The following is a 57671-nucleotide window of genomic DNA, read 5'->3' as shown; positions in this document are numbered from 1 at the left end:
GTGTAATCTACTTTATAATTACATTGTCGAAATCAGAAATTCCAAATCTGCTCATTTCTCGCTCACCGCTAAGTTTAACATACCCAATAACTCTTGTGTGACTGCTGAAGGATTTTCGGCTAGATTTACTAAAGAGGATACCGCAACTCCGTGTAAACCTGCTGCTAGTAAATCCTCAATATCATCTGCTTTTACGCCTCCAATACCCACTACAGGTAGATTGTGCCCCAATGTTCTGAACTGAGCTAGGATACGCTTGTATCCCTCTAATCCTACGATGGGACTTAGGTTTTTCTTGGTATCCGTAAATCTCAAAGGGCCTAGTCCAATGTATTGTACTGTTCCACTAGCTACATGTTTGAGCATATCTTGGAGGGTATTGGCAGTGCCACCAATAATCATCTTTTCACCCACAATCTGACGAGCCTCTAGGGGCGACATATCTTGTTTGCCCAAATGCAAACCTTCCGATTGTATTTTCGCAGCGATAAGAGGATTGTCATTTACAATCAATTTTGCCCCAAAACTTTTACATACCTCTTGAGTGCGTAAAGCCGTCTCGAGCCATTGAGATTCTTCTTGAGTTTTTACTCTTAACTGCACCCAGTCTGCACCACCTTCGCAGGCACGTTGCGCTTGCTCCCAGTGAGGAATATGTGCGAGATCTTGGGTTATATAATGAAGTCTTGAAATCATCGTGTTGTTAAATTTTGAGCTTTGGTTCTAAGAACTCAAAGCTGTATGTATTTCGGAAAAGGCTTCTACGGGTGAGGGTGCTTGCCATACACTACCCAATAAAGCTACTCCTGCAATATTCTTGTTTTTGAGGGAATGAATATTGTTTTGCTCAATACCACCCAAGGCTACGATAGGAGGGACTTTACTATTGTTAAATACAAAATCCTCCACCACTTCTGGCGAAATAGCAGCTTTGTAGCCAGGTTTTGAAATACTGTCAAAAAACGGACTGAGAAATACATAGTCGAGTTTTGAAGGCATTTTTAGTATTTCTTCAAACTTATGTACCGAAGCGCTTACTGTTAAACCTCTTCGCTGTACTGGGCGAATATATTCTTTTAATTGTCCTTGCTCCTGTAATTCCTCCCAAACGTGCGTAGTGAGATGAATCCCCTTGATATTGTATTTAGCCATCAATTGATATTGGCTATGCAACACCAGTCGCTTCATATACTGAGGCTTAAATTGTCGAATGAAATCTTCAATTTGTTCCAGTGACGCATTGGGCTTTCGCACATGTAAAGTCGTTAGACCAGCTTCAAAAAGCTGTTCTAGTATCTGAACTTCATCAGGTATAAATTCTGGGGGTGTGAGCAGGAGTGTAAACATGATGTTAAAGGTTGTGTGATAAGTTTTGAGTAATAAGCTTTTTTTACTTTGCCTAAAATACGTTGCCCTGAGCTAGCATTAGATAACTTCAAAATATACAATGAATTTCAGAAAATATTGTTTCCCATTAATGGAATAATTGTATAGTTTTTATTTCTATAAAATATTCATAATTAACATCTTGTATTTTCTTAAAGATAAAATTTTTCCTTTTGTTTTTATATTCTAAATATATCTTGAAAAATATAAAAACAGACAGATTTACTATTATTGAAGGCAACCTATTTTAGGCAAGGACAAAGGACAACTCATCACTCAAAACTCCCAACTCATCACTTACAAATATACCTCGGCGCCTTTTTCTACAAATTGTTGTGCCTGAGCTTGCATACCTAAGTCAATAGCTTCATCTTCGGAAATACCCTGTGCTTCGGCATAATCACGAACTTCCTGTGTGATTTTCATAGAACAAAAACTTGGACCACACATTGAACAGAAATGGGCAATTTTAGCGCCATCAGCAGGTAAGGTTTCGTCATGAAATTCACGAGCTGTATCTGGGTCGAGCGAAAGGTTGAACTGGTCTTCCCAACGGAATTCAAAACGAGCTTTGCTTAGGGCATTATCACGCACTTGTGCTCCCGGGTGTCCTTTTGCCAAGTCGGCAGCATGAGCGGCAATTTTATAAGTGATTACTCCGTCTTTTACATCTTTTTTGTTAGGTAAACCCAAGTGCTCTTTTGGTGTTACATAGCATAACATGGCGCAACCAAACCAACCAATCATTGCAGCGCCGATACCTGAAGTAATATGATCATAGCCTGGGGCAATATCGGTAGTCAATGGTCCAAGCGTGTAAAATGGAGCTTCATGACATTCTTTTAGTTGCTTGTCCATATTTTCTTTGATCATGTGCATTGGTACGTGACCTGGCCCTTCAATCATGACCTGAATATCATGTTTCCAAGCGATTTTGGTCAGTTCACCAAGTGTTTCGAGTTCAGCAAATTGTGCTGCATCGTTGGCATCGGCGATACTTCCCGGGCGGAGTCCATCACCCAATGAGAAACTTACATCATAAGCTTTCATGATTTCACAGATTTCTTCAAAATGTGTGTACAAGAAGTTTTCTTTGTGATGAGCCAAACACCATTTTGCCATGATACTTCCACCACGAGACACAATTCCAGTTACACGTTTGGCAGTAAGTGGCACATAACGTAAAAGTACTCCTGCGTGTATCGTGAAATAGTCAACACCCTGTTCTGCTTGTTCGATAAGCGTATCTCTAAATAGCTCCCAAGTCAAATCTTCGGCTTTTCCACCAACTTTTTCGAGTGCTTGATAAATCGGCACGGTTCCGATGGGCACTGGCGAATTTCGGATAATCCACTCACGAGTTTCATGAATGTTTTTGCCTGTCGACAAATCCATGATAGTGTCGGCTCCCCAACGACAAGCCCAAACGGCTTTTTCTACTTCTTCCTCGATGCTTGAACTTACTGCTGAGTTACCAATATTGGCATTGATTTTTACCAAAAAATTACGTCCAATAATCATAGGCTCACTTTCTGGGTGATTGATATTGGCAGGAATGATAGCACGTCCAGCGGCGATTTCTTCACGTACAAACTCAGGAGTAATTACGCCTTTGGGTGTATTGGCTCCAAAGCTGTAGCCTTCGTGCTGATGTCCTAAGCTTTGTAACGATTCTATTTTTTGATTCTCACGAATCGCAATATATTCCATTTCTGGAGTGATAATACCCTTCTTGGCGTAATGTAATTGCGTTACATTTTGACCAGCTTTTGCTTTATGAGGTTTTGCTAAATAATTAAAACGAAGTTCATCGAGCGATTGCATATTCAAACGTTCTTGACCATATTCAGAACTAATCGAGTCTAATTGCTCGGTATCGCCACGAGCAATAATCCATTCTTCACGCAATTTTGGTAATCCTTTTCTTACATCAATTTCTACGTTGGGATCGGTATATGGCCCAGAAGTATCATAAACCGTCACTGAGGAGTTTTTGGTGAAAACATTACCAGAAATTTTGGTATCAGTCAAACTGATTTCACGCATCGCTACCTGAGTATTATGGATAGCGCCAGGTACATAAATTTTGCGAGAATTTGGAAAAGGACTACGGCTGATAGCTTCTGTCGAAGGAGCTACTTCAATACTTTTTTTCATAGGAGAATGATGAGTTTTTAAAATGATTTTAAAATAGGAATGGAGTAAGTCAACCTATCCTCCTTGACTTGCTCGAATGAGGGTTACTTGGTCATTTTCTGCGAAAACATAACTTTGCCACTCAGATTTTGGCAAAACCATATCATTGACAGCAATTGCCAAACCTTTGACCTGAGCCAGATAAAATTGTTGGAGTAAATCTTCAACTTTGAAGTTGGATGCTACCTCCGTAGCCTCTGAATTGATAAATACGGTCATGTTTGTAAAATATTAAATACCAACGCGACCCTTAGGAGTGGATTAGACAGAACGGTTCTTGAATGAGAGATTTCGTGAGATGGTGTGTTACCATTCTCAATACTAGATGGATGCACTATTTATCAAATACAGCCCAAAATAAAAGGCTTGTAATGGACAAATCATCCTAAATCATCAATCAAAAACTTCAGCTTGAAATATTTTGGAGATAGCCCACAAAAGGCTATTCTACGAAAAGTATTTTGCTCTGCTTTTTCCTTCGCAACCATTACGCTGTTCAGGTTCAAAGGGTATAATCTCAGCCCGTATATTAAGGCACCCCTAAAGTCTGGTACAAACTTAAAGGACGTTTCTGAAAGAAAAAAGAGAAATGTGTTTTTTATTTAAAACCAGTCATTGCTTTGTGTGGATGAGCATAAGTAGCTAATAGACTGATAAATCTCATGGATAAAAGTGAGATAGAGGGATAATTTTGAACTATAAAAAAGGCTAAACCTTCTTTTATTAACCAAAATTCTATCCCGTATGAAAGCGCTGATTTATAGTACTAAAGAGTTTGAAAAAGCATCGTTGCAAAACGCTAACCAACAAAAACATGATATTACGGTTACAGGAAAACCCCTGAATATGGACACGGTGAAAATGGCAGAAGGGTTTGATGTGGTGGTACTTTTTACCAATGACGATGCCTCTGAGCCTGTACTTCGTGCCTTAAATGATTTGGGCGTAAAATATGTAGCGACTCGTTCGGTGGGTGTCGATCATATCAATCTTAAAGTAGCTGCCGAATTAGGTATTCGAGTGGCTAATGTACCGCATTATTCTCCTAATTCTGTAGCAGAGCATACCGTAGCATTAATGATGGCTTTGAATAGAAAGCTTATCATGGCCGATACCAAAGCCCATAATTACCAGTTTGATTTGAGTAGCCTAATTGGTTTTGATATGTATCAAAAAACAGTCGGAATTATTGGTTTGGGTACTATTGGGAAAGTGGTTGCTGATATTCTGAAAGGCTTTGGCTGCAAACTGTTGGTGTTTGACAAATACGCAGAGGAGGCAGATGAATACAAAGGGGTAACTTTTGTGACACTCAACGAATTGCTTGCTACTTCGGATATTATTACGCTTCACGCACCCCTGACTGAGGAAACTAAGTATATGATTACCAAAGAGCAAATCGACAAAATGAAAACGGGTGTTATGCTTATTAATACCAGTCGTGGAGGCTTAGTAAAAACTGAAGATGTGTTACAGGGCTTACGTGATGGAAAAATAGGTTATTTAGGTTTGGACGTTTACGAAAATGAAAGAGGTATTTTCTTTAAAAATCATTACGAAACTGAAGGTAGAGACGAACTATTACATGATTTGTTGAATTTTAACAACGTAATTATTACAGGACATCAAGCATTTTTAACACAAGAAGCTTTGACCAATATTGCAGATAAGACTATTCAGAATCTTGACGAGTGGCAGTTGGGTACTCCAGAAGAATGTAATGCCAAGGTCGGAAAAATACACCCGCTCGAAGAATTACAATAGAGTGTGGACCTTGCATAAAAGAAATGCTTTATTAAATGATTCACGACAACCGTAGAGACGTAATACTTTACGTCTAAAAATGTGTCATTTTGTAATACAGTATCGAACTTGTTATCCTTCTATAGAACTATCTTGACAGTTCATCAAAAAAGGCGTTTGAAAAACTTATTTCAAACGCCTTTTTTGATGTTATATGTAAGAATACCACCGTTTTAGACGTAAAGTATTACGTCTCTACATACCTACTCATATACAAACAAAAATGGCTTCCTTTAATGAAGGGAGCCATTCAAATCTATCTCTAAACCACTTGTTATTTCTCATTAAATAAGTTATCGATTTTCATAAATCATCCTTTTGATGACGAATCTGTTTTCAAATAACAGATAGACGATTAACTAATAACTTTATAGGACATTCGATAAAAACTGATACAATTGATGTTTGTGTAACACAAAGTCTTTTTCGAGTGTTTGAAATGCCGAACGTCGGCGTTCGTGAATCATTTGAACTTGCTGGTCAAACAAAAACTGTTTGCCCTGAGCATATTCGGCAAAGGATTTTTCTTGTTCCAAAATCGCAATCGCCAAATTTTCTATTTCAGATTCATTATGTTTAAATAGGGTCAAAAAGTCTTGCGCTTTTGCCGTGATTTCTTCATCGGTATTGCGTTGCAAAACATCTTTGAGCAATCTGACAAAAAACTTAATTTCATCAGCATAAAAAGTCAAACTTTCTGCCCATTTGGTATTTTCAAAGTGACATAACTCAAATTTTAAAGTTTCCATAGCTAATTCATTATGTCGGTCATAAATTCATAAAATGAGTGCTTACTGGCATGAAAATCTTTTTCTAAAGCCCTAAAACGAACTCGTAAATTGCGATGTTTTAGATAATGCTCTTCGCCCAACTGAAAGTCTTTTTGTTGAGTTTCCAAACCAAAAAGATATTCTTCATGTTCGATGGCTTTGAGCAAGGCTTGAGTTTCTATTCTTTCTTGCAAAATCTGTTCTTCCAATGCAATCCATTCGTTCTGTAATTGTTTTGAAAGATTCAAATCTCGCAAATGTTCCATCCAAGTTTCGAAGTACTTAATTTCATCATGGATAAAGTGTAAGTTTGACAACCACTGTAGATTTTCACGGTGATAAAGTTCAAACTTCAACGAACTAGTTTTTGACTCCAATAGAACAGTTGCCATAGTGTTTGTCATTTTTGATATGTCAAAGTTCTATCTTTTAAGGAACCTAACATAGAACATTCGTCATAAGTAATACTGATAAAAGTCAAAGTGAAAAAGCAGTTTATGTGCTTGTTGGAGTTTTCTCCAATAAGGGCGCAGAGCCTAAAAAAACGGTTTCCTTAACCAAGAAAACCGTTCGCCATCCCAAACTAACAAGTAAAATTATTTGTGGAAATGTGCTTTACTTCCTGCACATATCCGACCGTTTGTTTTACAACGATTTGCATAAAAATCTGTACAAACGATGTTTTATATCATAGAAAGCCTTTTCAGCTTTTTGGAAATTTTCACGAATGACAATATGGCGATTATAGATTTCTTCACCCAGTAAAAAGTCTTTACCCATGGCGTCATCATCAAATCCCCATTCTTCTTCAATAATAGACTGATTTACGGCGTCGATATCGCCTGAAAGGCTGTCTAATTCACGATTGAAAATAAAGGTTTCATTTTGTACCTCATGCGAAGTGTTTTTCTTGTTAACATTCGCAATAAGCCCTCTTAGATACTTGATTTCTTCTTTGAAAAAATCCAAAGATTTAAGCCATTCACTATTCTCGCGGTGATAGAATTGATACTTAAATGAACGGTCAACTTCTAGGTTTTCGATAGTGCTCATGATGGTAAAGGTTTTGTTTTGTTATAAAGAAATATAAATGACTATGTCACAAACTGAATGGTTGTTTCTGGCAATCTGCTTGATTAGCAATTGATTACTCTACAAATTTGGCCTATTCCTTATAGGTAAACTAAGAGTAAAGTCATTTGGTAATATGATTTTTGTTGGAAAGAGCCGAACGAGTAGGCAAGGCGATACCCATAATTTTTGATTTCGGATGTATATCCTATTTTTTTGAATCCTATTTTGTAAGAAACAAAAGTACTTTTCCCTATTTCCGCAATCAGAAATCCCCAATCTACAATCGTTACAGCCCCTTCATCTAATGCCTTTTTGCCTGATTCCTATTTCCCTATTTTAAAATATCCTTTTTATAGATATCATCGTAAATTACCAAACTTCCAAAATCGTCAACATCGGCGGTGATATAGGTAATGAAGACTTTCACAGGGGTTTCTAGACTAAAGCTAGTAGGGCTCAAATGTGGCTCAAAACGCTTTTTGACAAACTCTTCTACCAGATTTCTATCTTGAAAAAGCATTGTTGCCAACTCATAAGGTTTTTCGAGACGAATGCAGGCATTGCTCAGATAGCGATTATTTTTACTAAATAAATCTTTGCGATTGGTATCATGCAAATACAGTGCATACGGGCTATCAAAATCAAACTTTAGTAATCCCAACGAATTATCACACCCAGCTACCTGACGGACTTCATAAGGGAAATGGTCTTTCGATACCGTGCTCCAATCAATACTGTTGGCTTCTCGCACAAATCCTTTTTCATCGATTAATTGATAGCCATTATTTTCAAAAAAACTAGGTTCTTTTTGCTGAATAGGCAATAGCTCATTGAGGGCTACATTTTGAGGAACTTCATAGTAAGGGAAAAAGGTAATTTTATTGATTTCCGAACAGAGCGTTGGCGTTGGGGTAATAGGCTTACCCACAATAGTTTTCATACGCATCACCAAGCTATCTCGGTCATATAAAGCCAAGGTAGCCGAAGGAATATTTACTTGAATATATCGCTGATTATCAAGACAGTTGATGACACGCCAACGATTGAGATTGAGAATGAGCTGAGCACGTAATTTGGTTAACGGAATCGATAGCTTTGACAGAGTAACTGGTCCAAGAATTCCATCGGGAACAATATTGTATAAAGACTGAAAGCCTTTTAGGGCATTCGTAATCATGCCTTCTTTGAGAAGACTAACGTCGGTCGTAGTGGGCAAAAAACCTAAATAATAGAGTTTTCGGATTAATTCTTTATTGTCAGAAAAAGTCGTAGTCTGAGTGACAAGTGGTTCCTGAAAACTATCATTTTCAACGAACATATTTAGCCGAGTCAAAAGATTTTGTGTAGCCTGATAGCCATAAGATTGCGGTTGTAAAAATGAAATAACATCCTTGACACTACCTTTTGCATAGGTATTGAGAAGCATTGCTGTAGGATTTAGGCAATGGTTATTATATCCCAAACCATTGTAGGATAAATCTACCGACGTAATGCCATTGGCAATATCCTTATAGAACTCCATGATAGAGTGCGTTAAGATAAGTTCATATTCCAAGGTTGGAAAATGCTTAGACGTCAAATAACTATAGTGATATTTTGCACGATTAAGTCCGTAGTCAGAAGCGTGTTTGAGTACCTCCAGATACTCCTTTTGATAATCCGACGTACCTTCCAGCCAAACAGTTTTGTAAGAAATGCTTTGATAAAAAGCCGCCACTTCAGAAGGGTTTTCTATTTGCAATTCTTTAGCATAAGCTTGGTCAGAATGTAATTTTTGAATAAATAATTTTAAATCTTCTTGTGTTTGAGCAATAGAAGGATTACTCGATGTGACTCCAATAATGAGACAAAATGTTAATAGTTTTTTAAGGTAAGATAGCGCTTTCATGCTGTTTATTGATTTAGGTTAGGGAAATGATAAATTCATCAGTGAATGCTTGGGAATGCCTTTTGTACCAAGCTTTTCAATCAAAAGAAGGGAAAAAATAGCGACAATTGTAGAAGAGTCTTGATTAGTTTCTTTGAAGACAAAGTGCTTGATGGTAGAAAAGCAAGTCGTTTGTTGATATTTGGTCAAATGCTACAGGCCTTTTGTCAATGAAGACAAAAGGCTCTGTATTATATGAATGCTTCACGATTGATGGGTTCAATCAGGGCCAGATTGTTTTTCAGTAAATCGATATTTGCATTTCCAACATGACGCCAACATTCTTTCCCATTGTATAGGATCAAATAGGTCGGCAATTGCGTCACCTTGAAAGTCTTGGCTACCTCTGGGTTATTTTTTACACTAACCGCCAGGTAACTCGCAATAGTTGGATTGTTTTTTTTGAGTCTTTCAAAAACCTCCAACTCTTCCTTATGAGTTTCGTAGAACAACATAAGGACTGGTGTTTGTGTGTGACTTGCCATAAGTATTTCAAATTTTATCCCCTGTTTTGATAGCAAATATTCAAGAAGAAATACCTCAATAGAATGAGTTTAAAGGGTACAAATAATGACTTTTGTCAGTAGCCTATTTACTGATAAAGGTCACAAAATCAGCTAACTGAGCTCATGAAATTTATAGCTATTTTAAAGGAGATTTGTGCTCAACAAAACAGATAATGCTATGAAAACTATCTTGTTGCCAACAGATTTTAGTCTCAATGCCAAACATGCAGCCGACTTTGCGGTATCGCTGGCGGGGCTTATCGATGCAAAAATTATATTGTTACATGCTTATGAATCACCTGTTTCTACGACGCCCTTTGTCTTGCCTTTGCCTCAGCAAGGTTTGATGCAAGAAGCGCTCGAAGAAACACGTACTTTGTTAGCACAAACCAAGGAAGATATGCAGGCAAAATATGGCGAAGTATTGGCCAATAAGCTTGAAACAAAATTGGTTTTTGGAAATCCCGTAGACAATATTCTGGAGGCCGCAGCAGAAGTTAAAGCAGATTTTTTGGTAATAGGAAGTTTAGGAGAAGGAGGTATTTTGGCCAATCTATTTGGGTCAACCGCGCTAAGTATTGCACAAAAAAGTACGATTCCTGTGTGGATAATACCACAACAATTTACAATTCAGGCAATTAAGGAGGTGATATACGCCAGTGATTTGGAAGGAGATGAAGTAGGCTGTATCAACAAGATTATCAACATGGGAGAGCTGTTGGGAATAAACCATACCAAGTTGGTTCATGTAAAAGAATACTTGAGCCCAGAGGTATTTCCATCGAGTGAAATAATTGATTTATTGGAAGAGGAGTTCGGAGGCGAAAAAATCATTTTCCGCAATTTGTATCGCGATGATACTATCGTAGGCATCGACAAATACATTCGAAATCAAAAGCCAGATGCTGTGATTTTGGCACAACGCCCCAAAGGCTTTGTTGAAAAGCTTTTTCACGAAAGTATCATCAAACATTTGACACTCAGTTCACAAATCCCATTGTTGGTTTTACAGAAGAAATATTGATTACAAAATAAAGTTGAGGTTTAAGGTTGACGAAATTTTCGTCAACCTTATTTGTTTTATAGGGATATATAAATGCTTGAATGTATTTTGGAATATTATCTGTTGTTTATTCAGTAAATGTCCGTAAATTTGTCCGTGTCCGTAAAAATGTCCGCAATATGATTAATGTGAAATTTTATTTAGATAAAGCCGATAAAAGTACTTACTATCCTATACATCTGGTATTGAGGCAAAAAGATGTCAAGATAAAAGTTGCAACAGGAGAGAAAGTACTTAAAAATGATTGGGATAATAAAAACCAGCAAGTTAAAGAATCTGATATAAGATACAAATCAATCAACAAATTCTTAGGTTTTTTAAAATTAGAGGTTGAAAAATACTTCGAGACTGCTCCACATTCTCATTTTACTGATAAAAAAGTAAAAGAAATGATAGCGTCTTTAGTAAGTAGTCGAAAATTCAATACAGATATTACCATGGTTTGCGAAGATGATATACAATACCAAAATAAACAGAAAATTACATTTGTAGATTTATTTGCGGGAGCAGGCGGATTTAGCGAAGGTTTTTTACAAGCAGAATTTGGAGATAAACTCTATGACTTTCGTCTAGCTAGTGATATTAATGATAATTGTGAATTAACACATTTAGCCCGTTACAATTATCAACTAGGGTTAGATGCTGAATTTCTAAGACAAGATATTACAGAGCCCGATTTTTTGAATAATCTTAATAAAAAACTCAAGGGTCAAACAATAGATGTAGTTTGTGGTGGACCACCTTGTCAAAGTTTCAGCTTAGCGGGGAAAAGAAAAAAGTTTGATAAAAAAGATGATTTATTTGCGAACTACTTGAATGTCATCAAGGTATTACGACCAAAATATTTTGTAATGGAAAACGTAAAAGGTATCCTTACAAAAGAAGGAGGCAAGATTAAGGAGATGATATTACAGGAAATCCGTTCTATCATTGATTTAAAGGAGTTTCATCAGTTAATACATTTTGTAGCAACTTTAAAGAGAAACTCAATATATAATACATTCATTCTTGATTGCTATTTACAAAGGTTAAATTTTGAGAAAGCAATAGAAAAAGAGTTGGATACTCTACGTGAGAATTATATACAAGCAATTGAAAACAAATTTAAAGTACTTGCGCCAAAAATTGCAGATTATAAAACAAGTAAAACAGATGTTAATTTCAATACTATTAGACATGGATTTAATCTGTTGAAACGTACAAACGAGCTTGCATATATTCGAAAAAAAGTAATTCAGGAAAAAAATCATAGTGATTTAGATAATGATTTCTTTGCTTCAAAATTCGATGATTTCTTAATTTCAATTGAACCAAGTGCAATAATAGCAAGTATTCATGAAGCATTTAAAGGATTGAATCCTAGGGAGGAATATAAAAAGGATATATCAGATATTATTCTTGCTTTAGAGATTTATGACTATTCATTTGATGAATGCGTAAGAGATTTGTCGGAGATAGCAGAAAGCCAAAATGTAGAAAAGGCGTTTCGAGAAATATTGAGCTATATACGCCTATATAATATTGAGCAACCTTTTGTAGCATTAGCTTCTGATTATGGTGTTCCTCAAAATAGAGAAAGAGTTCTATTTATAGGATGTCGCAAAGACCAAAAAAAGATTCAAATAATTCCTGCTACAGTATCACCTGAGGAGAAAGTCACAGTTTTTGAAGCACTTCATGATTTAGATTTTATTGGGAACGACGAGGAAAAATTTAACTATGAACCTGTAGACCTAAAATCAAAATATAATGGGCAAACTGAAAAAATGAAGGCTTTACTAAAGCAACGTTCTGTAGATGGAAAGCCGAATAGTAAGTTAGGATTAACCTATGCCGAATGGTCAAGAAAAGGAAGATTAAGTCAGCGCTTTAGTAATGCTAAAAACCCATTTTATGTACGTAATTCTGAAGAGCTAGAAAATATTTTAACTCATGTGGTTGCTCCTTTACAAAATCATAAAACGAGTAAACAAAATGCTGAAGTAATCAAAAGACTTGATATTATACTTAATACGGGAAATTATGATGACGCAAAACATGAATTAAAGGAAATAGGTCTTAATTCTGAAAAACGTAACTATAATGTATTAAAGGCAGATGGTCAAAGCCCAACAGTAATGACAATTCCCGATGACTATGTACACTTCTCAAGTCCAAGAGCCTTGACTGTTAGAGAAATGGCTAGATTACAGTCATTTGATGATAGTTTTGTATTTCAAGGCAAGCGTTCAACTGGTGGAAATAAACGAAAATTTGAAGTTCCTCAATTTACACTTGTGGGTAATGCTGTTCCTCCACTAATGGCAAGAGCTGTAGCATTAGAAATCTTGAAAAATATTGACTAAATGAGAGCTTTAACTGACGTTGAAATTAAGCGTATCGAGATTTTGACAGAAAAGTCTGTAGAAATAACATTGATCGAACCAACCGCAACGGGACTTGAAAAATCGATTATGGATGCTACAGGTTCTGTAAGAAATTATCTAAAAATTAAATCTATTCACGACTTTGATTCCCAAGGACAAGGGCCTGAAAATAAAATTCAGATAAAAGCATATCTGATAGGGAAAGATTCTATCACAGAATCGATAGTTTCTTTGTACAGACCTAATACCAAAAAAGGAGACCCGAGAATTTGGTTTAAAGGATTAGGGACTTATGCGAATGCTAATGATATTTTGGCGATTATTTCATTTGAAAAAGAGCTATATGTGCTAAATCTTACACGTTTAGATTTAGCTAAGTTGATAGAATCTGCCCAAAACAATCCTGTTAAAGAACTTGTAGAAGAGATAAATGTCAAATCTCGGCTTATCGCAAATGAGTTATTAGATTTGTTACAGAAAGTCGCATTAAGAGGTGCTATCCCTGCATCACTCCAAGCTGATACAGCAGTAGGAAGAACATTAGAAACATTGTTGGGGATTGATATTAATTCATCAAAAAAACCTGATTATAAAGGAATTGAATTGAAGTCATTTAGAGATAAAAGAGGTAATCGAAAAAATCTTTTTGCACAAGTTCCCGATTGGAGTTTAAGCAAATTCAAGAGCTCCTCAGAAATACTCAATGAGTTTGGTTATCAACGTGGAGAAGATTTTAAGCTTTATTGTACTGTCTCAGCTATTGTGAAAAATTCGCAAGGCTTAAAGTTGAAATTAAATACTGATATTGGACACTTGATTGAAACTTCAGAGAAAACGACAGTTGGAGACTTCGTTATCTGGGGACTTGAAACTCTCCATGCTCGTTTATTGGAAAAACACAATGAAACTTTTTGGATAAGTGCAGATTCGATATTAATAGATGGAAAGGAGCATTTTATTTATAAAAAAGTCGAGCATACGCAAAAACCAATAGTTTCTCAATTTGATATATTGTTGGAGCAAGGTATTATAACTCTTGACCATTTAATAAAAAGAACTTTATCTGGTAAAGTCGTAGAAAAAGGACCACTATTTAAAATAAAACCCAATGCACTAAATTTATTATTTCCTCCAAGCCAGATTTATCAGCTCAGCACCAAATAAATGTCAGCATTTCTAGATAGAATAATTACTTTAGAAAGGCTGATTTATTAGAATACTACAAGGTATTTATTTCCTACATCTCTTTCGCAATAATACTTCTAGTGATCAGGACTTCTTTTTCTAATTCCTGGATGATTTGCTGGAAATAATCATAATCAAACTCTTCTCGTTTCTCTAGTTTTTCGGCTAAATATGCTAATTCATCAAAACCACTAGATAGCGCAGTTCCTTTGAGCTTATGTGCCAGTGACTTAATACCACTAAGGTTTTGCTGGGCAAATAATTCATGTAACTCTATCAAAAACTCTTGTAATTGTCTGTCTGCAATTTCAAGTAACTGACTCATAAATACAGTGTCATTTCCTAATCTATGAGACAAATCCAGTTTATTAAAATGGATTTTTTCATTAGAAGATGCGCTTTCTTCTTTAACAGTCATTGGCTCCAAGTTGGGTTCAAGATTGAGCCATTCTTGAAGGGCTTTTTCCAAAGCTCCTTTTACAATAGGTTTGGTAATATAATCATTCATACCTGCCTCTAGGCATTTATCTCTTTCGCCTTTTACGGTTCCTGCGGTTAAGGCAATAATAGGCGTTTTCATTTTACCATTTTCATGTTCACGAATCAAGCGCGTTGCTTCGTAACCACTCATAATAGGCATTTGAACGTCCATTAGAATAATATCTACCCAATTGAGCTTAAACAAATCTACAGCAACTTTGCCATTTTCAGCCTCCAAAAGTTTGGCTTGTGGTAAGAGCCCTTTTACAATCGTTCGAGCCAGCATCATGTTTACGGGGTTATCCTCCACAATCATGATGTTTATTTCTTCAGCACTGAGCCATGGTGGAGCTTCTGGCGTTAGGTTTTCTCCTGCATGAAGCGAATCCAACTGCGATAAAGCATTGAAAAGATTACTTAAGCCAATAGGTTTCATTAATCTTTGCTTCACCGAATATGTTTTGCAGGCATCTATAATTTCTTGGTTGTCTGACGAACTGCATAACAAAAGAATATCTTGTTTTTCGGGTGTGTAGTCAGGCAGTTTTCGAATGTGTTTGATACTTTCGAGACCATCCATGTATGGCATGTGGTAGTCCATCAACACCAAATCATATTTGCGACCTTCTTTCAGGAAATCTAAAGCCTGAATACCATTTTCAGCTTCGTCAGTGGCAATGGACTTAATCGCCAACATTTCTTTTAAAATATGTCGGTTGTTGGCGTTGTCATCTACAATCAATACTTTCTGTAGTTTTTCCAAATTATCCCATTGCAATGGGTCTCCTTCTTCAGCTTTTACGGTGATTTCGAAGTAAAATGTACTCCCAATTCCTTTTTTACTCTTGAGTTGGAGGGTACTTTTCATTAAGCCCAAAAGCTTATTTGAAATGGTTAAGCCTAGGCCTGTACCTCCAAATTTGCGAGTTGTAGATTCATCTTCTTGTGAAAAAGCATTAAAAATTTTAGCCTGATTGGCTTCGTCAATCCCGATACCTGTATCTCTTACCGAAAACTTAAAATGCCATTCACCTTCATTATAACTTTGGTATGCTTCTACTTTTAACTCTACCTCTCCTTGGGTGGTAAACTTGACAGCATTGCCCAAAAGGTTTACTAAAATTTGTCTTAAACGAATAGGATCAGTCCAGACAAATCTTGGAATATCATGAGAAATATTGAGAAGGACTTCAAGCTTTTTGCTGTCCGCCTGAAAAGCTATCATACTGATAATCTGATTGCCTAGGTCGAATATGTCAGTTTTTTCGATTGATAATTCTAGTTTACCAGCTTCAATTTTCGAGAAATCAAGAATATCATTGATAATATCCAATAACGAATTTGCCGATTGCGAAACCGTCGACATATACTTTTTTTGAGTTTCCTCAAGTTTGGTTTTCATCAACAAGTCCGTAAAACCAATAATGCCATTTAATGGAGTCCTGATCTCGTGACTCATATTGGCCAAAAATTCAGATTTCGCTCTTGCGCCTTGTTCAGCTAGTTCTTTAGAATTACGTAACGAAAAGGCAAAACGATAAGTTAAAATCAGGTTTTGGAAAAAGATAAAACCGAGATAGCCCATCGAGAAATAAATCGGATAATAATCAATTACTTGGTAATGTCCTAAAATACTAAGGCTGATAGCTATTCCAAAAAAAGCCATACTCAGCATAGCGTAAACTGTACCTTGTCGTTTGTTAAAATAGGCTCTAACTACCGTAAGTAAATTATATCCAACAAAAACTAATACTAAATAATAGAAAAGGTTTGCACTGTAGGTAAACACATGAATAGGAGCTGCAAGCATCATAATGAAAAATGCCAAGCTTACTCCTGCCATAAAATAGATAAAAAGGTCGTCGGTTTCGTCTGGATAAAGTTTTCTTAAAAATAAACTGTAAATGAATATACTCAAAAACATAGCGCCATATTCGAGATGGATTGTCAAATGCCAGTCAAGACTAGGGAATAAATAATGGAAAAAATAAAGATTATCTACGCCAATTACTCGATATACAAAGAGCAAACAAAATACGCCAAAATAGAGTACTTCTTTTTCGTGTTGCCCCATCAGATACAAGCCAAAAAACAATAAGCCTCCCATTACCAAAATACCTGTTAGAAGCATATCTGAAGCTAATTCTAACTCACGATCGTGATAAATACTACTAGGAACTCCGATTTTGATAGGACGAGCAGCACCACCTTTATAGTGGTCAAAATTAGCGATTTGAATTACCAAGTCTAGGGTGTCTTTTTGCACAGCACATACTTGTACCTGAGGTAGCCAGTGAGGCTCATAATGTGCTTTGTCTTTGGCGACTATACCGTTGTGGGCTATTTCTACATCATTGACCCAAAAACGATAACTGGTATAAATAGAAGGAATTGAAAAGGCTAATACTGGTGTTTTTCGAGCATCAAGAAGTAATCTCAGATGATACGTTGCATAGCCATAAGCCTTGGCCGACTCATTGACTTGAGGGATTTCATTCCAAACTTTGGTAAATTTTATGAAGTAATCAGGTTGATGTTGCTGAACTTGTTGAAGTGTAAAAAGTTTTTTCCAATAAAATGCCCACTCTCCATCTAAAGAGATGGGAGCATGTTCGCTTAAATTTACACTTCTCAAATCTATTTGTCCCGAATTAGTAGCGTAAATATTATCAAAAATAGTAAGTAGGCTTATAATAAGCACCAATCGTCTTAGGAGATGGATATGCTTTGTTTTTCCACTCAAGAACCTCATAGTCGCTTGGTTAGATGTTTTCAAGATTTCTTAAGGGGGGCTTTATATAAAGTAAAAGGTAATTAATAAGAAAAAAATGCTCCCTTAATTTCTGCAATTGTATTGTAAAATACGACGTTTGTATGAAATAAGCTAATTCTATGCCAATAATTTATGTTTATAAAACTTGGTTAAATAAATACTAAAAGATCGTTTTTTTCAAAATAAAAATGAAGAAATAAAAGTAACAGTGTAGTGTTAAGAGTGATGAAATTGTGTTGTTTAAAGAAGTTTATCAAACACTTTATTCGTTAATTGATTAAGTTTCAATTTTATCTGTTTTATTCTGAAACATTAAACAGAATACGAGTCGTATTTTCTGAAAATAGAATAAATGTATCCCCAATACTAGTGGATACCTTTATGAAGGTAAATACCTGATAAATAAATCTACTCTTTCTCCTGAATGTTAATCCTCGACTTTGACTAGTGCTGTGGTTACCACCTGTGCCATGGCCTCAGCCGAATCACAGCTGACAAGATGACGGAAAGGATGTAGTAAGTGTTCGCCATAAAAATCATCATATTCTGCCTCGTAGGTCATACTATAAACACTATTGCAAAGCCAAAGTTGATAATGCTTTTTACGAATATCATAAAGTACGATAGGGTTAATTTGATTGGGCTGTCTTTCAAAGCATACTAGCATAACAGGGTGGTCAAGTAAGCCTAATCCATTGAGAGAAGGTACTAGATTGGCATCAAAGTATTCATAATGACATACTTTGCTGATTTGTCCAGCTTGTTCAATTAACCTTTGAAGTTCTTGTAAGCGTTCTTGAATCTCGACCAAAGGTGTATTACTAGCCGAAAACGCTGAAATAGGATACCATTGATTATCTCGAAAATCAAGGAATTCCATGGCTGTTTTAGCAAGATCGAGCTTATAATCAAAAAGACGATACCCTGGTACAAAATAGCCTGGATAAAAAAACGTTAGCCCACGTTTAGTACAGAAGTCTATTTTCAGAAACATCAAGTATTTGCCAAGACTATGTTTTTTGTAATCGGGATCGTAAAAACAAGAGATACCTGCACTGCTATCATGTCCTAAATCAAAAAAACCTGTAGCAATGAGTTTTTCTTGGTCATAAACATTGACTTCGTAAGCATTAAAAATGTCTCTTTTTGTATTATTAAAAAGTAATTGTTCTAAAGAATTCGAGGTTTCGAAAGTTATATGGCTACGATATTTATCAAATAGAGCCTCTTGAATCGGTTTGATTTTAGCGGGCTGAATTTCAACGTCAAATTTACTATTGAGTTTTTGAAGTTTACTTTTGGTTGTAGGAAATTCTGCTTCGAGAAGGTTTATTCTAAGCCAAAGCGCACTGTAGAATACATGGTTAAATTTTAGAAAGTTTGTCGTAAAAATACTTTGCCCCATTCTAAACCACCCATCGGCCAGATAATGGTCAAGTTCATGGGCATCAATAAACAAAGGGTTTTCAATTTCTGCAAACATTTCTTTTAATAGTAGTTAACACACAAATTTAAGGATTTTAATCCAAAGGCCATTAGATATTGGCTATGGCTATCGACTTTGAAGTACAGATTTGTCATCAAATTTATCCAAAATCACGTCGATAGCCATATTTTGAAGCTTATTTACTGCAATGCTTGTCCTTCAAACTCAATACCATCCCAGCCAAATTGGATAAAATTACGGATATTTCGATGGTCTGTTCCCGCTGGATTCTGCAAAACATCATTACGATAAAATGCACCAAAACACGCTAAGGTTTCTTCTTGACTCAAAGCATTGAGTTTGGCAAATGAAAATACTTTGCACGAGCCAGAGTTTTGACCCGCTTCGTTAATGGTATTTCCATTACGAAATTTTGTTGGTTGGAATTGGTATGAGGCATCAATTACCGCAATTACTTCCTGAAATTCGATAGTTTCAGGATTAGTTTTTATTTTTTCAATTAAAGAAGTAACAGACATATTTTAGATGTTTTTTGCCGTGAAGATAGATGATGTAAGCCAATAATCAGGAAATTGTTTGAAATAAAAGGCTCTTTTGAGGATTCATGAATAGAAAAAAATATTAAAAATATCGAGACTTTTTTCGAAAAATGCTTAGTAATTATTATAAATACAAATTACTATTTGAGAATATCTTTATATAAAATGGTAATTTGATATACATGCTAAATCCTTGAAAATAAACTGAGAACTACGGCACGAATATTGTTATAAGCATCATATTGCTGATTGATATAAGTGAAGAATATTCAGGGTAATGTTTGCTTATCCTTACACCAAACTTTAAAGTTATTCAGTTAACTTAACCGCCGTACTGAATTTACTGAGTCTATTGTCATATTTGGTGAACTAAAATGTATTACGAAAATAACAATAGCCCTAATATATGTTTGAAATAGTGTCAAAAAAATGTGCTAAGTAGATTTTACTATTGGTTTGGTTGTCTTCAAATTGATTAATGCTTCTCCTACCATAACCTACACATCTTAGTTGCACAAATGTCCTTGTTGGATACTATCCATTTAAGGAAGAGACATACCCTTTTATTTTACCAAACAATCTCTCTACTATGTACATTTTGCCAAGAGTAGTATTATTCTGTGCTATTTTCATCTGTATTGCTGAAAAAGCGGCCGCCCAAGATGTTAGTATAAATATTTTGAATCAACCTGCTGCTGTAGCCAAAGGCTCTAGTATTGGGCGAGTCACAATTGATATTTGCAACAACGATGGAGGTACCCGAACGGCTGTATCTAATAAATTAAGACCCCTTATTAGCTTGCCAAGCTCTTTGGTTGGTACTTCGGTTGTTCCTATTAATATTACAGGATGGACTATATTGGCCAATGATGGTCAGACTATTCGTTTAGAAAATAACTTACCTATTGCTCCAGGCACTTGTAGTCAAATAGAGATTGGTTATACGGGTGTAAACATTGGAGGTCCGCTAACCATCACTGGAACACTAGGATTTAATGGTCCGCAAACGACAGGTAATCTATCTGGTAACGACAATAGTACAACGTCTATCACAGTATATCTTGATACTGATAACGATGGTGTTGCAGATAGCCTTGATTTGGATGATGATAACGATGGTATTTTGGATACTGTCGAAAATACACAAATAAATACAGATACCGATGGCGATGGTATTCCTAATCGAATTGACTTGGATAGCGACAACGATGGTATCAATGACGTAATCGAAGGAGGAGGTACCGATGCCGATTTTGACGGAATTGCAGATGGTGTTGTTGGCGTAACGGGAATACCTGCAAGTGCTGGCACTGGTTTGGCATTGTTCGATACAGACTTAGATACTCGCAAAAATCCGTATGACTTAGATAGTGACAATGATGGAATTAATGATATCATAGAAAATGGTAATGTAGAATTGATTGATGCCAATGGTGACGGAATTGTTGATGGAACCGATAGTGACCTTGACGGTATTATGAGTAGTGCCGATGGAAGCGCCAATTGGGGTGATACTAGCGACCCTGTTCCTCTCAATAGCGATGGTACAACAGGAGCAGATTATCTAGACTTAGATAGCGATAACGATGGCCTATCAGACTTACTCGAAAGTGGCATTACTAATGCCACAGCTTTGGATATGAATGGCGATGGTAAGATTGATAGTATTATAGACCTCGATGCCGACGGAATTATTGTCACAGTCGATGGGTCTACCAGTTATGGTGATGCTGGTAGTCCAACCGCCCCAGATATAAATAACTCAGGTACCCCGGATTATCGAGAATCTGACCCAGATATGGATGGTGACGGAGTTTCAAATACTCAAGAGATAGCAGATGGTACAAATTATACAGATGGATGTAGCTACAATGCCGCCAATCAAATATTAGCTAATACTTCCACATTATGGCAAAATACCGACTGTGACGGGGATGGCGTAAATAATTACAAGGAGCTTATAGGCATAGATAATAATGCCTTGACTATCCTCGATAATACTAATCCTAAGGATGGATGTAGTTATAATACCATTGACCAAGTGTACGCTTCTACAACATTGGCATGGAAAACCTTGGATTGTGATGGCGATGGACTTATCAACAAAGAAGAAATAGACCCTAATAACGATGGTATCGCTGATGTGACCGCCACTAATCCTAAGAATCCAGATACAGATGGTGACGGTTACAATGACAAAATAGATGCCTGTCCACTCGTAGTAGGTATTGCACCAGATGGTTGTCCTCTAGATACGGATAACGACGGTTTAGCAGATGTAACAGATTTGGACGATGATAATGATGGTATTCTAGATACCGTAGAAAATGCACAAACCAATGCAGATACCGATGAAGATGGCACTCCTAATCAAATTGACTTAGATAGTGATAATGATGGTATCAGAGATGTAGCCGAAACTTTGGGTATAGATTTGAATGAAGATGGAATGATAGATGGTCCCGTTAATCCGCAAGGAGTGCCATTAGCAGCGGCTGGAGGGTTAGGGCTAATACCACCAGATACCGACCTTGATGGTAAACCTAATCCCTATGATGTAGATAGTGATAATAATGGAATTTCGGATCTTTTAGAAGCTGGTCTAAACCCTAATTGGGATTTGGACGACGATGGCAAAATCGATTGTACAGGTAACTGTGATACCGACGGAGATGGTGTTCCAAATGTATCTGATGGTTCATCTAGTGACTGGAAAGATGCACCTATTCCAGACCTGACCCCTACTACCGAAATTAATAACTTAGAATTTACGGGGTCTTTTAATGCAAAAGATATTATTGTAAATGTTTTTGAAAAAAACAATGTCCAAAATATGTCAGGGAATATCACTGGATTTAGAATTACAAAAATCTCAGGGTTTGATATTACTTATTCTATCAACACAGGAACGTCTGATGTTATGGGAGGCTCTACTAATAGCAACAGTGATTGGATATTCTCAGAAAATACCAACTTTATCATAGTGATGGCAAAACCTGGAATTAGTATTCCTCAAAATAGCTTTAAGAAAATAGGGTTTACAGTTACTCGAAGAGAAGGAATTCCATCAAATACCAGTCAAAATATTACAGTAACGATTCTTTACGGTTCGGGAGGAGAGGGGCGTGTAGATAATAATATTGTAGAAACTAAAATCACTGCTAATTAAGCAAAGTGATTAATAATTGAGATTCTAGATAAAGAAACAAAAAAAAGCTCAGAAATTTCTTTCTGAGCTTTTGCGGTCTGGACGGGACTCGAACCCGCGACCCCATGCGTGACAGGCATGTATTCTAACCAACTGAACTACCAAACCGTTTTGTTGATGCAAAATTAGTACTTATTTCTTACAATGCAAATGCACCTTAAGCAGTTTTATGAAAGTTTTTTGTAATGGTTACTATAACTCTCTCATTATCTGATTAAAATGGAGATGAAAAAAAATGATTTTTTTTCGTAAAAAAATGCACCAACATATTAAAAACAGCTATAACCTATGAATTATGCTTGAAATTGTAGTTGCTTTGCAAGTTCAAAATACTTTTTAAAACACTGAAAAGTGATATCTGCATCTTCCAAAGCATTATGTACTTGGTCTTGGCGATGAATCCCAAAATAATCTGCTACAGACTTGAGACTGTAAGATTGTGGCGTTTTCATTTTGTTGTTTTCAAAAACCTGAAACATCAATACCGAAATACTTAGCAAATCAACTAACTTGAATGAAAACGGCCAATCAATATTGAGGTCGTCATAGCTAGCCTTTAGAAAATTGATATCGTTGATGACACTTTGCCCACAGATAACCACATCATGTAAGCGTTCATGACTGTCACGACGAAGTGTTTTGCGTATCCATGTCTCAAAGTCTTCTAAAGCATCATACGACGAAGGCGCATCTTCCAGATCTTCGAGTGAAATACCATGAATTTTTTCAGAATAACTCGAAAAAGTTTCTTCGTTATCTGGATATACGAGCGTTTCAAATTTAGAAAGCACTTTCCAATCATTATCCGCCAAAACAGCGCCAATCTGAATGATGTCATGGTAGCCGGCTTCTTGACCAGACATTTCTAAATCGAGTATCAAATAAGGCATACGATTTAATATTAGGTTTGTAAAAAATCTCATAATTTGCCTTATTAATAAAGGCAAACTACAAATTTAAGAGAAGCATCTAAAGACTAAGCAAAAGAAGCCGAAAAGTATATCTAATCAGCGTAAATCACGTGTTTGTGGATCAAAATAGAAATTTGATTCGTGAAAGTTATATTTTTGGTAGCCTTTCAAAAAATACTTGGTTACAAAAGTATCTTGTAAAGCCTTTAGTGGAATCACAAATAATTCGTCGGGCTCGTAAGGTGAATAACCTACGCCAATCACCACAAATACTGGAATACGAAAACGTTGTGCATAGTGCTTATAATTTTCGAGTTGATAAGGCTTGCACCACTCAATACCATCACGGTAATAGTCACTACGGTATTTACATTCTACGGCAAACGTTTGAGTGATATTTCGAAAACTGAATTCGAACGTTAGGTCAGGATAAGTAGTGGTTTCGGCATATTGTCCATTTACAAACTTATCACCTCGCCATTCTTTGACACGAAATAAGTTTCGAGAAAACTTTTGAACAACATATTTTTCGAAAGCCTCACCCTTTTCATATTTGAGTGAGTGATCTGTGGAGGGTGTATAATCAGGCTTATAATCATCGTACTTCTGAGGGGCTTGCTGAGAATTTTTATCCTTAAAAAATATAAAAACGATTGCCCCAAAAATCAAAAACAAAATTCCTAAAGTCATAAATATTGGTGTGGTGCTGGTATTGAGGAGGTTGTAGGTGTATTTGTTATCAGCTATTTTTAAACTTTAACATATCATTAATCCGCAAACCTCTTTTTATTAGGCAAAATTAAACTGTATTTTGATAACTCTGAGATTTTCGAAAAACTTTGTTTGTATTGCGTACAAATCTAGTCACTTGATAAGTAGGAAATGTAATCGCATTTGATGGTGACCTAAGAATACATGATAAATTAAGGTTTATCTAATGTATGAAGTATGCTTAATTGTATGTTTAGCTGAATGGCTTTATATGAGCAGTCAAAAGAAGCTTGTGAATTTTACAGATTTAGTTAGAGTTTGAAGATGGTTTGAAATTAGGCAATCCATTTATACTTTCTATTTTTGATAACATTATCTATGATTTTAAAATAAAGTATTTAGATAATGATAACGTAAAATTGCACTGAGAAAAGACTGTTTAGACAAAAGTCTGACCTTATTGGCTATTACCTGTATTAGCCAGCTTTTTGTATTTGTTGGGGAAAAAGTAATTAAAACTTTTTGAATAAAGAATCGACATTCCTCCAGATGTAAAAGTTTGATATTGAGTGTTTAAGGTGCCTAATATAGAAGTTTGTACATTTCTGTTATAGGTCTTCAAACGCAAACTTCCATCACGCTGAATAAACCACTCCAAAGACCAGTCACCAATCAAGGATAGTGCATTGGTTTGGTTTAATGCGGTGGTAAAACCACCACTTCGGGTGATTCTGAACCTATCGTTGAAGTTGTATGAAAAACGTAGCTGTAGGTTGTTAATTAAATCTTGATTTAAGCCACTTCCGTTGAAAGTTAAATCGACATTGAGGTTTTGGTCAATTTTTGAAAATACATTACTCAACTGATTAGAAGCTAATTCCATCAAGTTATTGACCAAATTGACCGAAGCAAAGGCCGCGGCCGAATTGGATACCATTTGTCCCAAAAGTAATACATTGCTCACCTGACGGTTGAGCTCTTGTTCATCGGTACGAATACGGTTTTGAAATGCCGTTACACCTGAGTTAAATTCTGGGTTTTGTGGATAATCATGTAATTTCAAATCGAAACTAATAGCTGGTTGTAATAATCTATCTCGCAACTGAATAATGACATCGACAGGATATCGACGAGTAAATTCTGGTCGGTTTTTGTAGGTCGATGAGCCAGTAGAAACAGTATCAATCACAGAACCCAAATAGTTGACATTTTGCGTATAGGCTGCTCTAATATCAAGCATTGCCTCATACGGATTGCCAGACCAACTAATGCGACTACCTCTTTGAATAGAGAATTTTTTATTGATAATATTCTGGAAAGTAAATGTGTAATCTCCTCTATCAAGGGCATAGTCGCCAGTCATGCTGAAGTCGCCCTTGGTATCAATTTTTAAGTTGATTTTACCCGCTCCGTAGGCTCGCATAATGTCGCCTGTTTGCTTATCAAACTGTACTTCTCCGTAGGCATCAGGCGTAAATTCAAATTTGAAATCCATTCGAATACGACTCGATGTATCTTCTTTTTTCTTCTTCTCGTTCTTGGTTTCGTCTGGATTTTTTGCTGCCAAAAACTCTATTTCTTCTTGACTTCCAGCATCTTGTGCATTGTCTAAAGGAATGTATAGTCGAGTACCTCTATCACTAATCAAATTAGCATCAATCACAATATTGTTGAACGGCCCGTCTATGGATACCTTGCCACTGGCATATCCTGTTCCGTAATAAAGATTATTGTCTCGTTTGGTGGTATTTAGTAATTTGAAGCGTGATAGATTTAAGTTCAATCCTAGCGAAAAGTTGTTGCTACCATCGTAATACACCCCGCCCATTAGCGACGCTTTATTGCCTTCGTCGTCATAAACTGTCATTTTCTTGGCAAAAATTTCATCGACATCAAAGTGGATTTTATCTTCAAAATTCAAGGTAGTTTTGAGATAGTCAAAAAACAAAGAGCCTTTTTTGACATCTATAACACCATTGAAAATAGGGTGGCGGAGGTTGCCTGTTATCTTCAAATCGCCACTGGCTGTACCTTTCAGATTAGAGAAAACTCCTTTGGTAAATGGCTCTAAAATTTGTAAACTAGTTTGGTTCAGATTAGCAGTCAAATTGAGAGAATTACTTTCCTGCATAGGGTCATACGTTCCCTGAAACTTTAGGATATGATTATTGAGGCGTTCGAGATCATAATCCAAACGAACGATATGTGCCTCTTGGTCGTAAATACCAGAACCCTCAAAATTACCAATCAAAAAATTATCTAGGGTAAGTCCTTCTATTCTCAGTTGTGAGTCGGCATTGATATGTTTATATACTTCTTTGAGCGTCACATCGGCATCGACGGTACCACTAATATTTAGGGCTACAACAGGAGCTAGCGTTTCAAGACTAAAGTTTTTAGCCTTAAAATTCATGGCCTCGGTCGAGTCTTCCGAAATTTTTCCATCTAAGGCAATATATTGGTCATCATTGGCAATCATAAAGTTTTGAGCTCCCAAATCTTTCCCCACAATTGTTACTAGGTTTTCGGGATTTATCTGCCAATGTTTGTCTAAAACTTTAAACTCCGACTTGTTGAATTTTAGCGATATACCTTCTTGCATAAAGCCCAATGTTCCATTGAGTGTGGCTTCATTGGTTGTATTTTGCTGGCGAATTTTACTTGTAAAACGAATGCTTGTATCATCGCCCCAAGAGGCCTCTAAATTAAACTTTTCGGTAGGTTCAAGAATGCTGATTTTTTGCTTTTGGGAGTTCAACACTACCGATGCTAACACCGAAGGTGAGTTATAAAATTTGGAAGAGTTGAGGTCAATATGGCTACCGTAAAATTGATAGTTTTTACCCAAGATCAAGGTGTCAATCTTTGATTCTAACGAAAAAGTAGAGGTCGAGCCAATCCCAAAACTGCCTTTAAATTGGGTGTTTTTAGAGATTTTTCCCTCAGGATATACCAGCGCCATAAAAGGATAAAAATCCTTTAACGTCAATAAATAGTCTATCTCATAATTGAGCGGAACGAAATAAGGTTTTTTAGTATAATAGTCATTTCGCTCTTGCTCATTACCCACAAAATAAAGCGAATATTCTTTGACTAATTGCATCAAATCTTGGGTTGCTTTTGAGGGCAAAAACTTTCCTTTGAAAGCAACATCCGCTTGTGGCGATTCTAAAGACCATAATCGTTCTTGAGGCAATACTTTTGAGGTAAATCGTACCGTATCTACATACAAATTTCGAGTATTATAACCCAACACGGTATGATATAGCAAAGCTCCCCCTTTCAGCTTATCGACATTGATACCATCAAATTCAACATCCAAATAGGTAGAAATGCGCCAATCGTCTTTGGTGAAAAATAGATTCCGCAAATTGGCTTTTGTGAGTTTGCCAAAAAGGTCAACTTGTTCTTTTTGATTTCTTAAGTCAACTTTTCCATAAAGGTTAAAAACCAAGTTGGTATCATTCACAATCACCCGACCATCAAAAAGTTGCTTGGCTAGTTTGCCTTTGACATACACATTTTTGTAGTCGTATTTATTAAACTGCAAACTATTAATATCGCCATCAAATTGAAGCTCCGAGTCTTTCCAACTAAAACCATGCCCCTCAATTTTACCATTCAACGAAACATTTCCTAGTAGGGTTTCTTCAAGTAAAGTCCCAATTTTAAACTCATGTGCTTTTACTAGACCTGAATATGTAGATTTGGCAGACTCTGGTTTTAATACCATACTTACATCCACGTCTAATTTTCCAAGTTCAGATTCGAGTAATCCTGTAGTTTTAAATTGCGAAATTGTTCCTGCAAATGTGCCATCAAAGTTAACATAACCAAATTTTTTAATCGCTTTTACAGGGTCAGGACCAATATAGTTTTGTAAATCTTCAACCTGTACATGAGATTTTTTCATCGACAATTTCATGTCGGCTTTTGAGATAGAAGGAAGACCTTTAAAGGCAAAATCACCCCGTAGTTTTGATTTTTTACCAAAGTATAAATCAAAATTTTGGAGCTTAAAATCATTGACAATACCATCAAATTTGCCATTCAGATGATATGAGTCTTTGAATTCATACATATCGTTGACAAATCGCCCCAAGTCATCCGAAGTCACAAATGTCGAATCAAAATTAGCTCGCATCCTGACTTTAGAGTTCCAATGTTTGAAGTCTTTTTGAGATTTAAAAGACATCAAAATTTGATTTTTAACGGTCGAATTATTTAGCTTCAACAATAGATTATCAAAACGCATTTGCGTATCCGAAATCAAGAAATTGGTCGTTAACTCTTTGATTCTTGTATTTGAAAAACGATCATATCCTTTCAAGGTAGTTTTGAAACTTACGGTATCTCGAATTAGGGTAAAGTCATTGAGGTGGGCTTCTAGCTCATGAAGTGTAAAGTGATAATGATCGAAGGATTTTCGACTATTTAGATACGGCTCAGATTCATCATTTAAGGTAAATATTCCATCCTGAATATCAGCTTCTTGGATGATAAAAGGGGAGGGTTTACGATTTTTTGGCTTAGGTTCTTTTGAGGCCGTAAGCTTGTTGATACGACGAATAAATTCATCGATATTCAAATCGCCTTTTTTATCAATGACCAAAACTACCTTTGGACGGAATAAACGAACATAATCGAGTACGTTTTGAGTGCTATCTTGTACCAAACTTTTTAGTTGAAAATCTAAATCTAGTTTTTCAATATCAATCATTTGATAACCTTGATAATCTTTTACACGCACGCCCTCGAGGGTAGCTTCGTCAAAAAAGTGAATCGTAACTTTATCTACCTCGATAGGATAGCCTAAGGCTGCCGAAATTTTTGGGGCAAAATACTGCGCAAGTTGCGTTTGCACATACGAGGTTCTCAACACCGAAACCAACAATACAACCAAAATCATGACCCCTACCAAAGCATAAAGGACTGTTTTAGTTGATATTTTGAGTGCGTTGAAAATCATTTAACTCGAAATGGTAATCGGGGTTGGGTATATGAATCAACGGAATATTCCGCAGAATCAAACTAAGAGATAGATTTGGATGTTATGCTTTTAAAACGAAACAGAAGCAAAAGCCGTATATTAAGTTTAAAGATGTTTACCTGACGTGGTTGCTAAGCTACCTATTTGTCAATGTTAACCAGCTTTGAAAATGATTGGTTATCTTTGTGAAAAATTTTGAAACATGACCATTTTAGCGATAGAATCCTCTTGCGACGACAGTTCAGCAGCCGTTATTATTGATGGCAAACTTCATTCCAATATTGTCGCAAGCCAAGCCATACATCAAAAATGGGGCGGCGTTGTTCCCGAACTTGCCAGCCGTGCCCACCAGCAACATATTGTGCCTGTAGTAGCCGAAGCTTTAGCCACGGCGAAGATAACAAAATCTGACCTAAATGCCATAGCTTTCACGCGTGGACCAGGTCTTTTGGGCTCTTTATTAGTGGGTACTTCTTTCGCCAAAGCTTTGGCGCTTGGTTTAAATATTCCATTGATAGATGTACACCACATGCAAGCTCACGTTTTGGCGCATTTTATCGATGAGCCAAAGCCTCAGTTTCCATTCCTTTGTCTGACTGTAAGCGGTGGTCATACACAAATTGTGTTTGTTCGTTCGCCACTCGACATGGAAATTATTGGCGAAACCCAAGACGACGCCGTTGGTGAAGCTTTTGACAAAACGGCAAAACTGTTGAATTTGCCCTATCCCGGCGGACCGTTAATCGATAAATATGCCAAAGAAGGTAACCCATTGCGCTTTGAGTTTCCGATGGTCGAAATGCAAGGATTGAATTATTCTTTCTCTGGAATCAAAACAGCGTTTTTGTACTTTTTACAGAAAGAAACAGCCAAGAACCCTAATTTTGTTGAGGAAAATATCAAGGATATTTGTGCTTCGATGCAACATACCTTGATTAAAATTTTGCTTCAAAAACTCAAAAAAGCAGCTAAGCAATACAAAATTAAAGATATTGCGATTGCTGGTGGGGTGTCGGCCAATTCAGGCTTGCGTGCCGAATTACAGCGACTAGGAGAGGAGCTAGGTTGGAATGTATATATTCCTCAATTTCAATATTGCACCGACAACGCCGGGATGATTGCAATGGCGGCACATTTCAAAGCAGAGAAAGGTGAATTTTGTGGTCAGGATGTAAGTCCTATGCCACGAATGGCATGGTAAAATGATGTAATAAATAAAGCGTTTTGAGTGATTTTTTTCATTCAAAACGCTTTTACTTTTAAGCAAAAAACGCTTTCATTGCTGACCAAAGGGCTTTTTTGCGTGTCACGTCGTCTTTGATTTCTCCTAAAGCATCTGAATACAAAAATCTTACGCCTTGCACTTCTCGAATCTGATAGGGTGTGAGAGGAATCTCTAATTGTATTCTGAATAAAGATACTCCAAAGGTAAGTAGTTGTCGCAGTGATTTTTGAGTCAAAATATTTTTTAGACTCGTATCGCCTACTTTTGATAAGTCCAATAAGTCTACTTGGTTGATTTGCAATTGAACTGCCCCCAGGATTTTCCCCAAAAGCTCCATTTCTTCTTGATTGATATTATCGACCAGAATCAACACCTGATTTTTAGGATTATATGGGATAAAGTCTGGCACGCTCGCCACAGGAGCAGGTGTTGGTGGCGCTACGGTTTTTTGTACTTTTTCTGGTTGAATTTCTTCAGATACTTTTACAACAGGAACCGTAAGGTCTTGTTTGTTCTCTGTATTAGCAGGAATTTTGTAAATAATGTCTTCTGAAAAAAGATATTGTAAAAAAGATTTATCCATGTGACTCCTAGAAAAAGTGATATTATTAGAGAATGTGGGTATATCTCTAACCAATATACAAATATCGGAATAGCTTTTAGAAAAACCCTACTTATCGAGATACTAACAAATAATTTTTAAGCCTTTTTGCTCATACTTTACCAATAACTCCTTATCTGCTGAGGCATCAGTAATCAATATATCGAGCATATCGAAGGAAGCAAATTGTAGATAAGCTTCTTTTTCGAGCTTAGAGGCATCGCATAATAAAATGACTTCTTGTGCATGCTGGGCAAGAGCTGTCGCAATACTAGCTTCCTTTTCGGAGGCTGCACTCAGTCCTCTAGCCAACGAAATACCATCGATTCCTAAAAATGCTTTATTAGCTTGATAACGAGCGATATGCTCTAGTGCAATTGTTCCATGAATGGCTTGTCGCTCTGCGTCCAGTTCTCCACCAATAAGATTTACGGATACCTCTGTCCCCATTAATTCATACACAATTGGCAACGAATTAGTGATGACTTTGATGCGTTTATGTTTGATAAATTGGCATAAACGAGATACAGTACTTCCGCAATCCAAAAATATCACATCACCTTCTTGTATTAATTGACTAGCTTTTTGGCAGATATAGTCTTTCTCAGCCATGCGGCTAGTGGACTTGTTGGCAAAACTCGTAGGCGCTTGTACCAAACTCATCTTCATAGCTCCGCCATGTGTGCGATACAAAAGACCTTGCTCTGACAAGGTTGCCAAATCTCTTCGAACTGTAATCTCAGAAGTTTGTAACAATTCGGCTAAGTCCTTGACTTCCACCGAGCCTTTTTCTTCGACCGTTTGTAAAATAAGCTGTTTGCGGAGTTGGTAATTCATAGAAAATTTAGTTGTTTTGAATAATTAATCAAAAATAATCATTTTTAATCAAAAATAATCAAATTTGTTTTATGACTTCTTCCATCAAAATTATCGACGAAAAGCTTTTGTCTGACAATTGGTACATTTTAAAAAAATATACGTTTGAATATCAACGCAAAAATGGCATTGTCGAAACCCAATCTCGTGAGGTTTATGACCGAGGTAATGGCGCTACCATTCTTTTATACAATAGTCAGAAAAAAACGGTGATTTTGACTCGACAATTTAGAATTCCCACTTATGTCAATGGCAACAAAGACGGAATGCTTATCGAAGCTTGCGCAGGCTTGCTCGACCAAGATGAGCCTGAAACTGCTATCAAGCGAGAAACTGAGGAAGAAACGGGTTATCGTATTTCGGAAGTAGAAAAAGTTTTTGAAGCCTATATGAGTCCAGGTTCGGTAACTGAAATTTTATATTTCTTTATTGCTGAGTATTCACAAGAAGACGTTGCAAATGAAGGTGGGGGAGTTGAAGACGAAGAAATAGATGTCCTTGAATTACCTTTTGAGCAGGCCTTAGATATGGTAAAAACAGGCGAAATAAAAGATGGAAAAACAATTATGTTGTTGCAGTATTTACAACTACATAAAAATTTCTAATCGAGTGATTGGTGATTGAGTGCATGAGTGATTATTTTAAGATGAATTTCATTTGCAGATACACCAAATTTTGCATCTAAAGAGGTGTTTTTTAAGAGACTATCAAAAAAGGCGTTCGAAAACTCATTTCGAACGCCTTTTTTGATGAATAGTTTGACAATAAGCTCAGTTCTAAAATTAGAAATGACTCATGTCAAACTTAGCAATTAGCTTACTGCTAAAAGCCCTAAGTCGATAGTTTATGCTAACGCACCTCTCAACACACACTCATCACGGTCAGGACCAGTAGAGATAAAGTTGATTGGTAAGCCTAATTTTTCTTCCAAGAAAGCAATATAGCCTGTCAATTCAGCAGGAAGGCTTTCGAAAGTTCTTAAGCCAGCCAAAGACGTGTTCCATCCTTTCAATGTTTCGTAGATAGGCTCTACTTGTGTATCTGTTAAATCGTAAGGCAATTGCTCAGTGATAGTACCATCTGGCAATTTGTAAGCCGTACAAATGTTGATCTCTTCGAAAATATTCAATACGTCAACCTTCATCATGACTAATTGTGTAACGCCATTGATCATCATCGCATATTTCAATGCAGGAAGATCAATCCATCCACAACGACGAGGACGACCTGTAGTTGAACCAAACTCACGACCTTCTTGACGCATACGTTCACCTACCTCGTCAAGCAATTCCGTAGGGAAAGGACCTGAACCAACACGTGTCGCATAAGCTTTGAAGATACCATAAACCTCACCAATGTTTTTTGGAGCAACGCCCAAACCTGTACAAGCACCTGCTGTAACAGTATTTGAAGAAGTTACGAAAGGATACGAACCAAAATCTACATCAAGCAAAGAGCCTTGAGCACCTTCAGCCAAGATAGTTTTTCCTTCTGCCAAAGCATTGTTTACAGAATATTCAGAATCTACCAAGTTGAATTGTTTCATAAATTCAACAGCTTCGAAGAACTCTTGTTCAGCAGCAGTCAAATCATATTCAAACTGATAAACATCTAAAATACCCTTATGACGAGCTACAAGCGCATCATATTTTGCTTTAAAGTTTGGTGAAATAATATCTCCAACACGCAAACCTTGACGAGAAATTTTATCTGTGTAAGTAGGACCGATACCTTTTAGAGTAGATCCGATTTTGGCGTCACCTTTAGCTTTTTCGTAAGCTGCATCTAGCAAGCGGTGAGTAGGAAGGATAATAGAAGCTTTTTTTGAAACTTCGAGGTTTTGTTGCAAGCTCAAATTGTACTTTGCAAGACCATCGATTTCTTTTTTGAAGATGATTGGGTCAAGAACCACACCGTTACCGATGATGTTTTGAACCTCTTGACGAAAAATTCCTGAAGGAATTTGATGCAAAACATGTTTGAATCCGTCGAATTCTAATGTGTGTCCAGCATTAGGGCCACCTTGAAAGCGGGCAACAACTTGATATTTAGGAGCTAAAACGTCAACGATCTTACCTTTACCTTCATCGCCCCACTGCAAACCCAACAATACATCTACTGCCATTTTTATTACTTGGTATCACAGGCTACGCCCGTATTTAGAGTTACGAAATTTTACAGGCCATTGCCTGCGGTACAAAATGAAAGGCAAAGATAACTAATCTTATTAGGAAAAGCCCTTATCTACAGAGGAAATTTGAGAATTCTCTGAGGTATTATACTTATGATACTCCAGAGAATTCCTTTCTAATGGTCAGATTCGCCATTAACAGAAAGCTGTTGTTGAAGAGCTTTTTTGTGTTCACAATCCGTTTTGGTACATGAACCATAAAAAATCAACGAATGGTGCATTACATTGAATTGTAGCATTTCGCCCACCATCGACTGAATTGTTTGAACACGTGGGTCGCAAAACTCAGTTACATGATGACAATCTGTACAAATCAAGTGGTCATGTTGGCGACGACCATAAGATTTTTCATATTGTGCGATATTTCTACCAAATTGATGTTTGGAAACCAAATCACATTCTACTAATACATCTAAGGTATTATATACAGTTGCACGCGAAACCTGATACTTCTTATTCTTCATCGAAATATAAAGCTCCTCCACATCAAAATGGTCGTCACGTGAGTAAATCTCTTCCAAAATCGCAAAGCGTTCTGGCGTTTTTCTCAGCCCTTTATTCTCAAGATATGCTGTAAAAATTTTCTTTACAGCCTCCAAATTAGCGTTTGATGGCATTGTTTAATGGCTTCGGTGTTTAGTTTATGAAAAGCTGGTTCAATGTCCAAAAACTAAACACTCAATAATTCATGAAGATTCAATTTTAGACTAAATCTATTCTTTATACAAAATAACTCATTTTCAAATTAAAATGGAAATTTATAAGAAAGCTTTAGTCGGTATCGTAGATTAGTAGTGTACGAAATATTGTAGGAACAATCTATTTTGGATATCGGATGTTGGATTTCGGAAATGTAACCTATCTTTTTATTTATATTCTGAAAAAATTAAGGTATTTTACTCTTTCCGAAATCAGAAATCCCTAATCTGCAATAGTTGGAAATCCTTCGTACAGTACTAATATGGGATATTAGATTGCGGATTTAAGATTTTTTTCAAATCAATCCGAAATCAAACATCCCAAATCCGAAATAATTTTTATTCCCCTCTCTCGATTTCTACAACGCCACTTACCTGTTCTAGGGAGCTTACAAGTTTTTCTAAGTGAGCTGTGTTATTGACCATCAGAGCAATTTTTCCTTCAAAAATACCATCTTTTACGCCAATAGAAAGGTTTTGGATGTTTACTTGCAGGTCTTGAGAAATTACCCTAGTAACATCGTTCATCAAACCCATGCGGTCGGTTCCCTTAATAATCAAATGTGCCACAAAAGACATTTCTATCTTAGATGCCCAGACTGCTTTTAGTACACGGTCGCCATGTCTTGACAATAATTCAGGGGCATTAGGACAGCTGGTGCGGTGAATTTTGATACCCTCGTTGATGGTTACAAAACCAAATACATCGTCACCTGCGATTGGATTACAGCATTTTGCCAATGTGTAATCTATCTTATCCATATCTTCTCCAATCAACAAAGCATCGGCATCTTTGCGGTCGCCATGAAGTTTCTTGAGCTCTTTTACCAAGTTTTTGGTATTGGTTAATGGCTCCTGAATACTCTTAGCAGCTTGCTTACGCTCATGAGATTCTCGGTCAGACTTCCAGCGTTTTAGCTCATCGAGTTGGATATAGCCTTTTCCAAAACGATAGAACAAGTCATTGGCATCTTTGGCATTGAAATAGGCTCTTAGCTGATTGGTTACTTCTAAGGTGAGTACATTTACGCCAAGAATTTTCAAACGATGCTCCACCATATCACGTCCAACAATTACGTGCTGTTTGTTGGCTTCTTTGATATAGTCTTTAATACGTGACTTGGCCTTGGTAGTTACCACAAACCCCAACCAATCTTCGGATGGTTTTTGTTTTGCCGAAGTCATACATTCAATAATATCACCCGTTTTGAGTTTGTAACTCAATGGAACTAACTTATTGTTGACTTTCGCACCAATACAACGCGCCCCTACTTCTGTGTGGATTTCAAAGGCAAAGTCTAAAGCCGTAGCACCTTCTTTGAGAACGATAAGCTTTCCTTTTGGCGTATATACAAATACCTCTTCGTTGTACAAGCTACTACGAATATCATCGACCAATTCAACGGCTGATTGTTGGGCTTTATCGGAAGAATCGAGCGCTTCACGAATTTGAGACAACCATGACTCAAAAGCCTTATTGGTACGGGTGTCGTTACCTTTGTATTTCCAGTGTGCGGCAAAACCTTTTTCTGCAATCTCGTCCATACGGGTCGTACGGATTTGTACTTCGACCCAACGGCCTTTCTTGCCAGAACTCATTACTGTAGTATGTAATGATTCATAACCATTGGACTTAGGGTTTGAAATCCAGTCTTTCAAACGGTCGGGGTTAGGTTTGTAATGGTCTGTCACCATCGAATATACCGCCCAACAAGCCGCTTTTTCTTGTTCTTTTGGAACATCCAAAATAACCCGAACGGCAAACAAATCATATATTTCATCAAAAGGAACATTGCTCTTTTTGAGTTTATTATGAATTGAATAAATCGATTTTGGACGTCCTTTTATCACATGCTTGAAGCTCATATCCTGAAGCCCTTTATCGATAGGTCGAATAAAGTTTTGGATAAATTTCTCTCTAGATGCTTTGGTCTCTTTGAGCCTTTTGGCTATTTCTTTGTAAGCTTCAGGTTCTGTATATTTCAAGCAAAGGTCTTCTAGTTCAGACTTAATAGCGTGCAAACCCAAGCGGTGTGCTAGAGGCGCATACAGATAGAAAGTTTCTGAACTAATTTTCAGTTGTTTGTCTCTTGCCATACTTGTGAGCGTACGCATATTATGCAAACGGTCGGCAAGTTTGATAAGGATAACTCGAATGTCGTCAGAAAGCGTCAAAAGCATTTTTCTAAAATTCTCTGCTTGCTGAGAAGAACCATGCTCAAATACACCTGCAATTTTTGTTAAGCCGTCAATGATTTTGGCAACTTTGGAACCAAATTGTTCCGAAATTTCGTCGAGTGTTACTTCGGTATCTTCTACTACATCGTGCAACAAGGCACAAATAATCGATGTGGCTCCAAGCCCTATTTCATCCACACAAATTTGCGCTACAGCAATGGGGTGGTAGATATAAGGTTCTCCAGATTTACGACGCATGTGTTTATGCGCTTCGACCGACATCAAAAATGCTTGTTTGATTAACTTGGCATCATTATCACGAAGATAGGGTTTGGCACTTGCGAGTAATTTTCTGTACCGTTTAAGGATTTCCTTCTTTTCTAATTCTAAGTCTATCGCTACAGCTTCTACGGACATATTAACACAGTTGGGGGACTAAAGTGGAAAAGCGTTAACAGAAATTAGTTATTAACCATATAGAAATACACTATATGCAAAAGGTTGAAAATGAGTTTTTTATGGAAAAGAAAAACGACTCGTACAAACTTTTATATGATAGATACTCTTAAATCATCACTTCTATGAATAGTGGTCAGAATTGTGATTGTTTTTGGGTTAATAATTAAGGCATATTGACAGGAAAAAAGCGGAGGTGTCATGGCACTATGAAAAATATAGTCTATTAATCTTGAAAAATCTATTAAAATCAACAAACCGACCTCACATTTCGGGCCACTGTACTCTGCTCATCGAGCCGATTGCTTACACTAAATTAAGCGTTTTAGCTTCAAAAACAAACTAAAAATCATAATCTTCGAGATTTTATAAACGATTTTTATCAAAAACAAAGGCGTTTTAGAATCTCAGTTCTAAAACGCCTTTGTACTAAAAAATAGAGCTTATTATCTTAATGGAGGGCATTTTACTGCTGGCATAAGGTGATAAACTAGTTTGATTCGAGTCATTAAAAAGCTATCATTTATATTTCCTGTAGCATTGCGAGAATTACCTCGATACAGAACAGAAGCATCTGTTAAACTCAAAGGAGTGTTGGGGTCAGCGTATGCTGTTAAACCTGCATTGGCATACCATTGGCGAATTTCGGGTTCACGGTCACGACCTGTAGTAATAGCATATTTTTCTAATTCACGATGACCAAATGCCAAAGTATTTGGGTCTTGGACATCTTGAGGCAAAACATACGCCCCGCCCACGTCGTCGAGATAATCTGTTAGAGTGTATCTTAGACTAAATTCTATTCCAAAATCCCAATTTTTATTTACTTTGTAGTTTACCCCGAAACCAGCAGGGATACTAACCGAAATTAGTTTATAAGGGGAGTCGTAGCCTGGCAAGCCCTGCCCTTCAGTTCCAAGTGGTTGAAGACTAGTCCATTGTCCTGCTGGAATGCTGATGCCTTGAGGAGCTTTTGCCATAGGATTATGATGAAAAACCCCAACACCTGCAAATAAATAAGGCATAAGCTTGGTTCGTGAGCGATAGTTACGGTTTTGCTTGGCTAATTGATAAACGCCTACTACAGATAGTTCTTTGACATCGTTTCTGAAGTGAACATTTCGCATAAATAAATTTTCCATCCCAGCTATACCCTGAAATTTGTTGTCATCGCCAGCAATGCGTATCCATGATAAACCTACTCTAACACCCCAATGTGGAGACAAATAGCGTTCCCATTCGACACCCACATTCCATCTTATATCTTGTGTGAAGGAAGGAATTATACGGTAATAAGGTGCTAAGTCACCATAATAATGACTTGTTCCCAAGCCAAATGCTACAGAAGAATGTTTTTCGTAGAGTTTATTTTCTGTACTTCTGGATTTATTTTTACCAAAAGATAAAAATGATTGTCCATGTCCTAACTTTCCCAGCAAAAGTATCAATGAAAGTGTAAGAAGGTATATTTTATTCATATCTATGTAGTGTTTGCTCCCTTGACAAAACGCTTTTCTAAATACTTTTATGTTACTTAGAGTCAATATTTTTCAGGAAAATAAGGCACAAAATGTGATTTATAACAAGAATTTGATAAATATTTCTTTAAATATGTTCGGTCAAAACCTAATATAAAGTGCATTAGCAATAAGAAAAAAAACTGAATCAATTAAAGATTACAACTTCAATCAGATATGTTACAGCCTTTTACTATGAGAGTATTTAGAGATGGCGATGAAAATTCATTAGTCAAACACGCCAATAATCTCAATGTTGCCAAGTATTTGAGAAATATCTTTCCGAGCCCTTATACGCACGATGATGCCGTATGGTGGATTGATTTTAACAAGAGTCAAAAATCGCCCTATACTTCGTTGGCGATATGTGTCGATGATACTGTGGTGGGATGTATTGGTATTACTTTGGGTCAAGATATCTATGAGTGTCAAGCCGAAATAGGCTACTGGCTTGGTGAAGAATATTGGGGAAAAGGAATTATGTCAGAGGCTCTCAAACAGATGACAGCTTATACATTCGAGCATTTTCCACAAATACAACGCATTTTTGCAGGGGTATTTGATAGTAACAAAGCATCACAAAAAGTGCTAGAAAGAGGAGGATATCAATTGGAATCTATTCAACCTAAATCTATCATCAAACATGGCAAATGTTATGATGGATATTTGTATGTTGCTTTGAGAGGGGTATAAATGCAAGTGAGTGATTATTTTTGGAAATAATCACTCACTTGCTTCAAAATTTCCGTACAGTATCAAGAGGGTACTGAGCAATCAAGTAAAACTCATCACTCACAATTCATCACTCGTACTTCCTAATATTCTCCTTCAAATACTTTTACTGCTGGACCGATTAGGTAGACATTTTCGAAGCTATCTTCACCAGTTTTGGTAAATTCAATTCTCAAATCACCTCCCAGTACTTTCACGTCGATGGCATTTTCAAATCCTAAACGAAGATTTGCAGATAGAGCACAAGCCGTAACGCCTGTTCCGCAAGCATAGGTTTCGTCTTCGACACCACGCTCGTAAGTACGTACCGAAAGAGCATTTGGGCCTGTAACTTCGACAAAATTGACATTTGTACCGCCTTTACTCACAAAAGGTTCACCGTAACGAATACCTTTTCCGTGTGAATAAACATCATATTCCGCAAGGTTTTCCACATATTCGACATAGTGTGGAGAACCTGTGTTCATAAAGTCATATTTTTCGGTTTTATCAACACCTTTTACATCAATCATTTTCAATGAAATGGTAGCAGGACTGACAGATGCCTCGTGCTCACCATCGATGGCAATAAAGGTGGTTTGGTCGCCAATAACGCCCAAATCATGCGCAAATCTAACCAGACAGCGACCGCCATTGCCACACATAGAGCCTTCGGTACCATCAGAGTTGAAATAGACCATTCGGAAGTCATATTGCTCGTCACTCTGCAAAAGCATCAATCCGTCGGCACCGATACCAAAACGACGATGACACATTTGGGCAATTAATTCTTGAGAAACAGGAAAGCTTTTGTCGCGGTCATCAATCACCACAAAGTCATTTCCAGCGCCTTGATATTTATAGAATTTCATGAGAAATAGTTTTTTAGTTAACAATCTTTTAAGAGATAAGGGATCAGACGTTTAGTGTTCGGCTTTCAGCTTTGGACTTTCAGAAAAATATTTCTCATGAATTCATAGAAGCTTTTTGCCTAATGCCTATCAGTTTTAATCTTGTTATGAATGTGAATTTTTGATAATTAAAACTTTACGTTTTCAACTAGTACTGTACGAAGGAATTCTAACTATTGCAGGTTGGGGATTTTAGATTTCGGAAAAAAAATAAAACACCTTTATTTTTTTTAACATAGAAGCTTACACTTCCGAAATCCAACATCCGAAATAGATACTTCGTTCAATCCTAACTCACAATTCAACATTCACAACTACTTCTTAATCAGCGCTACACATTGCGCTGCAATTCCTTCGCCACGACCTACAAACCCAATATGCTCAGAAGTGGTAGCTTTGATAGAAAGATCTTCCTCGTCAATCTTCATTACCTCAGCTAACACTCGTTTCATTTCTGGAATATGAGGATTTAACTTTGGTACTTGTAAAATAATCGTCACATCTATATTGTTGACTTCCCAGCCTGCTTCACGAATCATTTCCATCACTCGTGCCAATAAGATTTTGGAATCAACGCCTTTCCATTGTGGGTCCTTATCCGAAAAATGATACCCGATATTACGCATATTGGCAGCACCTAGTAGTGCATCACAAATCACATGGCAGGCAATGTCTGCATCCGAGTGCCCGACTGCTCCGTGTGTATGAGGCACTTTGATACCTCCCAACCAAAAATCACGACCTTCTTCAAGGCGGTGAACATCATATCCTTGTCCTACTCTGATTTTCATGTTTTAATATTTAAGAAAAAGGTAACGAGGGATTTATTAGCGTCTCTCATTACCTAAATGTAATATCTTATGCTTCTGAGCGATAGTATAATGTTGAGCAATTTTCGGGTCTTAAAACATCCTTGATTGATGTCGACAATTGTTCGGCGTTAACAGATTGAATTTTTTCAGTTTCTTGATTAACCGACTCAGGATCGCCAGCATTGGCTGCTACGGCTAAGTTCATAGCACGATTCAAAAGCTCAACCTCTGAGAACACCAACGTCGACTCAGCCTGATTTTTTACTTTTGTCAATTCATCTTCATCAACTGGTTGAGATAAAAATTCGTTCAGAACTTCTTGAATAGCCGCATCACCTTCTTCGATGCTTACACCGTTATTAAGATTACCTTGAATGACAAGTAGCCCAGGGTCGAGCGATGCCGTAACGTAGGCATTCACAGAGTTGAAAAGTGGGTTTTCTTTCACCAGTTTATTGTATAATCTCGATGATTTACTACGTCCCAAAATATCACTTGCCAAATCTATCGCATTAAAATTATCGGCATATCTAGCTGGAGTATGGAATACTTTGTAAACAGCATCTAGGGGTACTTTGGCATTAGTTTCTAAGAAACGAGCAACCATTTGACGAGGCTCTTGAGGTAAGTTTCTTGGTGTTACATTTCCTGCTGGAATAGGCTCAAACCATTTTTTAGATAATTGCTTTACCTGCTCCAAGGTCACATTCCCTGCCACTACCATTACGGCATTGTTGGGTAAATAATGCTTGTAAAAAAACTCACGCACATCGTCCATAGTCGCATTTTCGATATGCGAAATCTCTTTCCCAATCGTAGCCCAGCGGTATGAGTGAGTTGTGTACGCCAAAGGACGAAGTTTGAGCCAAACATCTCCATAAGGCTGATTCAAATAGCGTTGTTTGAACTCTTCGATAACTACTTTTTGTTGCACTTCCAACACTTTGGGATCAAACGAAAGCGACAGCATACGGTCAGATTCGAGCCAAAAAGCTGTTTCAAGGTTCACAGAAGGAAGTGTGATATAATAATTGGTAATATCTGGCGAGGTAAAAGCGTTATTTTCACCACCAACACGTTGCAGGGGTGTATCATAACTCGCAATGTTTTTGGAGCCACCAAACATCAAATGTTCAAATAAGTGAGCAAAGCCAGTTTTGTTTTCGTCTTCATCGCGTGAGCCAACATTATACAAAATATTTACTGCTGCAATGGGAGTAGAATGATCTTCATGAACGTAAACTTTAAGTCCGTTGTTCAGTATAAAATGTGAATAGCTTATCATATATGCCGTGTATGAATATAACCCAAGTCTTGTGGTTCTTTTGGTAGTTTTATGAACAAGGGTTTGGTCGAAAATAGAGACAAAACAATCTTTTACGACTCAAAGCAGGATACCTTGAGTTATTGAATAGTAAACACAAATGTACATAAATCGGTTTGATTTGTATTAAAAGACTTTACCACATATATTGCTTAGTATATTATCGTAGTACAGATTGATTATTTGCATCAATTCGCAATCAAAAACTTATGAAAAAAATTATCACATTGCTTTTACTCTTAAGCATCTCTTTCAACATCTCAAAAGCTCAGATTTTAAACGATACTAATGTTCGTCACCAAATTCAGCTAGGCTTAGAAAAAATGTATTCTTACGATTTTAAGGAATCTACAGAGATTTTTCAGAAAATTAGAACACGGTATCCCAGTCATCCTGTTTCGTACACCTTAATGGCTCTACAAACTGAACTACAGTATTTTCCTTTGAAGGATTATCCTGCTCAGCAAAAAGTGTATCTAAACTATCTTATTCAAAGTAGAAATTTGGCTGAAGCCATGCTCGACAAGGAAGAAGATGATATAGAAGCCAACTTTTTCGAACTAGCAACACTTGGATATATAGCTGCCTATGATGCCGATAATCAGGAATTTATGAAGGCTGTTGGAGTCGCCAAAAAAGCCTATAGTTATTTAAAAAAAGGCTTGGAATGGACCGAGAAACAACCTGAATTTTTGTTCTCTTCGGGTATCTACAATTATTATCGTGTTGAATATCCAGAAACACACGCCTTGATAAAACCATTTATGTTCTTTTTTGCAGATGGGAATAAAAAGCTAGGACTACAACAATTAGACTTGGCTACTCGCAAAACCATTTTTGTCAAAAATGAAGCCACTTTTTATGCAGGCTATGTATATATGAAATACGAAGGAACTCCAACTAAGGCTTTGCATTATAATACGATGTTGATAGAAAAGTTTCCTGACAACTTGTTATACCAAATGCAACGAGCCGAAATCTTAACAGCCCTCAATAAGTTTGAGGAGGCCGATGATTATGTTGCTAAGCTTCAAAAACAAAAAGGTATTATGTTTCAATGTGCAGCCTCAATTTTTAAGGGAATCCAGTTAGAGCGACAACACAAAGACGACCAAGCAGAAGCTTATTTGATAAAAGGTGTTAAAATGCCTTACGATGAACGATTTACTAAAGACTATCATGCGCTAGCCTATTTGAGTTTGGCTAAAATAGAACGTCGAAAAGGAAATCAAGATAAAGCTAAAGAATATGTGAAAAAGTGTTTGAAAATAGCAGAGTATAAGTCAACTACTGCCGAGGCAAAAGTATTTTTGAAGTAAAAGAATTAATTCCGATTTAAATACTATTTGCACAAATATCAAAGCTCTCAGTTCTGCTGGGAGCTTTTTGCTTTTAAAACAGCAAAATTTAGTAGCTTTGCAAATTGTTTCGAAAAGCAGTAGTACAACGTTTCTGACTTTGATAAACATCTAATCACCAACATAGACAAAGCGATTTTATACTTGTTGAGAGAAAGGTATATTTTGAGAAAAAACCTATCCGATAAGTCTTGAAACCAATCATGATGACTGAAAGAGAAGCTGGTATAGAAAGACTATACCCCTCGTTATTTGGGCGAATGGCCGCTCGTTATTACTACTTGCGTAAGTTACGCGCACAAATCGAGGAGGTTGTACAATTGTTTTTGGCCAAAAGTCCTCAAAAACTTACCCTTGCAGATTATGGCTGTGGCAACAAGCCCTATGAACCAATTGTAGCTCCTTTTGTAGCCCAATATTTGGGTATCGACCTCGAGCTAAATCCGATTGCAGATATTCATATTGCACCAACAGGCGCTATCCAGCTCGATGCCGAAAAGCTTGATGTTGTGCTTTCGACCCAAGTACTTGAACACGTCGTAGACCCTAAGCAGTATTTACAAGAAGCTCATCGTGTTTTGAAAAATGACGGACTATTAATTTTGAGCACACATGGTTACTGGATGTTTCATCCAGACCCAACAGATTTTTGGCGTTGGACGTCAACTGGCTTGCGCAAAATTGTAGAAGATGAAGGCTTTGAAGTAGTTTATTTTAAAGGCATTATTGGTCGTGCGGCGATGGGATTACAATTGTTTCAGGATGGATTGTTGTTTAAGCTCCCCAAGTTTCTTCGTCCACTTTTAGCCATCATTATGCAACCACAGATTATCTTTTTTGATAAAATTACAGCACAAGATACCATCGATAAAGATGCTTGTACGTATGTGTTGGTAGCGAAGAAAAAGACTATAAAATAATGAATATCTGTATTTTACGCTCGAATAAATTTTCCTATTCTGAAACTTTTATAGATAATCAGATTGTGCAATTACAACCCAAAGTACTTTTGTACGAAGGTTGGTATCCCTCAATTTTACCTAATGGAAAATCATTTTTGCCTTTTCCACTTAGTATATTATTAGTAAGAGGTGGATTACGTAATATTTTGCCGAATGTGTATCGCAAATTGTATCACTTTTTTTTAGCTAAGTATTTAAAAAAGCAAGAAATAACAGTTGTCCTCGCCAATTATGGTCCGATGGGAGCATCAGTCTATGAGGCTTGTCAGCGAGCCAATATTCCATTGGTTGTTCATTTCCATGGTTTTGATGGTTATCATTTTGATACACTCAATAAATATGCTTCTGAGTATAAGAAGATGTTTGAGTATACTACGAAAATCATTGTAGTATCAAATGATATGAATGAGCAATTATTAAAGTTAGGAGCTAAACCAGAACAAATTGTATTGAACCCTTATGGCGTATCTTTGGATAATTTTTGGGGAGCACAACCAGCAAAAGCGCCTATTCGCTTTGTATATGTAGGACGATTTACGGCAAAAAAATCGCCAGAAAATTTACTTAAAGCGTTTGATTTGGTACAACAACAGATACCCGAAGCTAGGCTTATCACCGTTGGAGATGGCGAATTATTTGAACAAGCTCAAACCTTAGCTAAAGAGCTTGGAATAGCGGATAAAGTAGAGTTTAAAGGTAAAAAAACACCTACTGAAATAGCTGAAATTTTACGAACTGCTAGATGTTTTGTTCAACATTCGGTAAGAGCTACCAACGGAGATTCGGAAGGAACGCCTAATACAGTCTTAGAGGCATCTGCAACTGGACTTCCAATTGTCAGTACTACCCACGCTGGCATTCGAGATGCTGTAGTGCATGGAGAGACAGGTTTTTTAGTTGAGGAAGGGGACTGGAAAAATATGGCATTCTATATGATTCGCTTAGCGCAGAATCCTGACTTAGCAGAGCAAATGGGTAAAGCTGCACGAAAGTATATTGAAAAAAATTATGGGATGCAAGAACGAGCAGACTCTCTGAAGATGATTTTGAAGCAGGTAATTCTGTAAATGTAACAACAATAATCTGTATAAATAATTAATTAATGTAGCCTACCACTAGGCACAACCCATTTCCGTTTACTCCAATAAATTTATGATTAGCAAATTATTAAAACCGTTTGGCTATAAGATTGCCAAAGTGCAAAAAGAGGAAGATTTTATCAACGATCCAACATTTTTGAAAATCTTAAAGGCGTGTCGTCCTTACACGATGACTAGCATCGAGCGTATGTACGCACTATATAGTGCTGTTACATATATAGTCAAAAATAATATTGCAGGGAGTTTTGTGGAATGTGGTGTTTGGAGAGGCGGAAGCTCAATGATGATTGCCCTAACTTTAAAAGAACTAGGCGTCACTAATCGTAAGCTTTACTTGTATGATACCTACGAAGGAATGTCTGAGCCAACAGCTGATGACGTAGATTTTCGTGGTGGACAAGCCAAGGAGTTGATGGATCAAAATGTCGAAAATAAAGAAAATTCTGTGTGGTGCTTGGCGGATCTTAATGATGTGCAAACTAATATGCGATCAACGGGATATCCTCAAGATTTGGTGCATTTTGTAAAAGGAAAAGTAGAAGATACTATCCCTGCTACGATGCCTGATGCACCGATTGCTTTATTGCGTTTGGATACCGACTGGTACGAGTCAACGGCTCATGAGTTGAAATATTTATATCCTTTATTAATTCAAAAGGGAGTTTTAGTCATTGATGATTATGGTCACTGGGAGGGATGTAAGCGTGCAGTTGATGAGTATTTCAACGGTTCATTGTTGTTAAACCGTATCGATTACACAGGTCGTATTGCAATAAAAAGTTAATAGCTAAAGAAATACAATTAGGAAGTTTTAATTCCAATTTGGTCGTTTTGTAAAGAAGTTTAAGAGCGGTAAAAGTGATTAAATATATTGATAACTAGTATTTTATGGATAAATGTTTAATCGCTCAATCACCAACTCGCTAAATCACTCAATAAATTATGGGCATTATTATTCGTCAAGGATTAAAAAGTTCAATCGTTACTTATGTAGGAACGGCAGTGGGGGTATTGAACGTCCTTGTTATTTACAATAAATTTTTGACGCAAGAGCAGTTTGGTCTGTATGCTTCGGCTATGGTCAGCTTTACAACCGTTTTTGCTTCATTTGCCCAAATTGGGGTGCCGCATATTGCTACACGTTATTTCAATCGTTTTGCTGATGATGAAAAACGACATAATGGCTTTTTAGGTTTTTTATTGGTAACTCCATTGGTTGGCTTAGGAATCTTCGCAATTTTATATCTTTCTCTACAATCGGTTTTTAATGGAATTTACGAAAGTAAGTCGCCACTTCTGAGTCAGTATTATTATTATATGTTGCCGCTGACTTTTTGTATTGCTTATATTTCTGTATTGGAAGCTTATGCAAAAGTGCATTTGCGTATAGTAGTACCTGCCATTATTCGGGAGTTAGGGCTTCGTCTATCTAATGGATTATTAGTGATTCTTTTTGGTTTAGGATATATATCTTTCGAACAATTAATTGGTATTACTGTAGTGACCTATATACTAGGTATTATTGCCTTGTTTGCTTATATCAAAATACTAGGAAAGCTCTACTTGACCATTGATTGGAACATCTATAGAAGTCCTTTATTCAAGGAAATGTACCAATATGGCTTATGGGTATTGTTGGCAGGAGCTAGTTTCACGCTGATTCAACATGTTGAAAAAATCATGTTGCCTGCCTACGACGGAGGGTTAAATACTACGGCTATTTTTGATATTGCATCTAGAATAGCCCTTGTGATTGCCATTCCACGAAATGCCATTGCCTCTATCAGTTTGCCACTATTGGCAGAGTCTTGGCAGAAAAATGATATGGCACATATTGAAGAAATTTACCGAAAATCTTCACTAGTTTTATTCATTGTAGGAGGTTTTTTATTTCTTGGAATTTGGTGTAACGTAGACGAAATTTTCCAACTTTTACCCAAAGCAGATATTTATTCGCAAGGTCGTTGGGTGGTGTTTTTCTTTGGTATGAGCAAGGTGATTGATATGGCTACTGGGCTCAACTCGGAGATATTAATCAATTCGAAATATTACCGTTATGATTTAGCTTTTTACGTGTTGTTGGCAGTGTTGATTATCGTAACAAATTTGATTTTAATACCCATTTATAGCTTCAATGGCGCAGCACTGGCAGCGCTAACTTCGGTAGTGGTTTATAATGCCACCAAGTATTTCTTTATTCTTTTTAAACTCAAACTTCAACCATTTACTACAGCTACGGTAAAAGTTCTGGGGTTGTTTATTTTGACCTATTTGTTGGCAACACTTATTCCTTCATTAGGGTCTGGATTTATGGGAATAATGATGACAGTAGCAGTACGCTCCTTATTGATTTGTGCTGTATTTGGAGGAGGCGTATTGTATTTCAAAATATCCGAAGATGCCAACAAAACGGTGATGGGTATTTTACGTAAACTAAAATTGATCAAATAGCAAAAGCTAACAACATGAAGATATTATTCACATTTGGTGGATTGCCCCATTATTATAATTTAGTGCTTAATCGTCTGAACCAAGTAGAAGGGCAGGAGATTGTGGTAATTGCGCCTAAAAGCCAAGGAAAAAGTGTAGGTGCAGGTGTGCATCAAACTTTGGATGGCGTTAAGTTTAAGGTACACTTTTTGGAAGAATATAAAACGGCTTGGGGAAAGCCATTTTTCAAGAATTTTTTGGAAACGGTTGAGGCAGAAAAACCAGATGTAATTGTTACGATTTGGCCTTATATTTTGACTTTTGTTTACAATCCCTTGCTGCTTTGGAAAATCCGTAGCATGGGTATTAAATTGATATTAAAAGAGATTCCTTTTAATATCCCAAAATTCCAAGAAGCGCTTGATTACTATGCCAAAGGGGGTGCGGTAACAGAAACCCTAAAAACAGAATTGAAACCTTCGAGTTTGGCATTTAAACTTAAGTATAGTTTACTGAAATATACCTATAAAAGAGCCTTCAATATGGTAGATGCCCACGTGGATTATACCGAGGAGGCAATAGATGTTTTTGGAAGTTATGGCGTGCCAAAGGAGAAGATTTTTGTAATTTATAACTCTCCTGATACGGATATTATCTTCAACGAAAGAGCGAAAATCGAAGGAGTAAATACCGTTTTACCAGATAATCCTCTAAGACTTTTACACGTCGGACGTTTGGTAAAATGGAAGCGTGTAGATTTGTTAATGGATGTTTTTGCCAAATTGCTCAAAAAGTTTCCTATAGCAAAATTAGCCATCGTAGGTACTGGTCCTGAACTAGATAATCTCAAACAACAGGCAAAAGATTTAGGGATTGAAGAGCATGTAGAATTTGCTGGTGCAGTGTATGAAATGACGCAGTTGGGGCAATATTTCAATGCTTCATTAGTCTATGTGTTGGCAGGTATGGGCGGTTTGTCTATCAACGATGCGATGTGTTTTGATAAACCAATCATTTGCTCAGTAGCAGATGGTACCGAGAAAAAGCTTGTTCGTGATGGATATAACGGGTATATCTTCAAAAATGGTGATGCCGAAGATTTATACCAAAAGCTTGAAAGTATGATGAGTAATCCAGAAAAAACCAAAGAAATGGGATTACGCTCTGGTGACATTGTCAAAAATGAGGTGAATATCCACGTAGTGATTAAAAACTATTGTGAGGCGTTTAAGTACGTCATGAAAAAGTAAGTTTTGATTTGAAAAAGAGGTTTCTATAACTCCATAATCACGCATTCCAAGCTATGTTATTTGCCTTAAAATATTTCTTAAAATACCCTTTCCATCATATTCGTACCCCAGAAGCACGCGAATTGTTGGGCTTAATGGCCAAATTTGGTACAGTACCTCGTTATCAACCTCGAACTGTTTCGTTTCAAGGAGTTACGTTTTTAGTTCCTGACTGTATGTCGTTTTTGTTCCAGCATGAAGAGATTTTTGTAGGACAAAGTTACAGATTCCAAAGTAAGTCAGATAGTCCTGTTATTTTGGATTGTGGAGCTAATATAGGTACAAGCTGTTTGTTCTTTAAAAAATTGTACCCAAAAGCTAAAATTACTGCTTTTGAGGCCGATCCACAAATTGCCAAAATACTAAGTAATAATTTGAGCGTGAATGGAATTCAAGGGGTAGAAATTGTTGACAAAGCCGTGTGGGTTCATGACCAAGGAATCGAGTTTGTGACCGAGGGTTCGGACGGTGCTTCGATTTATGGTGAAGGCGAAAAACAGCGTATTGAGTCTGTCCGTTTGAAGGGATACTTGCAAAAACATACAAGTATTCAAATGTTGAAAATGGATATTGAGGGTGCCGAAGTAGAGGTTTTTCAAGATTGTGCTGATAATATTGGGCATATCGACCATATCTTTATTGAATATCATTCGTTTCCAAACCGCCCTCAAGATTTAGATGTACTGCTTTCTATTTTGACAAAAAATGGTTTTAGATACTTTATCCGTGATGCTCAAGATAGACCTGTACCGTTTATTAATCACGTCTACAAAGCCAATCCTTCTATGGATTTACAATTGAATATTTTTGCGGTGAAAAAATAAATCTTCTGAAGAGGAATAAAGTAATTAAGTGATAGCGTAATTTTTCCAGCTTTGGCAGAAAAAATACGCTATCATTTGTTTTTTAAGACGCAATTTTCTGCATACTTTCAAGGAAGTAAAACACTCTACTCTTACATTTGTAAAAGTTTGATTCTCACAACACTTCACGTCCAACCATCTATTTATCTCAACCCAAAACCTCTATGTTAGCACAAAATGATTTTCTGGCACAAGCCAAAATTGGCAATAACCAACCTTGGAGATATGTCGTAGGTATGATTTTGGTACTGCTAGCGCTATTGATATTTAGTATTCCACAATTGCTAGTTACAGATATAAAAGGAGGATACCCAACTGTGGCTTCGCACTGGTATTTATTGGTGGCAATAGGCAGTTTTGCTGGAGGGCTTTTAACATTATGGGTATGGTTGCAAAACAGTCATCATCGAGCTTTTCAAACACTGATTACTCCACAAAGCTCAGTAAATTGGAAGCGTGTTGCTAGTTCTGCGGCAGTATGGTTGGTATGTACCGCAATCGTAGAATTTGGTATGTATCTGGTTTTTCCAGAGATGTACCGATTTACTTGGAATCCTCAACAATGGTTGCCTGCATTTATTGTTGGTTTCTTATTTTTGCCTATTCAAACTAGTTGTGAAGAACTCATATTTAGAGGCTATTTATTTCAGGCAATTGGCTCTCGGAATGTGGTTGCAGGGCTAATCATAAGTTCTGTATTTTTCGGATTAATGCACAGCGCCAATCCCGAAACGGCAAAGGTGGGCTTTGGGCTTGCTATGACATACTATATCGGAGTAGGTTTATTTTTTGCCTTATTAACCTATTTTGATGGAAAATTGGAACTAGCTTTGGGAATACATGCTTCTAATAATATCTATGCTTTTTTATTTGTGACCTATCCTGATAGCGCATTGCCTTCGCCTTCTGTTATAACCATGACCGAATTGAATTTTCCGCTTATGATTGTAGGCTGGTTGTTGGCAGTGGTATTATATACGGTGACTATCAAATGGGTGTTTAGGTGGATATAGAAAGTTAAGTATAGGATTTTGAGATAACGTGAAACAAATCAATATTTTCTTAAATAAAATAAACATTTTACCTAATGTGTACGGCCTACAGCCTATTGCATAATAAGGTAAAAACAGTCTGAGAATTTTAAAGTAAACTAACGACTATGCAACTTTCTGAAATCTGGATTTATCCTGTCAAATCTCTAGGTGGTTTTAGTGTACAACAAACAGAAGTAACTACCCGTGGACTAAAATATGATCGTCGATGGATGCTTATTGATACCGACAATGTGTTTGTAACTCAGCGACAAGTGGGAGGTTTAGCGTTGTTTAAAACGGCTATTGAAGAAAATACACTTTATGTTACCCATAGTCCTACAGGCAAAACCCTACCAGTAAACATGAGTTTATACCAACCTATAGCCATTACTGTAGAGGTTTGGGACGACGAAATGGATGCTTATGAAGTATCCGAGGAGGCTAGTGCATGGTTTAGTGAACTACTCGGCAAACCCGTAAGATTGGTTTATATGCCCGACGAAAGTTTACGCCCTGTCGACCCAAAATATGCCCAAACGCCTGAAGATATAACTTCCTTTTCGGATGGATATCCTATTTTGGTGATTGGACAGTCGTCGTTGGATGATTTGAATAATCGCCTAGAAAAGCAAATTCCGATTAATCGTTTTCGTCCAAATTTTGTCTTTACTGGTGGCAATGCCTTTGAAGAAGAGTCATGGTTTGAGTTTTCGATAGGAACAACATCTTTCAAAGGCGTAAAGCCATGTGCAAGGTGTATTGTTACTACTTTGAACCACGAAACAGGACAAAAAACGGGTAAAGAGCCATTACATACCCTTTCGACTTATAGAAAGGTAGGCAATAAAATTTTATTTGGTCAAAATGTACTGATTGTACAAACTGGAACGGTGAGTGTAGGAGAAGAAATAACAGTACAAACAACACGCCAATTGGCTAAGTTTTCGGTAAGTTAAAAGCTATACAAAGCAATTTAGCGCTTAGATTGTGGCGGTAGCAGTTGAATATGATACTAAAGCGCTTTTTAGAAGTAATAAACCTATTAAGTCTGGATGTAGTAGTAGGAGCCATGATTTGTCATTCGGCTTTTTTACGACTACCAGAAGGCAAATTTACCCATGCAACAACCAGTACGTGGTTGTTGGGTATTGCGGTGTTTATTATATACACCTTAGATAGACAATTGGATAACTTGAAGCCCGAACAAATAGCAACACCAAGGCATCGTTTTCATAAACAATATGCCAAAGCTTTAAAGCTATCTGTAGCCTTGGCCATGTTGCTGGGAATTTATCTTTTGGGGCATATTACCTACTTAACCTTGATGGTAGGTTTTGGTATTGCCTTTATCACGTCTATTTATTTGGTAGTAGTGAGTAAATTATCCTCAGATAGTATCTTTCAAGCTTACAAAGAACCTGTTACGGCTTTTGTATATGCGTCGGGTGTATGTGGAACAGCCATAGTACAACATTCGAGAGTGTTTAGCTGGATAGATTGGGCATTGGCAGGCGTATTTTTTGTGATAGCCTTTCAAAATCTATTGCTTTTTTCAGCATTTGAACAACAAAAATATCCACAAGTACATTCTTTAGGGTCAATGTGGGGAGCACGTGCTTCTCGAAAAATTTTATATGGACTTTTTGTAATCAATTTCATAGCAACATCATTTATCCTTTGGCATAGTACGTATTCATATTCGATGGGTTTAGGGATCGTAGAAATCATCATGAGTACCATACTAGTGCTAATAACGTATTTTGAATCATTTTTTGTGAAAAATGACCGTTATCGTTGGGTAGGAGATGGTATATTTTTAATTCCCTTATTTCTTTTTATTCTGATTTGATGAGCGAGCAATTAACTCCACTACCTGCAAAAAAATCGCCTTATGAGGCGTTGAAATATCCACAGTTTGTGGCATATATGTTTGCCAATAGTTTTATTACAATGGCCTTGTTGATTCAAGAAGTATTGCTTGGATACGAGATGTACAAGGTCACTCACGACCCTATGGCGCTGGGGCTCATTGGCTTGGCAGAGGCACTTCCTTATATCTCTTTGGCTTTGTTTGGAGGGCATTTGGCTGACCTTTATAACAAGAAAACCATTTTGATGCTCAGTTTGAGTGTCATCATTTTGAGTTCGGTTATTTTGGTATGGGCTACACATTCAACTACCCAGTTGCCACAGCACAACCTATTACCCATCATTTACGGAGTAATATTTTTGATTGGCTTGGCCAAAGGTTTTTATTCTCCAGCGTCTTCGTCATTAAATCCTTTTCTTATTCCAAAAGAAGTATTTGCCAATGCAACCACATGGGCAAGTTCTTTTTGGCAAGCAGGAGCTATTTTGGGTCCAGGTTTAGCAGGTTTTATGTATGCTTATTGGGGTTTGACTAATTCGCTTTGGTTTGTGGTTGCGCTTTTGTGTACAGTCATGCTCTTGATTAGTACCATCACAGCACCGCCAATTCCTGAAAAGGTAGAGGAAAAAGTAAATATTTTCCAAAGTCTCAAAGAAGGTATTGCTTTTGTTTTCAAAACAAAAATTATTCTCTATTCTATTTCGCTCGATTTGTTTTCGGTATTGTTTGGAGGAGTAATAGCGCTGTTGCCTATCTATGCCGAGGATATTCTTAAAGTAGGAGCAGAAGGTTTGGGCGTGTTGCGTGCAGCACCATCAATTGGAGCTATTTTAACCATGTTTATGATGGTATATTTCCCACCATTAAAACACGCTTGGCGAAATTTATTGCTGGCAGTGGGAGGTTTTGGATTGGCAACTTTGATTTTTGCGGTTTCAACAAACCTGTGGATTTCGGTGGTTGCTTTGTTTTTTACGGGCGCCTTTGACAGCGTAAGTGTAATTGTACGTCAGACGGTTTTGAGGTATTGGACGCCCGACGAAATGCGTGGACGCGTGTCGGCTGTGAATGGTATTTTTGTGAGTTCATCCAACGAAATTGGAGCTTTTGAATCAGGCTTGCTAGCTAAGCTTATGGGAACAGTCCCATCTGTACTATTTGGTGGTACAATGACTATGATTATTGTATCTATCGTGTGGATTCGCTCAAAAGAATTATTTAAAATGAAGGTGACAGATTAGCTTTCCAAATAGCTTCAAAAAAGATTTTTACCATAATTAAAGCCGTTGTACCACTATGGTATAATGGCTTTAGTACTTCTGAGAAAGAAATGTCTACTTTTGGCACGCTATTTGTTTTTTGCTTTGTAAATTTTCTGACATTCTTTCAAAAGTTTGATGTTCAGAGTTTCGCCAAAATAGTAGTTTAAGTATTAACCAACTTCTTGTAGATGCTCCTTTTTATCTACAGAAATCAAACAAGGCTAAGCGGATTTCATAGAGCATTTTACTCTGTAAATTGAATGCACTAAATATGAAAATCAAAGAGTTATGTTTCTAAACTTGTTTTAAGAATCATTTCTTTATCATTCAATATACTTACTTTGTAAAACGATTTAGCCTAAAACCCTATCATGAACAAATCATTACATATTCTACTGAGTATAGTATTACTCTTTGCTATTTCTGCAAACAGCGCTTGGGGACAAGCTAAGTTTAAGGCAGCAAATAGAGAGTATGAGCAACTTAGTTACATGTCAGCCATTCGCTTATACGAAGATGTACTATCTGATTCAAAATTAGATGTAGCCGTTCGTAAAGAAGCATTAAAAAAACTGGCGTATTGTTATCGTCGTATTCAAGATACCAAAAATGCAGAAAGAGCTTATAGTGACCTATTAAAAAATTTCCCAGACGTAGAAGCTGAGAATTACTTGTATTATGCACAGGCTTTAGCTTCAAATGGCAAATACCGTGACTCACAAAAATACTATTCGGTTTACGGAGAAAAACAAACGGCTGATGTTCGTAGCAAAAAGTTTACGGTTTCATATATGGAAATGGGTCGCTTTTATAGAGACTCTTCTTCATATCAAGTCGAATATCTTCCTATCAACTCAAATCAGGCTGACTTTAGCCCGATGTTTTACAAAGGAGGTTTAGTGTTTTGTTCTGCTCGTGATGAATCGGGTGTTGTGAAGCGTGTTTATGGCTGGAACCAGACGCCATTTTTGGATTTGTATTTTGTGCCAGATACGGCGCAGCTCAAGTCGGGTATGGTACAAAAAGCAGCAGCTTTGGGTGGAGTTATTGCGAGTAATAGCAATAAAACTTTAAAATCAACAGGCGAAGTAAATAAGGTGGAAGAATTTAGCCGTGTGATTAATACAAAATATCACGAGGGTCCAGCTGTATTCTTTCAAGGCGAACAAAAAGCAATTTTTACTCGTAACAATTTTAATAAAGGCAAAACCAGAGAATCCAAAGATGGTACCAATAAGCTGAAATTATACATTGCTGATTTAGTAAAAGACAATTGGAGTAATATCAAAGAACTACCATTTAATTCTGATGAATATTCTTGCGGACACCCAGCTTTGACACCTGATAATACCAAATTATATTTTGTGTCAGATATGCCTGGTGGTTATGGTGGAACAGATATTTATGTGGTTGAATACAGCGACGGGAATTGGGGAACACCTGTGAATATGGGAAAAGAAATCAACACAGAGGGTAACGAAATGTTCCCATTTGTTGACCCAACAGGAAACCTCTTTTTTGCATCTGACGGTCATGAAGGATTAGGCGGACTCGATATGTTTTTTGCAGAAATTAAAGATGGGGTAGCTTATAGAGGTGTTAATAATTTAGGCGCACCACTCAATTCACCACAAGATGATTTTGGTATTATTACTGATGCGACTCGTACAAGTGGATTTTTCTCGTCAAACCGTAAGTCAGGTTTGAGTGACGATAATATTTATAGCTTCAAACGAGTTTGCCGTCCGTTGACTTTGATTGTGTATGATGCGGCATCAAAACAACCGCTCGAAAACGTAGACGTTCGTATTACTGTAAATGCAGAAAGTCGTGAGTTAAGAGTGACAGGCGTTGATGGCTCGACTAGTATTTGCATGGAAGCCAATGCAGAGTATGAGTTTAAAGCCATTAAAGAAGGCTATCTTATGAACTCGGTGGCATATTCTACCAAAAGTAATACTGCTCAGAAAACGACCTTAGAGTTATATCTCGAAAAAGCTCCTTTGGCAGTGTTGAAAGGTGTAGTAAAATCTGAAGTAAACGACCAACCTATGGCTGGTGTTCAGGTAACTTTGGAAAATGAAAAAGATAAGACTAAGCAAACTGTAACAACAGGACCAGATGGTGGCTATGAGTTTCAGGTAAAACCTGGTGATGACCATAAACTTACAGCTGAGAAAGATAAGTATGCAACTAACACCGAAAAAATTGGCAAAGTTAAGTCAAGTGGTGAGGTTGTTGAAAATATTCAAGGTATGTATGGCGAAGGAGATATTTTCAAGTTGAAAAATATTTACTACGACTACGGAAAGTTCTTTATTCGCCCAGACGCAGCTCGTGAACTTGAAAAGACATTGTTGCCACTACTGCGTAAATATCCAGCAATGACCATTGAGATTCGTTCGCATACTGATGCTCGCTCGAGTGATAACTTCAATATGCAACTTTCGGCAAACCGTGCCAGAGCTGTGGTCGACTACCTAGCTATGCGAGGTATTGACCCATCAAGATTAGTGTCAAATGGATATGGCGAAACAGAACTGGTGAATGAATGTGTGGATGGAATAATTTGTGATGAAAAACAACACCAAGAAAACCGCAGAACAGAGTTTAGAATTATATCTGTAAAATAACAATCGTAATAAAGAGAAATTTAGATGTGTTTTTA

At 37.0% G+C, this 57671-nt stretch carries 44 protein-coding genes, 1 tRNA gene and 1 riboswitch; of the genes, 20 read left to right on the top strand and 25 right to left on the bottom strand.

Annotated elements, in window-relative coordinates; genetic code table 11:
* Positions 1 to 51: 51 nt before the first annotated feature.
* The 4 genes from QM491_RS11070 to thiS all read right to left on the bottom strand — a co-directional run bounded on the left by QM491_RS11070 (position 52) and on the right by thiS (position 3801).
* Positions 52 to 696, bottom strand: coding sequence for a thiamine phosphate synthase (locus QM491_RS11070; RefSeq protein ID WP_283327557.1), 645 nt, complete (start codon positions 694 to 696; stop codon positions 52 to 54).
* A gap of 27 nt (positions 697 to 723) precedes the next feature.
* Complete coding sequence (locus tag QM491_RS11065) at positions 724 to 1347, bottom strand: thiamine phosphate synthase (protein WP_283327556.1); 624 nt, start codon at positions 1345 to 1347, stop codon at positions 724 to 726.
* A 336-nt stretch (positions 1348 to 1683) separates the two neighbouring features.
* Entirely contained in the window at positions 1684 to 3543 is a 1860-nt protein-coding gene (gene thiC / locus QM491_RS11060) for a phosphomethylpyrimidine synthase ThiC (RefSeq protein ID WP_283327555.1), read from the bottom strand.
* Positions 3544 to 3597: 54 nt separating this feature from the next.
* Positions 3598 to 3801 carry a sulfur carrier protein ThiS gene (gene thiS / locus QM491_RS11055; protein ID WP_283327554.1) on the bottom strand — a complete coding sequence of 68 codons (204 nt, stop codon included), beginning with the start codon at positions 3799 to 3801 and terminating at the stop codon, positions 3598 to 3600.
* 237 nt (positions 3802 to 4038) lie between these two features.
* Positions 4039 to 4134: riboswitch (TPP riboswitch) on the bottom strand.
* 192 nt (positions 4135 to 4326) lie between these two features.
* On the opposite strand from thiS, the gene QM491_RS11050 reads away from it, so the two are divergent.
* Positions 4327 to 5346, top strand: a complete 1020-nt coding sequence (locus tag QM491_RS11050; RefSeq protein ID WP_283327553.1) for a 2-hydroxyacid dehydrogenase — start codon at positions 4327 to 4329, stop codon at positions 5344 to 5346.
* Positions 5347 to 5753: 407 nt separating this feature from the next.
* Here the strand turns inward: QM491_RS11050 and QM491_RS11045 are convergent, their stop codons facing one another.
* From QM491_RS11045 to QM491_RS11025, 5 genes are all read right to left on the bottom strand, one after another.
* A complete protein-coding gene (locus QM491_RS11045) occupies positions 5754 to 6134 on the bottom strand; it encodes a hypothetical protein (protein ID WP_283327552.1) in 381 nt (126 codons plus the stop codon).
* Positions 6135 to 6136: 2 nt separating this feature from the next.
* Positions 6137 to 6547, bottom strand: coding sequence for a hypothetical protein (locus QM491_RS11040; protein WP_283327551.1), 411 nt, complete (start codon positions 6545 to 6547; stop codon positions 6137 to 6139).
* Positions 6548 to 6800: 253 nt separating this feature from the next.
* Positions 6801 to 7208, bottom strand: coding sequence for a hypothetical protein (locus QM491_RS11035; protein WP_283327550.1), 408 nt, complete (start codon positions 7206 to 7208; stop codon positions 6801 to 6803).
* A 352-nt stretch (positions 7209 to 7560) separates the two neighbouring features.
* Positions 7561 to 9117, bottom strand: coding sequence for a L,D-transpeptidase scaffold domain-containing protein (locus tag QM491_RS11030; protein ID WP_283327549.1), 1557 nt, complete (start codon positions 9115 to 9117; stop codon positions 7561 to 7563).
* A gap of 230 nt (positions 9118 to 9347) precedes the next feature.
* Positions 9348 to 9641, bottom strand: coding sequence for a thioredoxin family protein (locus QM491_RS11025; RefSeq protein WP_166550304.1), 294 nt, complete (start codon positions 9639 to 9641; stop codon positions 9348 to 9350).
* A 199-nt stretch (positions 9642 to 9840) separates the two neighbouring features.
* On the opposite strand from QM491_RS11025, the gene QM491_RS11020 reads away from it, so the two are divergent.
* The 3 genes from QM491_RS11020 to QM491_RS11010 all read left to right on the top strand — a co-directional run bounded on the left by QM491_RS11020 (position 9841) and on the right by QM491_RS11010 (position 14255).
* The gene (locus QM491_RS11020; protein WP_283327548.1) at positions 9841 to 10686 is read left to right on the top strand and encodes a universal stress protein; all 846 of its coding nucleotides are present in this window, start codon (positions 9841 to 9843) and stop codon (positions 10684 to 10686) included.
* A gap of 158 nt (positions 10687 to 10844) precedes the next feature.
* Positions 10845 to 13070, top strand: coding sequence for a DNA cytosine methyltransferase (locus QM491_RS11015; protein WP_283327547.1), 2226 nt, complete (start codon positions 10845 to 10847; stop codon positions 13068 to 13070).
* Between the two features lie 42 nt (positions 13071 to 13112).
* Positions 13113 to 14255, top strand: coding sequence for an MvaI/BcnI family restriction endonuclease (locus QM491_RS11010; protein WP_283327546.1), 1143 nt, complete (start codon positions 13113 to 13115; stop codon positions 14253 to 14255).
* Between the two features lie 73 nt (positions 14256 to 14328).
* Here QM491_RS11010 and QM491_RS11005 read toward each other — a convergent pair whose 3' ends face one another.
* The 3 genes from QM491_RS11005 to QM491_RS10995 all read right to left on the bottom strand — a co-directional run bounded on the left by QM491_RS11005 (position 14329) and on the right by QM491_RS10995 (position 19494).
* Entirely contained in the window at positions 14329 to 17532 is a 3204-nt protein-coding gene (locus QM491_RS11005; protein WP_283327545.1) for a response regulator, read from the bottom strand.
* A 424-nt stretch (positions 17533 to 17956) separates the two neighbouring features.
* Positions 17957 to 19012 (bottom strand): arginyl-tRNA--protein arginylyltransferase, encoded by a 1056-nt coding sequence (locus QM491_RS11000; RefSeq protein WP_283327544.1) that lies wholly within the window; start codon positions 19010 to 19012, stop codon positions 17957 to 17959.
* Between the two features lie 143 nt (positions 19013 to 19155).
* A complete protein-coding gene (locus QM491_RS10995) occupies positions 19156 to 19494 on the bottom strand; it encodes a HopJ type III effector protein (RefSeq protein ID WP_283327543.1) in 339 nt (112 codons plus the stop codon).
* A gap of 610 nt (positions 19495 to 20104) precedes the next feature.
* Here QM491_RS10995 and QM491_RS10990 point away from each other — a divergent pair.
* A complete protein-coding gene (locus QM491_RS10990) occupies positions 20105 to 22684 on the top strand; it encodes a hypothetical protein (RefSeq protein WP_283327542.1) in 2580 nt (859 codons plus the stop codon).
* Positions 22685 to 22757: 73 nt separating this feature from the next.
* Here QM491_RS10990 and QM491_RS10985 read toward each other — a convergent pair.
* The 4 genes from QM491_RS10985 to QM491_RS10970 form a co-directional block, all read right to left on the bottom strand.
* Positions 22758 to 22831, bottom strand: a tRNA-Asp gene (locus tag QM491_RS10985).
* A 185-nt stretch (positions 22832 to 23016) separates the two neighbouring features.
* Positions 23017 to 23613 carry a 3'-5' exonuclease gene (locus tag QM491_RS10980; protein ID WP_283327541.1) on the bottom strand — a complete coding sequence of 199 codons (597 nt, stop codon included), beginning with the start codon at positions 23611 to 23613 and terminating at the stop codon, positions 23017 to 23019.
* Positions 23614 to 23730: 117 nt separating this feature from the next.
* A complete protein-coding gene (locus QM491_RS10975) occupies positions 23731 to 24324 on the bottom strand; it encodes a hypothetical protein (protein WP_283327540.1) in 594 nt (197 codons plus the stop codon).
* Between the two features lie 478 nt (positions 24325 to 24802).
* On the bottom strand, positions 24803 to 29314 hold the full coding sequence (locus QM491_RS10970) for a translocation/assembly module TamB domain-containing protein (protein WP_283327539.1): 4512 nt from the start codon (positions 29312 to 29314) through the stop codon (positions 24803 to 24805).
* Positions 29315 to 29537: 223 nt separating this feature from the next.
* Between QM491_RS10970 and tsaD the strand changes: the two genes are divergently transcribed.
* On the top strand, positions 29538 to 30536 hold the full coding sequence (gene tsaD, locus QM491_RS10965; protein ID WP_283327538.1) for a tRNA (adenosine(37)-N6)-threonylcarbamoyltransferase complex transferase subunit TsaD: 999 nt from the start codon (positions 29538 to 29540) through the stop codon (positions 30534 to 30536).
* Positions 30537 to 30594: 58 nt separating this feature from the next.
* Here tsaD and QM491_RS10960 read toward each other — a convergent pair whose 3' ends face one another.
* Positions 30595 to 31143: a hypothetical protein gene (locus QM491_RS10960; protein ID WP_283327537.1), complete on the bottom strand. Its 549-nt coding sequence runs from the start codon at positions 31141 to 31143 to the stop codon at positions 30595 to 30597.
* 102 nt (positions 31144 to 31245) lie between these two features.
* Entirely contained in the window at positions 31246 to 31998 is a 753-nt protein-coding gene (locus QM491_RS10955) for a DeoR/GlpR family DNA-binding transcription regulator (RefSeq protein WP_283327536.1), read from the bottom strand.
* A gap of 71 nt (positions 31999 to 32069) precedes the next feature.
* On the opposite strand from QM491_RS10955, the gene nudK reads away from it, so the two are divergent.
* Positions 32070 to 32642, top strand: a complete 573-nt coding sequence (gene nudK, locus QM491_RS10950) for a GDP-mannose pyrophosphatase NudK (protein ID WP_283327535.1) — start codon at positions 32070 to 32072, stop codon at positions 32640 to 32642.
* Between the two features lie 239 nt (positions 32643 to 32881).
* Here the strand turns inward: nudK and QM491_RS10945 are convergent, their stop codons facing one another.
* The 4 genes from QM491_RS10945 to QM491_RS10930 all read right to left on the bottom strand — a co-directional run bounded on the left by QM491_RS10945 (position 32882) and on the right by QM491_RS10930 (position 39038).
* Positions 32882 to 34162: an adenylosuccinate synthase gene (locus QM491_RS10945; RefSeq protein WP_283327534.1), complete on the bottom strand. Its 1281-nt coding sequence runs from the start codon at positions 34160 to 34162 to the stop codon at positions 32882 to 32884.
* A gap of 182 nt (positions 34163 to 34344) precedes the next feature.
* Positions 34345 to 34845: a Fur family transcriptional regulator gene (locus tag QM491_RS10940; protein WP_095162259.1), complete on the bottom strand. Its 501-nt coding sequence runs from the start codon at positions 34843 to 34845 to the stop codon at positions 34345 to 34347.
* Between the two features lie 420 nt (positions 34846 to 35265).
* The gene (locus QM491_RS10935) at positions 35266 to 37521 is read right to left on the bottom strand and encodes a RelA/SpoT family protein (protein WP_283327533.1); all 2256 of its coding nucleotides are present in this window, start codon (positions 37519 to 37521) and stop codon (positions 35266 to 35268) included.
* 485 nt (positions 37522 to 38006) lie between these two features.
* Positions 38007 to 39038, bottom strand: coding sequence for an outer membrane beta-barrel protein (locus QM491_RS10930; protein ID WP_283327532.1), 1032 nt, complete (start codon positions 39036 to 39038; stop codon positions 38007 to 38009).
* Between the two features lie 216 nt (positions 39039 to 39254).
* Between QM491_RS10930 and QM491_RS10925 the strand changes: the two genes are divergently transcribed.
* A complete protein-coding gene (locus QM491_RS10925) occupies positions 39255 to 39770 on the top strand; it encodes a GNAT family N-acetyltransferase (RefSeq protein ID WP_283327531.1) in 516 nt (171 codons plus the stop codon).
* Positions 39771 to 39892: 122 nt separating this feature from the next.
* Here the strand turns inward: QM491_RS10925 and dapF are convergent, their stop codons facing one another.
* The 3 genes from dapF to QM491_RS10910 form a co-directional block, all read right to left on the bottom strand.
* Entirely contained in the window at positions 39893 to 40660 is a 768-nt protein-coding gene (dapF, locus tag QM491_RS10920; RefSeq protein ID WP_283327530.1) for a diaminopimelate epimerase, read from the bottom strand.
* 353 nt (positions 40661 to 41013) lie between these two features.
* Positions 41014 to 41490, bottom strand: coding sequence for a 2-C-methyl-D-erythritol 2,4-cyclodiphosphate synthase (gene ispF / locus QM491_RS10915; protein WP_166550271.1), 477 nt, complete (start codon positions 41488 to 41490; stop codon positions 41014 to 41016).
* A 67-nt stretch (positions 41491 to 41557) separates the two neighbouring features.
* Complete coding sequence (locus QM491_RS10910; protein ID WP_283327529.1) at positions 41558 to 42796, bottom strand: M16 family metallopeptidase; 1239 nt, start codon at positions 42794 to 42796, stop codon at positions 41558 to 41560.
* A gap of 248 nt (positions 42797 to 43044) precedes the next feature.
* Between QM491_RS10910 and QM491_RS10905 the strand changes: the two genes are divergently transcribed.
* From QM491_RS10905 to QM491_RS10850, 12 genes are all read left to right on the top strand, one after another.
* A complete protein-coding gene (locus tag QM491_RS10905; protein WP_283327528.1) occupies positions 43045 to 44154 on the top strand; it encodes a tetratricopeptide repeat protein in 1110 nt (369 codons plus the stop codon).
* A 242-nt stretch (positions 44155 to 44396) separates the two neighbouring features.
* Positions 44397 to 45113 carry a class I SAM-dependent methyltransferase gene (locus QM491_RS10900; protein ID WP_283327527.1) on the top strand — a complete coding sequence of 239 codons (717 nt, stop codon included), beginning with the start codon at positions 44397 to 44399 and terminating at the stop codon, positions 45111 to 45113.
* Positions 45113 to 46222: a glycosyltransferase family 4 protein gene (locus QM491_RS10895; RefSeq protein ID WP_283327526.1), complete on the top strand. Its 1110-nt coding sequence runs from the start codon at positions 45113 to 45115 to the stop codon at positions 46220 to 46222. The genes QM491_RS10900 and QM491_RS10895 overlap by 1 nt, the downstream gene beginning before the upstream one ends.
* An 85-nt stretch (positions 46223 to 46307) precedes the next feature.
* Positions 46308 to 47039, top strand: a complete 732-nt coding sequence (locus QM491_RS10890) for a TylF/MycF/NovP-related O-methyltransferase (protein ID WP_283327525.1) — start codon at positions 46308 to 46310, stop codon at positions 47037 to 47039.
* Positions 47040 to 47197: 158 nt separating this feature from the next.
* Positions 47198 to 48706: a lipopolysaccharide biosynthesis protein gene (locus QM491_RS10885; RefSeq protein ID WP_283327524.1), complete on the top strand. Its 1509-nt coding sequence runs from the start codon at positions 47198 to 47200 to the stop codon at positions 48704 to 48706.
* A 14-nt stretch (positions 48707 to 48720) separates the two neighbouring features.
* Positions 48721 to 49935 (top strand): glycosyltransferase family 4 protein, encoded by a 1215-nt coding sequence (locus tag QM491_RS10880; RefSeq protein ID WP_283327523.1) that lies wholly within the window; start codon positions 48721 to 48723, stop codon positions 49933 to 49935.
* 53 nt (positions 49936 to 49988) lie between these two features.
* Positions 49989 to 50798, top strand: coding sequence for an FkbM family methyltransferase (locus tag QM491_RS10875; protein ID WP_283327522.1), 810 nt, complete (start codon positions 49989 to 49991; stop codon positions 50796 to 50798).
* Positions 50799 to 51001: 203 nt separating this feature from the next.
* Complete coding sequence (locus tag QM491_RS10870; protein ID WP_283327521.1) at positions 51002 to 51850, top strand: CPBP family intramembrane glutamic endopeptidase; 849 nt, start codon at positions 51002 to 51004, stop codon at positions 51848 to 51850.
* Between the two features lie 146 nt (positions 51851 to 51996).
* Positions 51997 to 52827, top strand: a complete 831-nt coding sequence (locus tag QM491_RS10865) for an MOSC domain-containing protein (RefSeq protein WP_283327520.1) — start codon at positions 51997 to 51999, stop codon at positions 52825 to 52827.
* Positions 52828 to 52877: 50 nt separating this feature from the next.
* Entirely contained in the window at positions 52878 to 53720 is an 843-nt protein-coding gene (locus QM491_RS10860; protein ID WP_283327519.1) for a hypothetical protein, read from the top strand.
* Positions 53720 to 54982, top strand: a complete 1263-nt coding sequence (locus tag QM491_RS10855) for an MFS transporter (protein ID WP_283327518.1) — start codon at positions 53720 to 53722, stop codon at positions 54980 to 54982. The genes QM491_RS10860 and QM491_RS10855 overlap by 1 nt, the downstream gene beginning before the upstream one ends.
* 392 nt (positions 54983 to 55374) lie before the next feature.
* Complete coding sequence (locus QM491_RS10850; RefSeq protein WP_283327517.1) at positions 55375 to 57636, top strand: carboxypeptidase regulatory-like domain-containing protein; 2262 nt, start codon at positions 55375 to 55377, stop codon at positions 57634 to 57636.
* The last annotated feature ends 35 nt before the right edge of the window (positions 57637 to 57671 follow it).

Origin of the sequence: Flectobacillus longus (genome assembly GCF_030056705.1) — a bacterium.
Lineage (GTDB): Bacteria > Bacteroidota > Bacteroidia > Cytophagales > Spirosomataceae > Flectobacillus > Flectobacillus longus.
The sequence above is the reverse complement of the archived record's forward strand: the minus strand, read 5'-3'. Positions and strand labels throughout refer to the sequence as shown.

Bases quoted from the DNA above. Each gene is read 5' to 3' on its own strand.
- QM491_RS10975 (WP_283327540.1), bottom strand. From the start codon at position 24,324: ATGACTTTAGGAATTTTGTTTTTGATTTTTGGGGCAATCGTTTTTATA.
- nudK (WP_283327535.1), top strand. From the start codon at position 32,070: ATGACTTCTTCCATCAAAATTATCGACGAAAAGCTTTTGTCTGACAAT.
- QM491_RS10980 (WP_283327541.1), bottom strand. From the start codon at position 23,613: ATGCCTTATTTGATACTCGATTTAGAAATGTCTGGTCAAGAAGCCGGC.
- QM491_RS10995 (WP_283327543.1), bottom strand. From the start codon at position 19,494: ATGTCTGTTACTTCTTTAATTGAAAAAATAAAAACTAATCCTGAAACT.
- QM491_RS10880 (WP_283327523.1), top strand. From the start codon at position 48,721: ATGAAGATATTATTCACATTTGGTGGATTGCCCCATTATTATAATTTA.
- thiC (WP_283327555.1), bottom strand. From the start codon at position 3,543: ATGAAAAAAAGTATTGAAGTAGCTCCTTCGACAGAAGCTATCAGCCGT.
- QM491_RS10910 (WP_283327529.1), bottom strand. From the start codon at position 42,796: ATGATAAGCTATTCACATTTTATACTGAACAACGGACTTAAAGTTTAC.
- QM491_RS11030 (WP_283327549.1), bottom strand. From the start codon at position 9,117: ATGAAAGCGCTATCTTACCTTAAAAAACTATTAACATTTTGTCTCATT.
- QM491_RS10895 (WP_283327526.1), top strand. From the start codon at position 45,113: ATGAATATCTGTATTTTACGCTCGAATAAATTTTCCTATTCTGAAACT.
- QM491_RS10970 (WP_283327539.1), bottom strand. From the start codon at position 29,314: ATGATTTTCAACGCACTCAAAATATCAACTAAAACAGTCCTTTATGCT.
- QM491_RS11025 (WP_166550304.1), bottom strand. From the start codon at position 9,641: ATGGCAAGTCACACACAAACACCAGTCCTTATGTTGTTCTACGAAACT.
- dapF (WP_283327530.1), bottom strand. From the start codon at position 40,660: ATGAAATTCTATAAATATCAAGGCGCTGGAAATGACTTTGTGGTGATT.
- QM491_RS10890 (WP_283327525.1), top strand. From the start codon at position 46,308: ATGATTAGCAAATTATTAAAACCGTTTGGCTATAAGATTGCCAAAGTG.
- QM491_RS11045 (WP_283327552.1), bottom strand. From the start codon at position 6,134: ATGGAAACTTTAAAATTTGAGTTATGTCACTTTGAAAATACCAAATGG.
- QM491_RS10900 (WP_283327527.1), top strand. From the start codon at position 44,397: ATGATGACTGAAAGAGAAGCTGGTATAGAAAGACTATACCCCTCGTTA.
- QM491_RS10940 (WP_095162259.1), bottom strand. From the start codon at position 34,845: ATGCCATCAAACGCTAATTTGGAGGCTGTAAAGAAAATTTTTACAGCA.
- tsaD (WP_283327538.1), top strand. From the start codon at position 29,538: ATGACCATTTTAGCGATAGAATCCTCTTGCGACGACAGTTCAGCAGCC.
- QM491_RS10935 (WP_283327533.1), bottom strand. From the start codon at position 37,521: ATGTCCGTAGAAGCTGTAGCGATAGACTTAGAATTAGAAAAGAAGGAA.
- QM491_RS10905 (WP_283327528.1), top strand. From the start codon at position 43,045: ATGAAAAAAATTATCACATTGCTTTTACTCTTAAGCATCTCTTTCAAC.
- QM491_RS10875 (WP_283327522.1), top strand. From the start codon at position 49,989: ATGTTATTTGCCTTAAAATATTTCTTAAAATACCCTTTCCATCATATT.
- QM491_RS11000 (WP_283327544.1), bottom strand. From the start codon at position 19,012: ATGTTTGCAGAAATTGAAAACCCTTTGTTTATTGATGCCCATGAACTT.
- QM491_RS11020 (WP_283327548.1), top strand. From the start codon at position 9,841: ATGAAAACTATCTTGTTGCCAACAGATTTTAGTCTCAATGCCAAACAT.
- QM491_RS11050 (WP_283327553.1), top strand. From the start codon at position 4,327: ATGAAAGCGCTGATTTATAGTACTAAAGAGTTTGAAAAAGCATCGTTG.
- QM491_RS11070 (WP_283327557.1), bottom strand. From the start codon at position 696: ATGATTTCAAGACTTCATTATATAACCCAAGATCTCGCACATATTCCT.
- QM491_RS11015 (WP_283327547.1), top strand. From the start codon at position 10,845: ATGATTAATGTGAAATTTTATTTAGATAAAGCCGATAAAAGTACTTAC.
- QM491_RS10990 (WP_283327542.1), top strand. From the start codon at position 20,105: ATGTACATTTTGCCAAGAGTAGTATTATTCTGTGCTATTTTCATCTGT.
- QM491_RS10885 (WP_283327524.1), top strand. From the start codon at position 47,198: ATGGGCATTATTATTCGTCAAGGATTAAAAAGTTCAATCGTTACTTAT.
- QM491_RS10925 (WP_283327531.1), top strand. From the start codon at position 39,255: ATGTTACAGCCTTTTACTATGAGAGTATTTAGAGATGGCGATGAAAAT.
- QM491_RS11065 (WP_283327556.1), bottom strand. From the start codon at position 1,347: ATGTTTACACTCCTGCTCACACCCCCAGAATTTATACCTGATGAAGTT.
- ispF (WP_166550271.1), bottom strand. From the start codon at position 41,490: ATGAAAATCAGAGTAGGACAAGGATATGATGTTCACCGCCTTGAAGAA.
- QM491_RS10855 (WP_283327518.1), top strand. From the start codon at position 53,720: ATGAGCGAGCAATTAACTCCACTACCTGCAAAAAAATCGCCTTATGAG.
- QM491_RS10945 (WP_283327534.1), bottom strand. From the start codon at position 34,162: ATGGCAGTAGATGTATTGTTGGGTTTGCAGTGGGGCGATGAAGGTAAA.
- QM491_RS10865 (WP_283327520.1), top strand. From the start codon at position 51,997: ATGCAACTTTCTGAAATCTGGATTTATCCTGTCAAATCTCTAGGTGGT.
- QM491_RS10860 (WP_283327519.1), top strand. From the start codon at position 52,878: ATGATACTAAAGCGCTTTTTAGAAGTAATAAACCTATTAAGTCTGGAT.
- QM491_RS10930 (WP_283327532.1), bottom strand. From the start codon at position 39,038: ATGAATAAAATATACCTTCTTACACTTTCATTGATACTTTTGCTGGGA.
- QM491_RS10955 (WP_283327536.1), bottom strand. From the start codon at position 31,998: ATGAATTACCAACTCCGCAAACAGCTTATTTTACAAACGGTCGAAGAA.
- thiS (WP_283327554.1), bottom strand. From the start codon at position 3,801: ATGACCGTATTTATCAATTCAGAGGCTACGGAGGTAGCATCCAACTTC.
- QM491_RS11040 (WP_283327551.1), bottom strand. From the start codon at position 6,547: ATGGCAACTGTTCTATTGGAGTCAAAAACTAGTTCGTTGAAGTTTGAA.
- QM491_RS11035 (WP_283327550.1), bottom strand. From the start codon at position 7,208: ATGAGCACTATCGAAAACCTAGAAGTTGACCGTTCATTTAAGTATCAA.
- QM491_RS10870 (WP_283327521.1), top strand. From the start codon at position 51,002: ATGTTAGCACAAAATGATTTTCTGGCACAAGCCAAAATTGGCAATAAC.
- QM491_RS10850 (WP_283327517.1), top strand. From the start codon at position 55,375: ATGAACAAATCATTACATATTCTACTGAGTATAGTATTACTCTTTGCT.
- QM491_RS10960 (WP_283327537.1), bottom strand. From the start codon at position 31,143: ATGGATAAATCTTTTTTACAATATCTTTTTTCAGAAGACATTATTTAC.